Here is a 57,437-nt window from a genome sequence, read left to right on the forward strand (position 1 = left end):
CGCTCTGATAAACTTCGCCATGGACGGCCTCCCTCTTTGTGGCGCTCCGGCGACCACGTTTTGGCACTTGATGCCGTTCAGGTGGGGCCGTCCACAACATCATTGCGAGCGAAGCGAAGCAATCCAGGAATCCCGCCGTGGAGACGGTCTGGATTGCTTCGTCGCAAGAGTTCCTCGCAATGACGGGCGTGCTCGTTTCAAACGCCCGCGCAAATTCCGTTTGAAACTTTGTAATTGGTGCAACCGTCATCCACATCGCGTTCAATGCCGGCAACCAGCAACGCGAGACAGCCATGACCTCCATCGACATCCCCGCGGGTTTCGAGCCGCATTTCCGCAAATCCCCGCTCACCGATCCCTGGGAGCCGCTCTATTCGAAGAAATTCGAGAGGGGCGTCACCGTGGGACTGCGGCTGGCGACGCCGCACACCAATGCGCGCGGGCTGATCCATGGTGGACTGATCGCGGCGTTGGCCGATGCCGCCATGGGCTATAGCTGCGCGCAGGCGACGGCGTGGACGACGTCCTTCGTCACCATCTCGCTGTCGGTCGACTATGTCGGAGCCGCCGAGATCGGCCAATGGCTCGCGGTCGAAGGCGAGGCCATCAAGACCGGCTCCACGATCTGCTTCGCGCAATGCCTGGTGAAGGCGGACGATGCCGTGATCGCGCGTGCGAGCGGGACGTTCCGCGTGGTGCCGAAGAAGGGGTAGTTGTCATTCCGGGGCTCGCGAAGCGAGAACCCGGAATCTCGAGATTCCGGGTTCGGTCCTGCGGACCACCCCGGAATGACAGTCATTACCCAAATTTCCATTCCGTCGTCTCCACGACGAGATCGACGAAGGCGCGAACCTTGGCTGAGAGCAGGCGCGAGGTCGGATAGACGACGTGGATCGGAAGTGCCGGCTGCTCAAATTTCGCCAGCACGATTTTCAGTCGGCCGCGCTTCAAGCCCTCGGCGGCCTGATAGGCCAGCACCCGCGTCACGCCGCCGCCGGCCTCGGCATATTGCAGCGCCGCGTCGGCGCTGTTGCTGGTGAAGCGTGGGATCGGCGTGACCTCGATGTCGCGGCCGTCGTGCAGGAAGCGCCATTCGGACCAAGGGCCGAACTGGATGGTCTGGTGCTCGCGAAGGGCCTCAGGCGCCTTCGGCTCGCCATGGCGTTTGAGATAGCCGGGCGCGGCCACCACGATCCGCCGCATCTCGCCGACCTGGCGCGCGACCAGCGAGGAATCGGCGAGGTGGCCGATTCGGATGGCGGCGTCGACGGCGTCCTCGACGAGATTGACCAGATGATCCGACAGTCTGAGTTCGCAGGCGACCTCGGGATAGCGTTTGAGATAGGCGGTCATCACCGGCCCGACATGCAGCCGGCCGAAGCCGACCGGCGCCGACACCACCAGCCGCCCGCTCGGCCGGTTGCGCTCCTGCCGCGCCGAGCCGTCGGCCTCCTCGACATCGGCGAGGATGCGCCGCGCGCGCTCCAGATAGCGCGCGCCGACGTCGGTCAGCGTCACCTGCCGCGTGGTTCGCTGCAACAGCCGCGCGCCGAGGTGCTCCTCCAGCGCCGCGATCAGCCGGGTCACCGCCGAGGGCGACAGGCGCAGCTTGCGCGCCGCCGGCGCGAAGCCGCGCAGATCGGCGACGGTGACGAAGACGTGCATCGCTTCGAGCCGGTCCATGGCATTATTGCATATAGTGCAATGATGAAGTGTCAACAGGGTCGATTGTTTTGGCGGGCGGAAGGTCCATCTTGAGCAGCGAAGACGCAAGGATGCGCCGGAATTCAGGAGATGGTCCGATGACCACCGCAGTCAACACCTATGCCAGCGACGTCGCCTTCTCGCCGGCGGTGAAGGCGATCCAGGCGCGCAAGGGCTCGCGTGAGGCCTATGCGCGTACCGAGCAGCGCGGCTGGCGCACCGAGGTCGACGAGAACCTCAATGCTTTCCTCGCCGAGGCCAACAGCTTCTATTTTGCCACCGCTTCGGCGGACGGCCAGCCCTACATCCAGCACCGCGGCGGACCGAAGGGGTTTCTCAAGGTGCTCGACAAGCAGACGCTCGCCTTCGCCGACTATGCCGGAAACCAGCAGTTCATCACTCAGGGGAACCTCTCCGAGAATCCAAGGGCCTATATCTTCGTCATGGATTACGCCCACCGCCGCCGTGTGAAGATCTGGGGTGAGGCGCGGGTGGTCGAGGACGACGAGGCGCTGACCACGTCGCTGATGCCAAAGGGATACCGCGCTCGGCCGGAGCAGGTGATCCTGTTCAAGATCGCCGCCTGGGACACCAACTGTCCGCAGCACATCCCGCAGAAGTTCGACGCGGCAGATGTGGCAGCGGCGCTGGCGGCGAGGGATGCAAGGATCGCGGAGCTGGAGGCGGAGGTCGCGGCGCTGAAGGGCGAGAAGGCGGCGGGCCAAGCTACGTAAGACGCCGCGCACTCACCCTCCCGTGGATTGCGTGGAGGGAGAGGGCAAGAAGAACTAGACTGCACTCTCACCTTCGTGCTGGAAGCCGAGATAGCTCGCCGCGACGCGTTCGTTCGCCGCGATGTCGCTGGCCTTGCCGCTGAGCACGAATTCGCCGAGCTCCATCACATAGGCCTGGTCCGCGATCTTCAGCGCGGCCTGCGCGTTCTGCTCGACCAGCAGCACGGAGACGCCGGCAGCGCGCAGCTCGGAGACGATGCGGAAGATGTCGGCGACAATGATCGGCGCGAGGCCGAGGCTCGGCTCGTCCAGCATCAGGAGTTTCGGCTCGCCCATCAGCGCTCGGCCCATCGCGAGCATCTGCTGCTCGCCGCCCGAAAGCGTACCGGCGAGCTGCTTGCGCCGCTCCTTCAGGCGCGGGAACAGCGCATAAACCCGCTCCATCGAGGCCTTGGCCTTGCTCCGCTCGATGCGGAAGGCTCCCAGCTCGAGATTGTCCTCGACGTTCATGGTCACGAACAATTCGCGGTGCTCGGGAACGAGGCCGAGGCCCATCGCGACGCGGTCCTCGATGTCGAGCCGGGCGAGATCCTGGCCGGCAAAGGTGACGCGGCCCTTCAGCGGCAGGATACCCATGATGGCCGAGAGCAGCGTGGTCTTGCCGGCGCCGTTGGCGCCGACGATGGTGACGATCTGGTTGGCCCCGACCTCAAGCGAGACCGAGCGCACCGCCTCGACCTTGCCATAGGCGACATGTGCGTCGGTGACGGACAACAGCGCGCTCATGCCGCCACTCCGAGATAGGCCTTGATCACTTCGGGATTGGTCTTGATCGTGGCGGGGGTGCCTTCCGCGATCTTGGTGCCGAAATCGAGCACCACGATGCGGTCGGCGAGGTTCATGACGAAGCCCATGTCGTGCTCGACGAGCAGAACGCTCATGCCGCCGTCGCGCAAGTCGCGCAGCAGCGTCGCGAGTCGCTGCTTCTCCATGTGGCGCAGGCCCGCGGCCGGCTCGTCGAGCAGCAGCAGCATCGGGTCGACGCAGAGCGCGCGGGCGATCTCGACGATGCGCTGCTGGCCGAGAGAGAGGCTGCCTGCGAGCTGGTGCATCTGCTCGGTGAGGCCGACGCGCTCGATCTGGCGGGCGGCCTCGGCGAGCAGCTTCGCCTCGTCGGCGCGGTCGAGGCGCAGCATCGAGGAGACCGGCCCGGAATGGCCACGCAGATGCGCACCGATCGCGACGTTCTCCAGCACGGTCATGTCGGGAACCAGCTTGACGTGCTGGAAGGTGCGGGAGATGCCGAGCTTGACGATCTCCTGCGGCGGCGCGTTGTCGACCTTCTTGCCGAGCACCGAGATCGAGCCCGAGGTCGCAGACAACACGCCGGTGATCAGGTTGAACGTCGTGCTCTTGCCGGCGCCGTTCGGGCCGATCAGCGCCACGATCTCGCGGGCCTGGACGTCGAATGAGACATTGTTGACCGCGACCACGCCGCCGAACTGCTTCCGCGCCTTCTCGACCTGGAGCAGCACGCCGGCCTCGCCGGGCGCGCGGGTACGGTGCCCAAGCTTCAGCGAGGTGTCGGGCTTCTTGCCGCTGGCGCGCTCGGGCAGGAACGACATCAGCCAGGGCCAGAGGCCCCCGGGCGCGAGCTGCAGCAGCGCCACCAGCATGATGCCGAACACGATGGTCTCGACCTGGCCGGAGCCCGGCAGGATCAGCGGCAGATAGCTCTGCAGCACCTCCTTCAGGACCACGACGATCGCCGCGCCCAGGACGCCGCCCCAGACATAGCCGGCGCCGCCGACCACGGCGATGAAGAGATATTCGATGCCCATATGCGCACCGAACGGCGTCGGGTTCACCGCGCGCTGGAGATGCGCGTAGAGCCAGCCGGAGAGGCCGGCGAGCACCGCGGCGTGGATGAACACCAGGAGCTTGGCGCGCGGCGTGTGCACGCCGAAGGCTTCGGCGGCGATATGACCGCGCCTGAGCGCACGGATGGCGCGGCCGGTGCGGGAGTCCAGGAGGTTCATCGTCAGCAGCGCCGAGAGGATCACCGCGATCCAGATCGCGTAGTAGATCGAGCCGGGCGAGAGCATCTTGAACGAGCCGATCGACAGCGGCGGGATCGCCGAGATGCCGTCGTTACGGCCCAGGAACTCCAGCTTGCTGAACAGGTAGAACAGCCCCAGCCCCCAGGCGAGCGTGCCGAGCGGCAGATAGTGGCCGGAGAGGCGGACGGTGATCAGCCCGAGCAGCACCGCCAGCGACCCGCTGACGACCAGGGACAGCGGCAGCGTCAGCCACGGCGACATGCCGTAGGCCGTCGACAGCACCGCCGTGGTGTAGGCGCCGAAGCCGACGAAGGCGGCCTGCCCGAACGAGGTCAGGCCGCCGACGCCGGTGAGCAGCACGAGGCCCATGGCGACCAGCGCCGCGAGGCCGATATTGTCGAGCAGCACGATCCAGAACGGCGGCACGCCCGGGATGAACGGGATCGCCGCCATGACGGCTGTGAAGACGAGGATGGGAAGCCGGCTCTGCATCTTGGCGTCAGTCCTTCTCTTCCTCGACCGCGGGCGCGGCGAGCGAGCGCAGCAGCAGCACGGGAATCAGCAGCATGAAGACGATGACCTCCTTGTAGTTGGAGGCATAGAAGGACGAGAACGCCTCCACGATTCCGACGACCAGCGCCGCGACGGCGGTGAGGGGATAGCTGACGAGGCCGCCGATGATCGCGGCGACGAAGCCCTTCAGGCCGATCAGGAAGCCGCTGTCGTAATAGAGCGTCGTGATCGGCACGATCAGGATGCCCGAGAGCGCGCCGATCACGGACGCCAGCAGGAAAGCGATCTGCCCGGACAGCGTGGTGCGAATGCCGGCAAGCCGCGCCCCCAGCCGGTTCACCGCGGTTGCGCGCAGCGCCTTGCCGTAGAGCGTCAGGCCGAAGAACAGCCAGAGCCCTACGATGAAGGCGATGGTGATGGCGTAGACGGTGATGCTCTGGCCGGTGAAGCGCAGCGCCCCGGCGGTGAAGGACCCGGACAGCACGGCAGGTCCGCGCTGGCCCTCGGCGCCGAAGAACAACAGGCCGAGCCCCTGCAGCGCGAGGTGGACGCCGACGGAGGCGATCAGCAGCACCAGCACGGAGGTGTGCGCCAGCGGCTGGAAGGCGATGCGGTAGAGATACAGGCCGATCATCGCGACGATCACCAGCGACAGCACGATGCAGATTGCGACCGGCGGCTTCTGGGCCGAGAAGTACACGGTCAGCGCCAGCACGATGGCCGGCAGCACGATGTTGGTGACGAAGCTGCGCACGACCAGCCGCCCGTGCAGCGCCTTGCGTGCGACGAACAGGTCGAAAGCGAAGGCGCCGATGCCGAGCGCAAGCGCGAGCTTCGCCGTGCCCGGCATCTGCCCCGCCGCCAGCGAGGCGTAAGTCAGCGCGCCATAAGTGACGAACTCGCCCTGGGGAATGAGGATGACGCGGGTGACGGCGAACACCAGGACCAGCGCGAGGCCGAGCAGCGCATATATCGCGCCATTGGTGATGCCGTCCTGCACCAGGAACAGCATAATGGTGGTATTCAAGACCGGACGCTCCCCCTAATCCGGACCGGTCCCTTCGATTGTGGGGGACGGTCCGCTCACAGCCATTGAAAAACGCTGACGATATTTGATATGATCCATAACAATTATCAAATATAACATCAAGGGTGGGGGCCGACCCGTCCCGAATTTAGCGGGATTGCGAGCACGAGGCGATGACCGTTTCCAAAACCGCTGAAAAGTCCTCAGATAAGCCGGCCGACGCGGCCAAGGGCCGCAAGGACGCGACCGAGCCGCAGAGCGAGGCGCTCCAGCTCGGCGAGCTCTCCGAGCAGCTCGGCTACGTCCTGAAGCGGGCGCAGCTCAAGGTGTTCGAGAACTTCCTGCGTTGCATGGCCTCGCTTCAGCTCACGCCGGCGCAGTTCTCGGTGCTGCTCCTGGTCGAGAAGAATCCCGGCCGTAACCAGACAGAGATCGCCTCCACGCTCGGCATCCTCAGGCCGAACTTCGTGGCGATGCTCGACAATCTGGAGAGCCGCGACCTCTGCGCGCGGATCCGCTCCACCAACGACCGCCGCTCGCACATCCTGGTGCTGACCGACAAGGGCAAGGCGGTGCTCGCCCGCGCCAAGAAGCTCGTCGCCACCAAGCACGAGGCCCGGCTGAACGATCTGCTCGGCCAGAGCAACCGCGAAGCTCTGCTCGGGATGCTCTCGAAGATCGCGAACGAGTTTTGAGGCTCTCTCCAAGTCCACGTCATGCCCGGGCTTATCCCGGGGCATCCACGTTCTTTGTATAGGGTGGAACGCGTGGATAGCCGGGTCAAGCCCGGCCATGACTGAGGAGAGATCTCGTCCTCAATCCACCAGGATCACCCTGATGTCATTCACATTGGTCAGCGTCGGTCCCGGCATGAGCAGGTCGCCGGTCGCCTCGAAGAAAGAGGTCGCGTCGTTGTTGTCGAGATAGGCCTGCGGGGCGAGCCCCTGCGCCTTCATCTTCGCGAAGGTCGCGGCATCGATCAGCGCGCCGGCGGGGTCGGTCGGGTGGCCGGCACCGCCGTCGGCGCCGTCGGTATCGGCGGCGAGCGCCGAGATGCCGGCGGTGTCCTGCAACAGGCCGGCGAGCGCCAGCGCATATTCCTGGTTCGGCCCGCCGCGCCCTTGGCCACGCACGGTGACCGTGAGCTCTCCGCCGGAGAAAATCGCAACCCGCTTGCCTTGCGCGCGCGCTTGCAGCGCGAGCCTCGCATGATCGGCGGCGACCTCGCGGGCCTCGCCTTCGAGATCGGCGCCGAGATCGATGGTCTCGTAGCCGGACTCGCGCGCGAGCTTCACCGCGGCGTCGAGCGACTGCTTGGGCCGCGCGATCAGCACGAAATGCGCGCGCGCAAAGGCGGTATCACCCGGCTTGCAGCTCTCGTTGGCGGGATCATCCAGGGCGCGGCGCACCGCTTCGTCGATGGAGAGCTTGTACTTCGCCACGATCGCGCGTGCATCCGCAAGCGTCGTCGGATCCGGCACGGTGGGACCGGAGGCGATCGCGGAAGGATCGTCATGCGGCACATCGGAAATCGCGAGCGTCACGATCTCGGCCGCCTTCCTGCCGGCGCGCGCCAGCCGCCCACCCTTGATCCGCGAGAGGTGCTTGCGCACGACGTTCATCTCGCCGATCGGGGCGCCGGAGCGGAGCAGCGCCTTGTTGACCGCCTGCTTCTGCGCGAAGCTGATGCCGTCCACCGGCGCGATCCAGTTCGCCGAACCGCCGCCGGTGAGCAGCACCAGAAGGAGATCGTCCGGCCCAGCCTCGGCGGCGAGCGCCAGCGTGTCGGCGGCGGCCTTGAGGCCGGCCTCATCCGGCACGGGATGGCCGGCCTCGACCACGCGGATGCGGCGGGTCGGCACACCATAGCCGTGGCGCGTGGTGGCAATGCCGACGAGGCGTTCCGGCGCCAGCCCCAGTGTGTCGAGATAGTGCCGCTCGGCCGCCGCGGCCATGGCGCCGGCGCCCTTTCCGGCGGCGAGGCAGATCACGCGTCCTTTGGGCGCGGAGCGCAAATGCGGTGCCAGCACGACGTTGGGATGGGCGGCGGCAACGGCGGCGTCGTAGAGCGCGCGGAGCAAAGGACGGCGGTCGGTCATGGACAATGGCCTTGAGCAGACTGAAGTGGCGGCGACGAGGTCGCCGGTCATCTGCCTACCGCATCGTGCGCCGAATCGTAAGCGGCCTCTGCCATCATTCGATGGTGCAATCGCGCGATCGCGACCGCCGCAAATGCAAAAGCCCCCTGCGCGCCCGGCGCAGGGGGCCTCGTCGTGTGTTTCGGGCGCTACCCGCCGGCTTCCGCGTTGATCACGTCGCCGAACAGCTCCCATCGCTCGCCCTTGAAGCGTTGCAGCTGCAGCGAGCTGATCGGGGCGAAATCGGTCGTCGACGTGTTGATCTTGATGCCGGGCAGCAGCGCCTCGGTGCGGAAGTCCTTCAGGCTCGCGGCCTGTTTCATCACGTTGGCGCGCGTGAGGTCGTCACCGCAGTTCTTCAGCACCTGGACCAGCGTCTGCGCGACGCCGTAGCCGACGATCGTGCCGCCGTCGGTCTTGTCGCCTTCGGGGAAGTATTTCGTCATGAATTCCAGGAATGCTTTCATGCCGGCGTCGTTGGCCCATTGCGCGTCGGTGGTATCCTTCAGATAGGCCGCCGAGATGATGCCTTGCGCGTTCTCGAAGCCTGCCGGCTTGATCACGCTTCCGACCGAGGCCGAGACGTTGTTGAGGAAGTGGATTGGCTTCCAGCCGATCTCGGCATTCTTCTTGATCGCCTGCGCCGCGAATTTCGGCGTGGTGATGTTGATGAAGACGTCGGCGCCGGTCGCCTTCAGCTTGACGATGTGATTGTCGATGGTCGGCTCGGACGTCTCGTAGCTTTCCTCCAGCACGATCATGCTCGCGGCCTTGGCGCCGAGGCCGTCCTTCAGGCCCTTCAGGTAGTCCTTGCCGTAATCGTCGTTCTGGTAGAGCACGCCGATCTTGGCGTTCGGCAGCTCCTTCAGGATGTACTTGGCGTAGATCTGCGTCTCGCTCTGGTAGTTTGGCTGCCAGCCCATGGTCCAGGGGAAGTTCTGCGGATCGTTCCACTTGGTGGCGCCGGTGGCGACGAACAGCTGCGGCACCTTCTTCGAGTTCATGTATTTCTGGATCGCCGAGTTCGGCGGCGTGCCCAGCGAGTTGAAGACGAGCAGCACCTCGTCGCTCTCGACCAGCTTGCGCGCCTGCTCCACCGTCTTCGGCGGCGAATAGGCGTCGTCATAGCTGATGAAGTTGATCTTGCGGCCGTTGATGCCGCCCTCGTCGTTGACCTTCTTGAAATAGGCGGCTTCGGTGCGCCCGATGATGCCATAGGCGGAGGCCGGTCCGCTGTAGGGCATGATGTTGCCGATCTTGATCTCGGTGTCGGTCGCGCCGGTATCGTACTTCTTCTGGGCCGATGCAGTTGAGGTCGAAGTCGCAATGAGCGCGAGCGCCAATGACGCGGCCGCGAGCTTGCCGGTGACAGCAGGCATTCCAATCTCCCTGTTTTTCTTGGTGTTGCGTCCCGTTTCTTGTCTCGGTTTTTTTGGCGACGCGTCCGCAATTCAATACGATTTGCTCGAAAGCTTCAAGGAAAAGCCCCTGCGGCAAGGCCGCAGGGGCTGCGTCTTTAGTCGACTGGACCCGACATCTTTAGCGACTGGTTAAGATCAGCCGCCGACGTCGCCGCTCAGAACCTCGCCAAATCGCTCCCAATGCTCGCCTTTGAAGCGGATCAATTGGAGCTGCGAGAGGGGTGCGAAATCGGTGGCCGAGGTGTTGACCTTGACGCCCGGCAACAGGCCTGCCGGCTCGAAGTCCTTGATGCTCGCGGCCTGCTTCATGATGTTCTCGCGAGTCAGATTGTCACCGCAGGCCTTGAGCACGTGCACCAGGCCCTGGCTCACGATGTAGCCATACATCACCGAGGCGTCGGCGCGGTTCGCTTCAGGATAGTACTTATCCAGGAATTCGTTCCAGGCGATCATCGCCGGATCGCTCTTCCATTGCGCGTCGGTCGGATCCTTGAAGTACTGCGACGAGATGATGTCCTGCGCGTTCTCGAAGCCGGCCGGCTTGATCACGCTGCCGATCGAGCCCGAGACGTTGTTGAGGAAATGCAGCGGCTTCCAGCCGAGTTCGGCGTTCTTCTTGATCGCCTGCGCCGCGAATTTCGGCGTGGTGATGTTCATGAAGACGTCGGCGCCCGTGGCCTTCAGTCTCACGATGTGGGAGTCGATGGTCGGCTCCGAGACCTCATAGCTGTCCTCGATCACGATCATCGAGGCCGCCTTGGCTCCGAGCCCGTCCTTGAAGCCCTTCAGGTAGTCCTTGCCGTAGTCGTCGTTCTGGTAGAGCACCGCGATCTTGGCGTCCGGCTTGTTCTTCAGGATGTACTTCGCGTAGATGATGGTCTCGCTCTGGTAGTTCGGCTGCCAGCCCATCGTCCACGGGAAGTTCTGCGGATCGTTCCACTTTGTGGCGCCGGTGGCGACGAACAGCTGCGGCACCTTCTTCGAGTTCATGTATTTCTGGATCGCCGTGTTCGGCGGCGTGCCGAGCGAGTTGAAGATCAGCAGCACCTCGTCGCTCTCCACGAGCTTGCGCGCCTGCTCCACGGTCTTCGGTGGCGAATAGGCGTCGTCATACGAGACGAAGTTGATCTTGCGGCCGTTGATGCCGCCTTCGGCGTTGATTTTGCGGAAATAGGCCTCCTCGGTCTTGCCGATCACGCCGTAGGCGGAGGCGGGTCCGCTGTAGGGCATGATGTTGCCGATCTTGATTTCGGTGTCGGTTGCGCCGGTGTCGTATTTCTTCTGCGCGGACGCTGTCGTGGAAAGGGCGGCAGCCAGCACGAGGGCAGCCGAGAAGGCCCCCAATCGCACATGCATTGCAGGCATCTTGATCTCCCTGGGAAGGTTTGAATGTGTCGATTGTTCTTATTGGGGGCGATCGTTGTTCGTCGCTCCATCGCACATTCAATACCTATCCACGGCCGTCAGCAAGGAGAACCCCCCGCATAAGCGTCGCAGGACCGGCGATCTTTCGAAGACGATGCTTAAAATATTCCGGGGCGTGAGATTTGGCGGCGTAGGTTGTTACCGTTGGAGTTGCCTGATGAAGAGGCAACTATCGTGAATTGCGCAGCCGCGCCGCTTCAGTGGCCGAGCTCGCTCGAGATGATATCGCCGAACAGCTCCCACTTCCGGCCCTTGAACCGCATCATCTGGAGCTGCTCGATCGGGGCGAAATCGTCCGGCGCGGTATTGATCTTGATGCCGGGCAGCAGCGTATCGGGTTCGAAGTCCTTCAGGCTCGCAGCCTGTTTCATGACGTTCTCGCGGGTAAGGTCGTCGCCGCACATCTGCAGCACCTTCACCATGGTCTGCGCAGCGGCATAGCCGAACACGACACCGGCATCGAGCTTGTTGGCCTTGGGGTCGTATTGCGCCAGAAAGTTGTAGAACTTCTTCATCCCGTCGTCGGCATTCCACTGCGGATCGGAGCCGTCCTTGGCGTAGCTCGCCGACAGGACGCCTTGCGAGATCTCGAATCCCGCCGGTTCGATCACGCCGCCGACCGAGGTCGAGACGTTGGAGATGATGTGGACCGGATGCCAGCTGATCTCCGCCGCCTTCTTGATCGCCTGCGCCGTGAACTTCGGTGTGGTGATGCTGATGAAGACGTCGGCGCCGGAGGCTTTCAGCTTCACGACGCGGTCGTCGATCGCCGGCTCAGAGGTGTCGTAGGCCTCTTCCCGCACGATCGCCGACGCCTTGGGCCCGAGGCCGTCCTTCAGCCCCTTCAGATAGTCCTTCCCGAAATCGTCGTTCTGGTAGAGCACGCCGATCTTTCCGTCCGGCTTCTCCTTCATGACGTACTTGGCGTAGATCCGCGCCTCGCTGGCGTAGTTCGGCTGCCAGCCCATGGTCCAGGGATATTGCTTGGGATCGTTCCATTTCGACGCGCCGCTCGCCACGAACAATTGCGGCACCTTCTTCTCGTTCATGTACTTGCGGATGGCGCCGTTGGTCGAGGTGCCGAGCGAGCCGAAGATCAGGAGCACACCGTCGCTCTCGACCAGCTTGCGCGCCTGCTCCACCGTCTTCGGCGGCGAATAGGCGTCGTCGTAGGAGATGAACTTGATCCTGCGGCCATTGATGCCGCCCTCGGCATTGATCTTGGCGAAGTAGGCTTCCTCTGTCTTGCCGATTGAGGCATAGGCGGAGGCTGGGCCGCTATAAGGCATGATGTTGCCGATCTTGATCTCGGTATCGGACGCGCCGGTGTCGTATTTCCTTTGCGCCAGCGCCTCGCTACTCATCGCAGCGCACAACGCGAATGCGGCCCAGAGGGGCGCAACCCGAAAACGAACGGCAGTCATTGTTCTCCTACCCCGAGTTGGATCGGCGCCGCATTGAACAAGATTGCGGGCGGACGTCAACAAGAAGCCCCCGCGGTTGCCCGCGGGGGCTCTTGGCCCGACCTATGCGTCAGCGTATCATTCGGAGGCGACGTCGCCGCTGATGATCTCGCCGAAAAGTTCCCACTTCTCGCCCTTGAAACGCATCATCTGAAGCTGCGAGATCGGCGCGAAGTCGGTGGCACTGGTGTTGATCTTGACGCCGGGCAGCAGGGTATCCGGCGCGAAGTCCTTCAGGCTCGCGGCCTGCTTCATGAGGTTGGCACGGGTCAGATCGTCGCCGCACATTTCCAGCACCTTGGCCAGGGTCGAGGCCGCACCATAGCCGTAGACCATGCTGGTATCGGACTTGTCGGCGCCCGGCATGTACTTGTCGACGAACTCGTTCCACCGCTTCATGCCGGGATCGCTGGCCCACTGCGGATCCGTCGAATCCTTGGCGTAGGCCGCCGACAGCACGCCCTGCGCGTTCTCGAAGCCGGCCGGCTTCATCACGCTGCCGACCGAGATCGACACGTTGGTGAGGATCTGGAGCGGCTTCCAGCTGAGCTCGGCGGTCTTCTTGATGGTCTGGGCCGCGAACTTCGGCGTCGTGTAGATCAAGAGCACGTCGGGATTGGCCGCCTTGATCTTGACGATGTGGCCGTCGATCGACGGTTCGGAGATCTCGTAGCTCTCTTCCATGATGATCATGGACGAAGCCTTGGCGCCGAGACCGTCCTTGGTGCCCTTGAGGTAGTCTTTGCCGAAATCGTCGTTCTGGTAGAGGATCGCGACCTTCGCGTCCGGCTTCTCCTTCATCAGCCATTTCGCGTAGATCCGCGCTTCGCTCTGGTATGAGGGCTGCCAGCCTATGGTCCAGGGAAAGTTCTTCGGGTCGTTCCACTTGGTCGCGCCGGTGGCGACGAAGAGCTGCGGGATCTTCTTCGCGTTGAGGTACTTCTGGATCGCCGTGTTCGACGGCGTGCCCAACGGATTGAACACGGCCAGCACCTCGTCGCTCTCGACCAGCTTGCGGACCTGCTCCACGGCCTTCGGCGGTGAATAGCCGTCGTCATAGGTGACGAAGTTGATCTTGCGGCCGTTGATGCCGCCCTTGTCGTTGATCATCCTGAAATAGGCTTCTTCGGTCTTGCCGATGATGCCATAGGCCGACGCCGGACCGCTGTACGGCATGATGTTGCCGATCTTGATCTCGGTGTCGGACGCGCCGGTGTCGTATTTCTTTTGGGCGAGTGCAGCGCCGGAGTTGAGGGAAATGGCCGCCGTTGCCGTGACCAGCGCGGCGGCTCGCAGTGTTCTTCCAAAAAGCAATTCGGTCTCCTTCTTCAATGAACGCCTTGATGAGAGTCTTCAGTTCTTTCTGAGCTTGCCGACGAGTTGCTGGCCCAGGATCGCGATCTGCCTTGCGCCGTGAGGCACGAGGTAGATGACGAGGAACAGCAGCACGCCGAACACCGCGCCGGACAGGCCCTTGGAGATGCTCTCCGCCATGTTCGGCACGAAGATGATGAAGGCCGCGCCGACGAAGGAGCCGGGCAGCCAGCCGACGCCGCCGACGACCATGCCGAGGAACAGCGAGATCGCCAGCGTGATGGTGTAGCTGTCGGGCGCGACGAACTGCACGGCGATGGCGCCGAGCGAGCCGGCAACGCCGGTGATGCCGGCGGACACCCCGAAGGCCAGCGTCTTGTAGAGCGCGACGTTGACACCCATCGAGGAGGCCGCGATCTCGTTGTCGCGGATCGCCATGAAGGCGCGGCCGGAGCGGGAGCGCAGCAGGTTCACCGAGAAGATGTAGATCGCGATCGTCACGGCGAGCGTGAAGTAGTACAGCCACATGTCCTGCGACATCGGCAGGCCGAACGGCGCATCGGGCTTGGTGACGACGAGGCCTTGCACGCCGCCGGTCCAGTGCTCGAGGAAGTTCAGCTTCAACAGCTGCGGCATCGCGGTGGCGAGCGCGAAGGTCGCGAGCGCGAGATAGACGCCCGACAACCGCAGCGCCGGCTTGCCGAACAGATAACCGAAGCCGAAGCAGACCACGGCGGAAACCGGAATTGTCAGCGCGTAGTTGACGTTGGCGTGCTCCATCAGCACCGCCGACGTATAGGCGCCGACGGCGTAAAACGCGCTCTGGCCGAGCGAGAACTGACCGGAGCCGCCGGTCAGGATATTCAGCGCCAGCACGGCGAGCCCGTAGATCAGGAGCATCGTCATCTGGAAGATGATGAAGTTCTTGACGAACATCGGCACGATCAACAGCGCCGCCAGCACCACCAGCGAGGTGCCGGTGCCCAGCGTCATGGCCCGCTTCGGAACCGCCTCGACCGCCTCGTGGCCTTCGGCAACGACTTCTTCTGCAGCGCTCATGATCAAACTCGCTTGACGATGTGCCGGCCGAACAGGCCAGCGGGTTTGACGACCAGGACGGAGATGATCAGCGCGAGCGCGATCGGGAGCTTCAACTCGTTGCCGACGCCGGGAATGTAGGTGCCGGCGAGGTTCTCGAAGACGCCCACCAGGAAGCCGCCGACGACGGCACCGAACGGGCTGCTCAGTCCGCCGAGCACCGCGGCGGCGAAGCCGTAGATCAGGACGCCGCCCATCATGTTGGGCTCGAGGAACACGACCGGGGCGATCAGCATGCCGGCGATCGAGCCGATTGCGGTTGCCATGCCCCAGCCCAGCGCGATCATCCAGCTCGTGTTGATGCCGACGAGGCGGGCCGATTCAGGCACCGAGGCGGCCGCGCGCATCGCAAGGCCGATCCGGGTGTACTGGAAGAAGAAGTACAGGCCGAGCAAGAGCAGCACGGTGACGCCGATCATGCCGGCCTGATGGGTCGAGATCAGCTGGCTGCCGAGAAACGGCGAGGAGCCGAACGGGGTCGGGTACTGCTTGATGGTGAAGTCCCAGATCAGGCCGGCCGAGGAGTTGATGATCGCAAACAGCGCGATGAAGCCGGCGACGTTGGTCAGCACCGGCGCCTTCGCGAGCGGCTTGAACAGGATGCGCTCGATCGCGATGCCGGCGACGAAGGAGAATGCCAGCGTCATCAGGAAGGCGGCCCAATAGGACGCGCCCCACTGCATCAGCTGCCAGGAGATGAAGGTCGAGAACATCGCCATCTCGCCCTGTGCGAAGTTGAGATGATCGATGGCCTGGTAGATCATGACCACGGCGAGCGCCATGCAGGCGTAGATCGCGCCCGTGGCGATGCCGGCCAGGACCTGGTTGGTGAACAGTTCCATTGTCCCGGCTCCCTCAGTAACCCAGATAGGATTTGCGGATTTCTTCGTTGTTCGCGATGTCCTTGGCCTTGCCCGACATCACGATCCGACCGGTCTCGATCACATAGGCCTGGTCGGCGAGCTCGAGCGCGAGCTGCGCGTTCTGTTCGACCACCAGGATCGACACCTTGTCCTCGCGGTTGATCTTGCCGAGGATGCCGAACAGATCGCGCACGACCAGCGGTGCGAGGCCGAAGGACGGCTCGTCGAGCAGCATCAGCCGCGGCCGCAGCATCAGCGCGCGGGCGACCGCGAGCATCTGCTGCTCGCCGCCGGACAGCGTGCCGGCCACCTGGGTGTGCCTCTGCTTCAGCACCGGGAAGTGCGCGTACATGCGCTCGATGTCGGAGACGATGCCGGCGCTGTCCTTGCGGGTGATGGCGCCGAGCTGCAGGTTCTCCTCCACCGTCATGGTGGTGAAGGTGCCGCGGCCCTGCGGCACGTGGGCGATGCCGAACCGCACGATGCTTTCGGTCGAGCGGTTGTTCAGAGGCTTGCCTTCGAATTCGATCGCCCCGGTCGAGCGCACCATGTTGCAGATCGCGCGCAGTGTCGTGGTCTTGCCGGCGCCGTTGGCACCGAGCAGCGTCACCAGCGAGCCCTCGTTGAGCGAGAAGGACAGGCCATGGAGTGCCTGGACCTGGCCGTAATAGGCGCGCAGGTCCTTGACGTTGAGCAGCGTCGTCATTGGTCCTTGCTCCCGAGATACGCCTTGATGACGTCGGGGTCGGCCTGCACCTGGGCGGGCGTCCCCTCCGCGAGCTTCTTGCCGAAATTCAGCGCGACGACGTGGTCGGCGATCGACATCACGAGGCCCATGTGGTGCTCGACCAGGAGCACGGTCATGTGGCGTTCGTCGCGAATGCGACGGATGAGAGCTCCGAGCACGTAGACTTCCTCGTGGTTGAGGCCGCCGGCAGGCTCGTCGAGTAGCAGGATCTTCGGATCGGCCGCCAGTGCGCGCGCCAGCTCGACCCGCTTCTGCGTACCGAAGGGCAGGCCGGAGACGATGGTGTGGGCGACGTCCTCGAGGTCGAGATAGGCGAGGATCTCGTGCACCTTCTTGTTGACGCTGGTCTCGCTGCGCCGCACCCAGGCAAGCCTCAGGGAGTCGCTGATGATGTCGCTGGAGGTCTTCGAATGCGCGCCGACGCGGACGTTGTCCATCACGGAGAGGTTCGGAAACAGCGCCACGTTCTGAAAGGTGCGGCCGATGCCGATCTCGGCGATGCGGTGCGGCGGCCGCGACAGGATGCTCACGCCGTCCATCAGGATGTCGCCGGACGACGGCTGATACAGCCGCGAGAGGCAGTTGAAGAGCGTGGTCTTGCCGGCGCCGTTGGGGCCGATCAATCCGAGGATCTGGCCCTGGTGCATGTCGAAGGACACGCCGTTGAGCGCGATGATTCCGCCGAACACGACGCTGACGTCGCGAACCGCGAGCAGGGGCGATGTCCCCTGCGCGAGCTGTGCCTGCGTCATCTCGTCTCGCTCACATCGTTCGATGAGCGATGGGGCGATGCGAACCGCTCCCGGCGATGACAAAAGCTATCTGAACCCCTCGGCCAAGCGTGCAACTTTCCCTCCTGATTTCAGCTTTTTGCTGACGTCTTTTTTTGAATGCGGCATTAGACCCCCGAGTGCCGCTTCGATGTTCCTTACCATCGCAAGCAGACGCGGTCCAATGTCGTTGATCAAACGCTCTTCCGTGAAACGGAATGCGGGCGCACCGCAATTGAACGCGTAAGGTCCGGTTCCGTCGTTGAGCTTGAGCGCGACGCCGGCGGCACCGATGTCGTCGTGCCAGTCGCCAACGGATATCGCAAAGCCGTATTTCGCCACGGTCTCGCCGGAACGCTCCAATCCGTCGCGCATCTTCGGCCAGCGGCTGCCGTAATGCTCGCGCAGCAGCCGCGAGAGCTCTGCGCGATCGTCGGCGTCGAGCGCCCAGAAATAGGCGCGACCCATCGCACTGGTTGCAATCGGCACGCGGGAGCCGACGTCGAGTTGAACGCCGACCGTCTCGCTGCCGCGGCTCTGTCCGAAATAGATCATGCTGTGACGGTCGCGGCCGCCGACGGCGACGGCCCCGCCGGTCGCGCGCATCATCTCTTCGCGGAACGGCTCGGACAAATGCCGAACGCCGAGATTGGCGAGCGCGGCGTAACCGAGCGACATCGCCGCGGGGGTGAGCTGGTACTTCTCGAAGCGGGGAACCGGCGCCAGATAACCCAGCTTGGTCAACGTGTAGGTCAGCCGCGACACGGTCGGCTTGGGCAGATTTGTCCGCGCCGCGATTTCCTGATTGCCGAGAAGACCGTCATTGGGGTGGAATGCGCGCAATACGTCCAGTCCGCGAGAAAGCGCGACGACGAAATTCCGGTCGGTCGCAGTCTTCTTTCCTGTACGCTTCATCCCTGATCTGCTTCTTGCGCGGAGTCGTTGACAACGTCCGTGCTTCAAAATAACCCTGCCGTCAAGATGCGGAATTAAATTCCGCACCGCGAAATCGAACAAAAGTAAATCCCCACCCAAGGAGGGACACCGTGAGCGAAGTGGTCAAGCTTGAGCGTCATGATGAGGTCGGCATCGTCACGGTCGACAGCCCTCCGGTCAATGCGCTGAGTGCCGCAGTCCGCGGCGGGATCTTCGAGTGCATCAAGTCCGCGATCGCCGATCCCGCCATCAAGGGCATCGTGCTGACCTGCGCCGGCCGCACCTTCATCGCCGGCGCCGACATCACCGAATTCGGCAAGCCGCCGAAGCCGCCGGCTCTCAACGACGTGCTGTCCGAGATCGAGAATTCACCGAAGCCGGTCGTTGCCGCAATCCATGGCACCGCGCTTGGTGGCGGGCTCGAGGTCGCGCTGGCCTGTCACTACCGCGTCGCGGTGAAAGAAGCCAAGCTCGGCCTGCCCGAGGTGAAGCTCGGCCTGTTGCCGGGCGCCGGTGGCACCCAGCGCCTGCCCCGTGCGGTCGGGCCTGAACTCGCGGTCAAGATGATCGTCGGCGGCGACCCCATCGGTGCGGCGGAAGCGCTGAAGAACGGCCTGATCGAGGAGATCGTCGAAGGCCCGGCCTCGGGCGGCGAAGCCTTCGTGCGCAAGCTGCTGGCCGAGAAGCGTCCGCTGCGGCGCCTGCGCGACGATGATTCCAAGCTCGCGGCGGCCAAGGCCGACCGCTCGATCTTCACCAACGCCGTCGCCGCCATGACCAAGAAGTCGCGCGGCCTGGAGGCGCCGTTCGCGGCGGCTGACGCCGTCGGCTACGCCATCGACCTTCCGTTCGACGAAGGGCTGAAGAAGGAGCGCGAGGGCTTCTTGAAGCTCGTCGCCAGCGACCAGTCCAAGGCGCAGCGCTATGCGTTCTTCGCCGAGCGTGAAGCCGCCAAGATCGCCGGCGTCCCCGAAGGCACCAAGCCGCGCCCCGTTAACCGTGTCGCCATTCTCGGCGCCGGCACCATGGGCGGCGGCATCGCGATGTCGTTCGCCAATGCCGGCATTCCCGTCACCCTGATCGAGACCGCCGAGGAGCAGCTCAAGCGCGGCATGGGCGTGATGCAGAAGAACTGGGAAGCCACCGCGGCGCGCGGCGGCATCCCGGCCGACGCTCCGGCCAAGCGCATGGCGCTGATCGACGGCAAGGTCGGCATCGAGAATGTCGGCGATGCCGATCTCGTCATCGAAGCCGTGTTCGAGACCATGGCGGTGAAGAAGGAGGTGTTCGGCAAGCTCGATCAGTACGCCAAGCCCGGCGCGGTGCTCGCCTCCAACACCTCCTACCTCAACATCGACGAGATCGCGAAGTCGACCAAGCGTCCGCAGGACGTGCTCGGCATGCACTTCTTCTCGCCGGCCAACGTCATGAAGCTGTGCGAGATCGTGCGCGCCGACAAGACCGCGCCGGACGCGCTGGTGACCGCCGTGACCATTGCCCGCAAGATCGCAAAGGTGCCGGCCGTGGTCGGCGTCTGCGACGGTTTCGTCGGCAACCGCATGCTCGCCCAGCGCGGCAAGCAGTCAGAGAAGCTGCTGTTCGAAGGCGCGTTGCCGCAGCAGGTCGACGCCGTCGTCACCAGGTTCGGCATGCCGATGGGGCCGTTCGCGATGGGCGACCTCGCCGGCCTCGACATCGGCTGGCGCTCGCGGAAGGACCGCGGCATCAAGTCCGAGATCGCGGACGCGCTGTGCGAAGCCGGCCGCTTCGGCCAGAAGACCGGCAAGGGCTACTACAAGTATGAAGCCGGTTCGCGCGCGCCGCTGCCCGATCCCGAGGTCGAGAAGCTGATCGACGAGACGCTGCTGCGCCTCGGCCGCAAGAAGCGCGTCGTCAGCGACGAGGAGATCCTCGAGCGCATGATGTACCCGATGATCAACGAGGGCGCTAAAATCCTCGAAGAGGGGATTGCGGCGCGTCCCTCCGACATCGACGTGGTCTGGCTCTACGGCTATGGCTGGCCGATCTACCGCGGCGGTCCGATGTTCTGGGCCGACAGCGTCGGCCTGAAGCACATCGCCGACCGCCTGTCGTTCTACGCCAAGGAGACCAACGACCCCAGCCTCGAGCCCGCCGCGCTGCTGAAGAAGCTTGCGGCCGAGGGCAAGACGTTCGCCTCGCTCGCGGCGGCGTCGAAAGCGGCGTGAGGGGGCTTCATGCTCCAACTCTCAGTCATTCCGGGGCGCCCGCAGGGCGAACCCGGAATCTCGAGATTCCGGGTTCGATGCTTCGCATCGCCCCGGAATGACGGTTTGCGTGGTTTAAGGAATCAATGACCCATCCCGGCAAACAGTTTTACCCCGAGGGCGTGCGGTGGGACGACACCATCGTTGAGGGCACGCTCCCGGATCTCCTGTCGAAGGCCGCCGCTGAGTACGGTCCGCGTACGGCGCTGGAATTCCGGGACCGTCCGATCACCTACACCGAGCTCGCCGCGATGGCCGAGCGCGCGGCCGCGGCGTTTCTTCGCGAGGGCATCGGCAAGAACTCTTCCGTCGCGTTGTTCCTCGGCAACACGCCGGACCACCCCGTCAATTTCTTCGGTGCGCTCAAGGCCGGCGCCCGCGTTGCGCACCTCTCCCCGCTCGACGGCGAGATCGCACTGACGCACAAGGTCTCGGACTCCGGCTCGCGCCTGCTTGTCACCTCGAATCTCCAGGCGCTGCTGCCGACCGCGCTGAAATTCCTGGAGAAGGGCCTGATCGATCGCCTGGTCGTCTGCGAGGACGATCATTGGGGCAAGGTCGGCACGCCGCAGGCGGCGATCCCCAACGATCCCCGCATCGTCACCTTCAAGGCCTTCGTCGAGGGCGCGAATGCGCCGGCAGAGTGGCCGACAGTGACCGCAGACGACGTCGCGCTGCTGCAATATACCGGCGGCACCACGGGCCTGCCCAAGGGCGCCATGCTCACCCACGGCAATCTCACCTCGGCGGTGTCGATTTACGATGTCTGGGGCAAGCCGTCGCGCGCCGCGCGCGGCGACGTCGCCGAGCGCGTGATCTGCGTGCTGCCGCTGTTCCACATCTATGCGCTCACCGTCGTGCTGCTGTCCTCGCTCAGCCGCGGCCATCTGATCTCGCTCCACCAGCGCTTCGACGTCGAGGCGGTGATGCGCGACATCGAAATCAAGCGCGCGACCTACTTTCCCGGCGTGCCGACGATGTGGATCGCGATCGCGGCGCTGCCCGATCTCGACAAGCGCGACTTCTCCTCGCTCGCCACCATCGGCTCCGGCGGCGCGCCGCTGCCGGTGGAGATCGCGAACTTCTTCGAGCGCAAGGTAGGCAAGAAGCTGCGCAGCGGCTGGGGCATGACCGAGACCTGCTCGCCCGGCACCGGCCACCCGCCGACGGGCCCGGACAAGCCCGGCTCGATCGGCCTGACGCTGCCGGGCATCGAGCTCGACGTCGTCGCGCTCGACGATCCCCGGCGCGTGCTTCCGCCGGGCGAAGTCGGCGAGATCCGCATCAAGGGCCCGAACGTCACCAGGGGTTACTGGAACAGGCCGGAAGGATCCACGGATGCCTTCGTCGACGGCCGCTTCCTCACCGGCGACATCGGCTATGTCGATACCGACGGCTATTTCTTCCTGGTCGATCGCAAGAAGGACATGATCATCTCCGGCGGCTTCAACGTCTATCCGCAGATGATCGAGCAGGCGATCTATACCATCCCCGGCGTGCACGAGGTGATCGTGCTCGGCATCCCCGACCAGTATCGCGGCGAGGCCGCAAAGGCCTTCATCAAGCTGAAACCCGGCGCAAGGCCGTTCTCGCTCGACGAGCTGCGCGCGCAGCTCAATGGCAAGCTCGGCAAGCACGAGCTGCCGGCCGAGGTCGAGTTCGTCGACGACTTGCCGCGCACGCCGGTCGGAAAATTGTCGCGCCACGAATTGCGCCAGCAACAGAAACCGTCACAATCCGCTCAACAATCATCAGGAGGTCGCTCTTGACCGACGCCGTCATCGTTTCCACCGCCCGCACCCCGATCGGCAAGGCCTATCGCGGCGCGCTCAACGCCACCGAGGGCGCGACCCTGCTCGGCCACGCCATCGGTGAGGCCGTCGCACGCGCCAAGGTCGACCCGAAGGAGATTGAGGACGTCGTGATGGGCGCAGCGCTCCAGCAGGGCGCGACCGGGGGCAACATCGCGCGCAAGGCGCTGCTGCGCGCCGGCCTGCCCGTCACGGTCGCCGGCACCACCATCGACCGGCAATGCGCCTCCGGCCTGCAGGCGATCGCGCTTGCCGCGCGCTCGGTGCTCTTCGACGGCGTCGAGATCGCGGTCGGCGGCGGCGGCGAGTCGATTTCGCTGGTGCAGAACGACAAGATGAACGGTTTTCACGCGCAGGACCCGGCTCTGCTCAAGATCAAGGGCGAGGTCTACATGCCCATGATCGACACGGCCGAGGTCGTCGCCAAGCGCTACGGCATCTCGCGCGAGAAGCAGGACGAATATTCGCTGGAGAGCCAGCGCCGCACCGCGGCCGCGCAGCAGGGCGGCAAGTTCAAGGACGAGATCGCCCCGATCACCACGCAGATGGCGGTCACCGACAAGGCGACCGGCGCCGTTTCAATGAAGGAGGTCACGCTGGCGCAGGACGAAGGTCCGCGCCCCGAGACCACCGCTGAAGGCCTCGCCGGCCTCAAGCCGGTGCGCGGCGACGGTTTCACCGTCACCGCCGGCAATGCCAGCCAGCTCTCCGACGGCGCCAGCGCCTGCGTGATCATGAGCGACAAGGAAGCCGCCAGGCGCGGCCTCAAGCCGCTCGGCATCTTCCGGGGCTTCGTCTCCGCCGGCTGCGAGCCGGACGAGATGGGCATCGGCCCGGTCTTCGCCGTGCCGCGCCTTTTGAAGCGCCACGGCCTCAGCGTCGACGACATCGGCCTGTGGGAGCTCAACGAAGCCTTCGCGGTGCAGGTGCTGTACTGCCGCGACAAGCTCGGCATCGACCCCGAGAAGATCAACGTCGACGGCGGCGCGATCTCGGTCGGCCATCCCTACGGCATGTCGGGCGCGCGGCTCACCGGCCACGCCCTGATCGAAGGCCGCCGCCGCAAGGCGAAATACGCGGTCGTCACCATGTGCGTCGGCGGCGGTATGGGCGCCGCGGGGCTGTTCGAGGTGCTGCAGTAAATGTTTCTGTCATTCCGGGCCTGCGCCTTACGGCGCATCCCGGAATGACGGCGGGTTTGGTAAGAACAAAATCGCTCACAGGAGGATCCGATGGATCTCGCATTCACGAAGGAAGAGCAGGCGTTTCGCGAGGAAGTGCGGCAGTTCTTCCGCGACAACGTGCCGCCGGAGACGCGGCGCAAGATGGTCGAAGGCCGTCATCTCTCGAAGGACGAGATGGTGACGTGGTGGCGCATCCTCAACAAGAAGGGCTGGGGCGTCAGCCACTGGCCGAAGGAGTATGGCGGCACGGGGTGGACCGCCGTGCAGCACTACATCTTCAACGAGGAGCTTCAGGCTCACCCGGCACCGCAGCCGCTCGCCTTCGGCGTCAGCATGGTCGGTCCCGTGATCTACACCTTCGGCAACGAGGAGCAGAAGAAGAAATATCTGCCGCGCATCGCCAATGTCGACGATTGGTGGTGCCAGGGCTTCTCCGAGCCCGGCTCCGGCTCCGACCTCGCCTCGCTCAAGACCAGGGCCGAGCGCAAGGGCGACAAGTGGATCATCAACGGCCAGAAGACCTGGACCACGCTGGCCCAGCACGCCGACATGATCTTCTGCCTCTGCCGCACCGACAACAACGCCAAGAAGCAGATGGGCATCTCCTTCATCGTGTTCTCGATGAAGTCGAAGGGCGTCACCGTGCGCCCGATCCAGACCATCGACGGCGGCCATGAGGTCAACGAGGTCTTCTTCGACGACGTCGAGGTGCCCTACGAGAACCTGATCGGCGAGGAGAACAAGGGCTGGGACTACGCCAAGTTCCTGCTCGGCAACGAGCGCACCGGCATCGCGCGCGTCGGCGTCTCCAAGGAGCGCATCCGCCGCATCAAGGATCTCGCCGCCAGGGTCGAATCGGGCGGCAAGCCGATCCTCCAGGATCCCGCGTTCCGCGAGAAGCTGGCGGCCTGCGAGATCGAGCTGAAGGCGCTCGAGCTGACCCAGCTCCGCGTCGTCGCCGACGAGGGCAAGCACGGCAAGGGCAAGCCCAATCCAGCCTCGTCCGTGCTCAAGATCAAGGGCTCCGAGATCCAGCAGACCACCACCGAGCTGCTGATGGAAGTGATCGGCCCGTTCGCCGCGCCTTACGACGTGCACGGCGACGACGGCTCCAACGAAGTCATGGACTGGACCGCCCAGATCGCACCGAGCTACTTCAACAACCGCAAGGTCTCGATCTACGGCGGCTCCAACGAGATCCAGCGCAACATCATCGCCAAGGCGGTGCTGGGGCTGTGACGCAACAATGACGGTGTCGTCCCCCGCGAAGGCGGGGGACCCAGTACGCCGCGGCAGTCGGGAGTACGACGGGCTGCTGCGTTTACTGGATCCCCGCCTTCGCGGGGATGACGACTGAGGGGAACGCGACGGCGAGGCATGACACCCACCGTCGATTTTTGGAGAGACAGATGGATTTTGACCTGAACGAGGAGCAGCGGCTTCTCAAGGAAAGCATCGACGGCCTGCTGACCGATTCCTACGATTTCGAGCAGCGCAAGAAGTACATGAAGGAGAAGGGCGGCTGGAGCAAAGCGGTCTGGCTCAAGCTCGCCGAGCAGGGCCTGCTCGGCCTGCCCTTCGCAGAGGCCGATGGCGGCTTCGGCGGCGGCGGCGTCGAGACCATGATCGTGATGGAGGCGCTCGGCAAGGCGCTGGTGCTCGAGCCTTATCTCGCGACCGTCGTGATCGGCGGCGGCTTCCTGCGCCATGCCGGCACCGAGGCGCAGAAGGCCGCGCACGTGCCCGGGATCATCGACGGCAGCAAGACGCTCGCCTTCGCCCAGCTCGAGAAGAACTCGCGCTATGATCTGTTCGACGTCGCCACGACGGCGAAGAAGAAGGGCGACGGCTGGGTGATCGACGGCGAGAAGTTCGTCGTGCTCAACGGCGAGAACGCCGACACACTCATCGTCACCGCGCGCACCAAGGGCACGCGCCGCGACAAGTCCGGCATCGGCGTGTTCCTGGTCCCCGCCGACGCAAAGGGCGTCGGCAGGAAGGGTTATCCGACCCAGGACGGCCTGCATGCGGCCGACATCACCTTCACCGGCGTCGAAATCGGTCCGGACGCGGTGCTCGGCAATCCCGAGGATTCGCTGCCGCTGATCGAGCGCGTCGTCGACGAAGCCCGTATCGCGCTTTGCGCCGAGGCGGTCGGCCTGATGGACGAGTCGCTCAAGACGACGGTCGAGTACATCAAGACCCGCAAGCAGTTCGGCGTCGCGATCGGCTCGTTCCAGTCGCTGCAGCACCGCGCCTCGGACATGTTCGTCGCGGCCGAGCAGGCGCGCTCGATGTCGATGTTCGCGACCATGGCTGGCGATTTCGAGGACGCCAGTGAGCGCAGCAACGCCATCGCCGCCGCCAAGGTGCAGATCGGCAAGTCGGCCAAGTTCGTCGGTCAGCAGTCGATCCAGTTGCACGGCGGCATCGGCATGACCATGGAGGCGAAGATCGGCCACTACTTCAAGCGTCTCACCATGATCGAGAACACCTTCGGCGACACCGAATACCACCAGCGCCGCGTGGCTGATGCGGGCGGGTTGATCTGACGCCTTGGCGTCGTCCCGGGGCGCGCGTAGCGCGAACCCGGGATCTCGCGCCACAACCTCTGGATTCCGGGTTCACGCGCGATGCGCGTGCCCCGGAATGACGATAAGACAGAGAGTCACAAAATGAAGAACACCCCGTTCGATCTCACCGGCAAGGTCGCCGTGGTCACCGGCTCCAGCCGCGGCATCGGCCGCTCCTCCGCCGAGCTCCTCGCCAAGCTCGGAGCGAAGGTCGTGGTCTCCTCGCGCAAGGCCGACGCCTGCAAGGAAGTCGCCGACGGCATCAATGCGGCCGGCGGCGAGGCTGCCGTCATCCCCTGCAACATCGCGCGCAAGGCCGAGGTCGAGGCGCTGATCGCAGGCGCGACGAAGCATTACGGCAAGATCGACATCCTCGTCTGCAACGCCGCGGTGAACCCGTATTACGGCCCGCTGCTCGACATCACCGACGAAGCCTTCGACAAGATCATGGGCAGCAACGTCAAGAGCAACATCTGGCTCTCCGCGCTGGCGATCCCGCAAATGGCCGAGCGCGGCAACGGCTCCGTCGTCATCATCTCGTCCATCGGCGGCCTGCGCGGCTCCACCGTGATCGGCGCCTACGGCATCTCGAAGGCCGCCGACTTCGCGCTGTGCCGTTCGCTCGCCGGTGAATGGGGCCCGAAAGGCGTCCGCGTCAACTGCATCGCGCCCGGCCTGGTCAGGACCGACTTCGCCCGCGCCCTGTGGGAAGACGAAGCCAATCTGAAGCGCCGCACCGCCACCACGCCGCTCCGCCGCATCGGCGAACCCGACGAGATCGCCGGCGCTGTCGCCTATCTCGCCTCCGACGCCTCGAGCTTCATGACCGGCCAGACCATCGTCATCGACGGCGGCGTCACAACGGCGGCGGTGTAGCCGCTGCTGCTCGCGCGCCCAGCGCCCGTTCCATGGCGCGGACGACGATCAAGGCCGATCGTTCATCGAGATGCACGCCGTCGGCCCAGCGCAGTTCGACCATCGGCGGCTCGACCGGCAGCCATAGCGCGCGATCCGGGAAGGCCTCGTCGACGATCGCCCGCGTCGTTCGAACCAGGCGGGTGTCCTCGATCTCCGGTGCGAAGGGAACGTGCATGAGGAAGACGCGGCTGCCGCGACGTTGCAGATCGTCGATGGCTCGTCGGATGCGGACCACATTCGCGCGTGCCGGCGCGGTCGGATCACCGTCGTTCATCTGCTCCCGCGCGCGATCGAGATAGACCTTGTTGTCGAACGTATCAGGCGGTTGGTTGAGCAGGCGATCGTGCCCGGCGCGTGCTTGGACGGCATCGCGGGCGGCGTGATTCCAGGTTTCATAGGCCGCGACCGTCGTTCGCACCGGACGTAGCAGTAGCGCGTCCGCGCGCGCGCCACCTGAGAATATCTCGGTCAGCGCGCGGTCGGCCTCGCGCGAAAGAATGTTCGTCTCGATCAGGACGACCCTGGGCAGGCTTGCCTGCCCAGCGACGATCTCGAGCCCGGTCACCGGCGAGCCTCCGGCCAGCGCCAGATTTCGGACGCGGGGCAGCGAGAAATACTCCTCCTTGAGACGCCACGTCACCGAGCTGCCGACCAGCACGATGTCAGGCGTGGGCTCCCGCACATAGCGGTTGAGGGTGACGAGGCTGCCGTCGCGGGTGGTGACGGCCGGCTGTTGCAGCGCCGAGCCGAAGCGCGCGGTGGCGAGGCCGCAGGCGAGCAGCAGCGCCGCCGCGACGCAAGCACACTTGATCAGCCATGAAAGCGTCGGTTCCTGCCGCATGTCAGAACTGGAAGTAGATGAACGCGCTGTCGGGCCCCGCTTCGAGATAAGCGAGCGCCGCCAGCGCACCATAGAGATAGGGCTCCCATCGCCGCAACCGGCCTTCGACGAGCGCGCCGATGCCGATATGCTGGATGATCACCGGCAAGGCGTAGAGCAGGGCGAGGTTGGTGAACAGTTTCGGCGGATTGGGGACGTCGGTCGCGATGAACATTCCCTGGAGGTAGCCGAGCGCGTGGTCGAAATTCGGCAGCTTGAAGAAGATCCAGAGCATCGTCACGCAGAAGAAGACGATTCCCATCCGGATCAGGCGCACCGCAGGGCTTTCGTCGCCGATAAGCTTCAGGAACGGCCGCTCGATGACGAGCAACAGCCCGTGCGCCATGCCCCACAGCGCGTAGCTCAGGCTCGCGCCATGCCAGAGCCCGCCCAGCGTCATCACGATCATCAGATTGAGATAGGTGCGCCCCACGCCATGCCGGTTGCCGCCGAGGGGAATGTACAGATAGGTCCTGAGCCAGGTCGACAGGGAGATATGCCAGCGCGTCCAGAACTCCGAGAACGATGTCGAGATGTAGGGCAGGTTGAAGTTCACGGGCAGGCGGTAGCCGAACAGGAGACCGAGGCCGAGCGCGATCGCGGAGTAGCCGAAGAAGTCGGCATAGATCTGGTAGCTGTAGAGGAACACGAGCAGCCAGCGGTCCTGCGTGCGCAGCGTCTCGTAGAGCGGGAAATCCATGTAGGACGTCATCTCGTTGAGATTGTTCGCCACATACAGCTTGAAGAAATAGCCGACGAGAATCCATTTCGCGGCCTCGATGAAGGCGACGTCGCCGATCCGCTTGGGCACGATCTGCGGCATGAACTGGGCCGCGCGCGTGATCGGTCCGGACACCAGCTGCGGGAAGAAGATGATGTAGAGAAAGACGTCGCGCAGGGGCACGGTGCGCTTCTCGCGCGTGAGATCGACCAGCAGGCTGATGTTGTGGAACACGAAGAACGAGATGCCGATCGGCAGCGGCAGCCGCAGCAGGAAATCGAGCGGCGCGACACCGGTCAGAGGGGCGGCGCCGGCATCGACGAACAGGAACTTGTACTTGAAGAACGCCAGCAGGCCGAGATTGAAGGCGATGCCGGCCGGCATCCAGACGGCTCGGTTCTCGAACGCGAGCACCAGGCAGACATGGGTTCCGAGCACCGCGACGAGCAGCAGCGGCAGCAGCTCGGGCTGGCCGAAGCCGTAGAAGAACACGCTGGCGGCCACGAGCAGCTGCACCTGGAAACGGCGCAACGGCGGCAGGTAATAGGCGCCGAACACGACGGCGACGAAGACGCCGAACTGAAAAGAGGTGAAAGTCATGCCGCCCCCGTTGGCACGATTCGGCGTGTAACATCTTTGCGGGAACGGTCCTAGTCTTGCGCGATAGGCACAGCGCGACGACGGCGGTGATCCGACCGTGAACGGCCTGAGATGCATTGGAGGCACGCTTCCTGCACGGCTATCGCATATGGCATGCACAGTGTGGCGGCAGCGGCAGTGAACTCCCTCTCCCGCTTGCGGGGGAGGGTTGGGGTGGGGGCTTTCTCGGCACTGGGGTTGTCGAGAATTGCGGAGAGAATCCCCAAGTGGTGAGAGCCCTCACCCGCCGCGCTGGGGACGATGCTTCGCATCGTCCGGCGCGCGTCGGCCTCTCCCGCAAGCGGGAGGCGGAGCAAGCCCGCGGTCCCTGCCCATAAGCGATAGCCCTGCCCTCCAGGGGAGGGTCAGCAAGCGCCCCGCTCATCCAATCTTGACCTTCCGCCTCCAATCCGCTCCCTTTGCCGCGAGACAATGATCCCCCAGGGGAAACGCCAAGAAAGCGCCAAGAAAACACCAGGGTAAGCCGCCATGTCTTTCGTCCTTGCCATCGACCAGGGCACCACCTCCTCGCGCGCGATCGTGTTTCGCGGCGATATTTCCATTGCGGCGAAGGCGCAGGCCGAGTTTCCGCAGCACTTTCCGGCCTCGGGCTGGGTCGAGCACGAGCCCGAGGACATCTGGACCTCGACCGTGAGCGTGTGCCGCGATGCGATCGCGCAGGCCGGCATCAGCGCGAAGGACATCGCCGCGATCGGCATCACCAACCAGCGCGAGACCACCGTGGTGTGGGACCGCGCCACCGGGCAGGCGGTGCACCGCGCCATCGTCTGGCAGGACCGCCGCACCGCCGACATCTGCGCGAAACTGAAAGCCGACGGCCGCGAGCCGGTGATTTCGCAGAAGACCGGCCTGATCATCGATCCCTATTTCTCCGGCACCAAGGTCGCCTGGATCCTGGACCACGTCCCAGGCGCGCGGGCGCGCGCCGCCCGCGGCGAATTGATGTTCGGCACCGTCGATAGCTATCTGCTCTGGCGCCTCACGGGCGGCAAGGTGCACGCCACCGATGCCACCAATGCCTCGCGCACATTGCTGTTCAACATCCACACCGGGCAGTGGGACGACGAGCTCTTGGAGATCATCGGCGTGCCGCGCTCGATGCTGCCCGAGGTGAAGGATTCCTCCGCGCGCTTCGGCGAGAGCACGCCCGACCTGTTCGGCGGGCCCATCGCCATTTCGGGCATCGCCGGCGACCAGCAGGCCGCCACCATCGGCCAGGCCTGCTTCCGCCCGGGCATGATGAAGTCCACCTACGGCACCGGCTGCTTCGCGCTGCTCAACACCGGCACCACGCCTGTCGTGTCGAAGAACAAGCTGCTCACAACCGTCGCCTACCAGCTCGACGGCAAGCGCACCTATGCGCTCGAAGGCTCCATCTTCGTCGCCGGCAGCGCCGTGCAATGGCTGCGCGACGGCCTCGGCATCATCAAGCACGCCGCCGAGACAGGTCCGCTCGCCGATCAATCCGATTCCATGCAGAGCGTCTATCTCGTCCCCGCCTTCGTCGGCATGGGCGCGCCCTACTGGAATCCGCGCGTGCGCGGCGCGCTGTTCGGCCTCACCCGCAACACCGGCCCGGCGGAGCTTGCCCATGCTGCGCTGGAAAGCGTTTGTTACCAGACCTTCGACCTCTGGGCAGCGATGCGCGCGGACTGGCCGAGCTCGGAGACCGCCAGCGTCGTGCTCCGCGTCGACGGCGGCATGACGGCGTCGGACTGGACCATGCAGCGCCTCGCCGATCTGCTCGATGCCCCGGTCGATCGCCCCGTGATCCAGGAGACCACGGCGCTGGGCGCCGCCTACCTCGCCGGCCTCAATGCCGGCGTCTATCCGGAGCCGACCAGGTTCGCCGACAACTGGCGCCTGGAACACCGGTTCAAGCCGAACATGAGCCAGGCCACACGCGAGCGGAAGCTGGCGGGTTGGGCACGCGCGGTGAAGGGCGTGCTCGCGAGCGACGAGGGGGAGGGGTAGGCCGGAGCTTACTTGCGGCTCAATGCTTCGATGGGTAGAACGATTGTGCACATGCAACTTCGATGGCTGCATGCAGGAATTCGGAACGGTCTCGAATGGATGAAATCTTCAAGCGGGCCATTGCCAATGTGATTAGGCATGGCGACACGGACATTTTTCCGTTTCCAGTCGAGAATCACATTTTCTTCGACAAACCGACCGAAACCCTCACGCTGCTTCAAGAAATACACCGGGATTTTGATGGGCATCTGAGCCGGCACCCACCGGCTCATGACGCTGCGCTCGCTCCCGTAAACTACACTGGTTTTCGCTGGGCCACGCAAATGGACCCGTTGTGGAACCTCTATTTCCTTGCTCTTGTCCTCGCGATTGCAGAGAAAATTGAAGCTGCCCGACTTCCAGCAAGCGCCAAAAGAGTCTTTTCCTATCGCTACCGGTGGAGCGAAGAACGAGCAGACATTTTCGACGATATCGGCAGCTGGCGCGAGTTCATGGAATGCTCCCTTGAACGCGCCGCAATAGCGAAGTTTGTCGTGGTCTGTGATATTTCAGAGTTTTATCCGCGACTAGGACACCATCGACTGGAAAATGCGCTTCTTCAGCTGGGTACACTCGGAGATAATGGCATCTACGTCTCCGTCGAGGCGCGGACTAATCAACGAAACGGCTTTCACGATTTTCTGTCACGAAGTGAGGCGCAATGTCAGCTGGCCGCCACCTAAGGTGACGATGGAAGATGTACGAAGGGCCATGGCCGAAGTGCACCTGCGCGCTACACACAGAGAGTTACGAGTTCAAGCAGGTGCTTCTGACAACGTCACGGAGGAAGAACTCTTCGATATCGAGGAGCAGCGTAATCGGCTTTCGCGCATGTTCTGCTTCGATCGAGGGCTCGACACGCTGCTTATTGAGCCAAGCTTTCCTGGGTGCGGTATGATTGACGCCGGAAAGGGCGATCTGATTTACTCGAAAGCGCTTTTTGAGATTAAGGCAGGGGACCGTCTCTTCCGCTCTGTAGATGTTCGGCAGCTAATAATTTATAGCGCACTGAACTTCGTTTCAAACCGTTTCCAAATCGATAGTTTGGGTCTATTCAATCCGCGGGTGGGGATTTCGGCAACAATATCAGTTGACGATTTGTGCACCGAGATCAGCGGTAAGAAATCTGGCGATCTCTTCTTCGATATTGTGGCGGCAGTATCAAGCGGCGACATTTCGCGGTGAAGGCGAAATATATGAAGCAGTGACCACTGCTTTGTCATCGAGCGTTGCTTGATAGCTCACTTGAGAATACCTCCTGATTCCTCCTCGCCAGCGAAAACCCCCGCTGCATCGCATTGAAGCACGTCAGCCCCGTCTGCTCCGACCGGCATGTGAAACTCCCGCGCTGCCATACCTCGCCATAGGCGAGCACTGGCAGCGACGGGTCCATCACGGTGTCGCCGGCGCAGATGCGCCCCGCAGCTCCCTTTGCGCTCATCTCGAAGGCGTGGCCCCAGTCGAGCTCGCAATCGGCAGGCCGCCGCGGCCGGCTCTCCATGCTCATGATGTCGCAGCGGAGCACGCCCTGCCCGTTGTCCGTGAAGAACTGGCAGGCGATGTTCTTCGACGGTGTCTGAAAGCCGATCGGGCGGTCCTGGGCCTGGGCGACGTTCGCGGAGAGCAAAGCGAGCCCAAGTGCAATCGGTGTCAGCGGTCTCATCATGCGCGTTCCTGCATCCAGCTCTGTCATGCCCGGACTTGATCCGGGCATCCATCGTTTTCTAATCTCAGGAAGGATGGATTGCCGGGTCCCGGCTCCGCAAAGCTTCGCCGGTGCCACGATCTCGCTCGGGCGCCGAGGCCTGAACGACGGCGGCAAGCCCGGTAATGACGAGAGGTTCTGCCATGTTCCTGATCGGCCAATATGATTCCCCCTTCGTCCGCCGCGTCGCGATTGCGCTCCGGCTCTACGGGCTCGCCTTCGAGCACAGACCGTGGTCGACCTTCGGCGATGCCGACAAGATCGCACCGTACAATCCGCTGCGCCGGGTGCCGACGCTGGTGCTCGACGACGGCGAGGCGCTGATCGAAAGCACGATCATCCTGGATTATCTCGACGAGCTCGTCGGCGAGGACAGGGCGATGCTGCCGCGCAGCGGGGCCGAGCGGCGCAAACATCTCCGCATCTGCGCGCTCGCCTCCGGCCTCGGCGACAAGGCGGTGAGCCTGCTCTACGAGCGGGTGCTTCGGAAGGAGCAACTCGCGCTGTGGGTCGAGCGCTGTCAGGCGCAGATTGGTGACGTCCTCAAGGTGCTCGAAGCCGAGCGCGCCAAGGTGACGACGCCGTACTGGCTGGGCGATCGCATCGGCCACGCCGACGTCGTGGTGGCCTGCGTCGTCCGCTTCACCCGCGAGGCGCATCCGCAGCTGTTCGACGCGTCACGCTATCCAGCATTGAGCGCGCATGCCGAGCGCTGCGAGGCGCTGGCCCCGTTTAGGGAGATCGTGCAGCCGCTGGCGCCGCCGAAGGGGTGAGGCGCTGTCATTCCGGGGGCGCGAAGCGCGAGCCCGGAATCCATCGTGCGGAGGATGATGCGGACAAATGGATTCCGGGCTCGCGCCAAGAGGCGCGCCCCGGAATGACGGCGGATAGTGAGGCGGAAGGGTGAAGTCCGGCGGAGCAGCCGATGATGGAATATTATTGGTGTTTTGCCCGTCGGAGCAAGTCATTTCGGCAAGGCCGAAATTAATCCAGCCTTTTCAACCCCATCGCTACTGTGCATGGGGTTGTTTTCGAATTTTGAGCGAGGAGGGGCGCCGGGGTGGCTAACCCGCCCCGGCGCGCTTCTTCTGCCAGACCAGATGCACCGCGCAGGTGCAGCCCGGCGGGTGCGAGGCAAGGTCCTTGGCGGCCTCGTCATTCGCGGGTCTCGCCGCAAAAGCCTTGTCGCTCGCGCTCTGCTGCGAGGGGATGTAGTTCAGCACCGGCGCGAGCCAGCGCTCGGCTTCTGCCACCGACATGCCCTTGCGTGCCGCGTAGTCCTCGACCTGGTCGCGCTCGATCTTGCCGACGCCGAAATAGTAGCTCTCGGGGTTCGCGAAATAGAGGCCTGATACCGACGAGCCCGGCCACATCGCAAAGCTTTCGGTCAGCTTCACGCCGGCCGTGTTCTCGGCATCGAGCAATTCGAACAGCGTCGCCTTCTCGGTGTGATCGGGCTGGGCGGGATAGCCGGGCGCCGGGCGGATGCCCTGGTACTTCTCCAGGATCAGATCGTCGGTCGAGAGCGCCTCGTCCGGCGCGTAGGCCCAGAACTCGCGGCGCACGCGGGCATGCATGCGTTCGGCGAAGGCTTCGGCGAGGCGGTCGGCCAGCGCCTTGCACAGGATCGAGGAGTAGTCGTCATTGGCCATCTTGAAACGGTCGGCCACCGCATCCTCGCCGATGCCGGCGGTGACGACGAAGCCGCCGATATAGTCGGGCACGCCGGCGGGCGCGATGAAGTCGGCCAGCGCCGCGTTGAAGCGGCCCTCGCGCTTTTCTAGCTGCTGGCGCAGCGTGTGCAGCGTCGCGATGCTCTTGGTCCTGTTATCGTCGGCATAGAGCACGATGTCGTCGCCTTGCGCATTCGCCGGCCAGAAGCCGATCGTCGCACGGGCCCGGAACCATTTCTCCCTGACGATGGTGTCGAGCATCTTGCGCGCATCGTCGTAGAGCGAGCGCGCGACCTCGCCGACCTTGGCGTCATCGAGAATGGCGGGGAAGCGTCCCGCGAGCTCCCAGGTCTGGAAGAACGGCGTCCAGTCGATGTAGGGCACGAGCTCGGCGAGATCGTACTCGTCGAAGCTGCGGGTGCCGAGGAAGGTCGGCTTCACCGGCTTGTTGGCGGCGAAATCCACCGGCACGCGGTTGGTGCGAGCGACATCCAGTTTCAGCCGTTTCTTGTCGGCCTGCGCGCGGAAATGCGCATCCGAGATCTTTGCGTATTCGGCCCGCACCTCGGCGGCATAGGCCTCGCGCTTCTCGGGCGAAAGCAGGGCAGAGGCAACGCCGACGGCGCGGCTGGCGTCGTTGACGTGCACGACGGGCCCGGCGCGATAGCTCGGATCGATCTTGACGGCGGTATGCACGCGGCTCGTGGTGGCGCCGCCGATCAGGAGCGGCAGCTTGAGGCCTTCGCGCTGCAATTCGCCGGCGAAGAACGCCATCTCGTCGAGCGAGGGTGTGATCAGGCCTGACAGCCCGACGATGTCGGCCTTCTCCGCCTTCACCGTCTCGACGATCTTGGCGGCGGGCACCATCACGCCGAGATCGATCACCTCGAAATTGTTGCACTGGAGCACGATGCCGACGATGTTCTTGCCGATGTCGTGGACGTCGCCCTTGACCGTCGCGAGCACGATCTTGCCGGCGGACGAAGAACCTTCCGTGCCGATGCCGTTCGCGAGGTTGCGCGCCTTCTCTTCCTCCATGAACGGCATGAGGTAAGCGACGGCCTGCTTCATGACACGCGCGGACTTCACCACCTGCGGCAGGAACATCTTGCCGTCGCCGAAGAGATCGCCGACCACGTTCATGCCGGCCATCAGCGGGCCCTCGATCACGTCGAGCGGACGCGAGGATTTCTTACGGGCTTCTTCCGTATCCTGCTCGATGAATTCGGTGATGCCGTGCACCAGCGAATGCGATAGCCGCTTCTCCACCGGCCATTCGCGCCAGGCGAGGTCGGCTTCCTTGCTTTCCGTCTTCTTGCCGCGGAATTTTTCGGCGAGTGCCAAGAGGCGCTCGGACGCACCGGCATCGCGGTTGAGGACGACGTCCTCGCAGGTCTGCCGTAGCTCGGGGTCGATGTCGTCATAGACGATCATCTGCCCGGCATTGACGATGCCCATGTCCATGCCGGCCTTGATGGCGTGATACAGGAACACCGAGTGCATGGCCTCGCGCACCGGCTCGTTGCCCCGGAACGAGAAGGAGAGATTGGAGACGCCGCCCGAGATGTGCGCGCCGGGCAGGTTCTGCCGGATCCAGCGCGTCGCCTCGATGAAGTCGACGCCGTAATTGTTGTGCTCCTCGATGCCGGTCGCGATCGCGAAGATGTTGGGATCGAAGATGATGTCTTCCGGCGGGAAGCCGACGCGGTTGACGAGGATGTCGTAGGCGCGCTTGCAGATTTCGGTCTTGCGTGCGAACGTGTCGGCCTGGCCGACCTCGTCGAACGCCATCACCACCACCGCCGCGCCGTGGCGCCGCGCGATGTTGGCCTCGTGAATGAACTTCTCCTCGCCTTCCTTCATCGAGATCGAGTTGACGACCGGCTTGCCCTGCACGCATTTCAGGCCGGCCTCGATCACCGAGAATTTCGAGGAATCGACCATGACGGGGACGCGGGCGATGTCGGGCTCGGCGGCGACGAGGTTGAGGAAGGTCACCATCGCCGCTTCGGAATCGAGCAGGCCCTCGTCCATGTTGACGTCGATGATCTGCGCGCCGTTCTCGACCTGGTCGCGCGCGACCTGCAGCGCGGCAGTGTAATCGCCGGCGGTGATCAGCTTGCGGAAGCGGGCAGAGCCGGTGACGTTGGTGCGTTCGCCGACGTTGACGAAGGGAATCGCGTCCGTCAGCACGAACGGCTCGAGGCCGGAAAGCCGCAGGCGCGGATCGATCACCGGCACGATGTGCGGCTTGTGCGGGGCGACCGCGGCGGCGATCGCCGCGATATGGTCCGGGGTGGTGCCGCAGCAGCCGCCGACGATGTTGACGAGGCCGTCGCGGGCGAACTCGCCGATCAGGCGTGCCATGTACTCGGGCGTCTCGTCATACTGGCCGAACTCGTTGGGCAGGCCGGCATTGGGGTAGGCGCACACCAGCGTGTCGGCGACGCGGCCGATGTCGGCGATATGCGCGCGCAGATCTTCGGCGCCGAGCGCGCAGTTGAAGCCGATGGTGATGGGTTTTGCGTGCCGCACCGAATTCCAGAACGCCTCCGGCATCTGGCCCGAGAGCAGGCGGCCGGACTTGTCGGTGATGGTGCCTGAGACCATCACCGGCATGTCGATGCCGAGTTTTTCGGTGATCTCGGCGATCGCATAGAGCGCTGCCTTGGCATTGAGCGTATCGAAGATGGTCTCGACCAGCAGCAGATCGACGCCGCCGTCGATCAGCCCGCGGATCTGCTCGCCATAGGACTTGCGCAGGTCGTCAAAGGTGACGGCGCGGTAGCCGGGGTTGGAAACGTCCGGCGAGATCGAGGCGGTGCGGTTGGTGGGGCCGATGGCGCCGGCGACGAAGCGCGGCTTGCCGTCTTCCGCGGCGACGCGCCGTGCGGCATTGCCGGCGAGGCGGGCGCCTTCACGCGCCATCTCGTAGACGATGTCGGTGAGATCGTAATCGGCCTGCGCGATAGAGGTGGTCGAGAAGGTGTTGGTGGCGACGATGTCGGCGCCGGCGCGCAAATACGCCGCGTGGATGTCCTCGATCGCCTGCGGCTGGGTCAGGATCAACAGGTCGTTGTTGCCGCGCAGGTCGCGATGGAAATTCTTGAAGCGCTCGCCGCGAAAGGCGGCCTCGTCGAACTGGAGGTTCTGGATCATCGTGCCCATCGCGCCGTCGAGCACGAGGATGCGCTCGCGCGCGGCGTTGAGCAGGGCAGTTCGCTTCGGAGAGGTGGGTACGGTCATGTTGTCCTAGGCCGCCTTCTGCGCGCTCTTGGCGCGGATGCCGAGCAAATGGCTGATCGCGAACACGAGATCGGCGCGGTTCATGGTGTAGAAATGGAAGGTGTCGACGCCCTTCTTGGCGAGCTTCTGCACCTGGCCGGCCGCAACCGTCGCCGCGACCAGCTTGCGGGTCTCGGCGTCCTCGTCGAGGCCGTCGAATTTCGCGGCGAACCAGTCCGGCACCGTGGTGCCGGCCCGCGTGACGAAATTGCGGGCCTGCTTGAAATTGTGCATGGGCATGATGCCCGGAACGATCGGGATGTCGATGCCGCGGGCGCGGACGCGGTCGAGATAGCGGAAGTAGAGGTCGTTATCGAAGAACACCTGCGTGATCGCGCGCGTCGCACCCGCATCGACCTTGGCCTTGAGCGTGTCGATGTCGGCGTCGAAGTCGCGTGCTTCGGGATGCTTCTCGGGGTACGCCGACACGCTGACTTCGATGTCGCCGTGCCGCTTCTTGATTCCGGCGACGAGGTCGGCCGAACTCTGGTAGCCGTCGGGATGGCTTGAATAGGGCGTGCCGATGCCGCCGATGGGATCACCGCGCAAGGCCACGATGTGGCGGACGCCGACCTCGTGATAGCGATCGACGATCTCGTCGATCTCGCCGCGCGAGGCGCCGACGCACGTCAGATGCGCGGCCGGCAGCAGCGCGGTCTCCTGCAGGATGCGGGCGATGGTCGAATGCGTACGCTCGCGGGTCGAGCCGCCGGCGCCGTAGGTTACCGAGACGAATTTCGGGTCGAGCGGGGCGAGCCGGTTGATGGTGTCCCAGAGATTGCGCTCCATCTCCTCGGTCTTCGGCGGAAAGAACTCGAACGAGATCGCCGGCCGCTTCAGGTGCCCGTCGGCTGTCGCAGGCGTCGTCACGTCAGTCATGGCACCACTCACTCCAATTTCCGCCGGCCCTGGGGTTAGCTCGGGAGTGCCTAAGATAAGGCAAAGGCAGATTTGTCGACAGCCCATCCCTGATGGGAAATGGCCCACTAACTCGCCAGGAATGTGAGTTTTAGTTCTATAATTCTTTGTCGTGGGAAGACGGCCACGAAGACCAGTTTGCTTATACCGCGATAAATTTTCTGATTTCTTGCGCTTTCGTCCCCAATTTCGGCGGTGGGCACGATGGAATTGCGGTGTTGCAGATGTAGTCCTGCCCAACGATCGATCTCCGCGACGGCCCGCTCGTCCGTACCGTCAGACCTGCGCAGCCCGCCATTGCCGCCGTACGGTCCTCCATTACGTTAGCGCGCCATGATCCCGCTCTCAGTTCTCGACCTCTCCGTCGTCACCACGGGCACCAGGCCCGCCGCGGCGCTGCGCAACAGCATCGATCTGGCGCGCCATGTCGACGGGCTCGGCTATGTCCGCTACTGGCTCGCCGAGCATCACAATCTCGCCTCCGTCGCGAGTCCCGCGCCCGACGTGATGATCGGGCAGATCGCGGCGGTGACGAAGCACATCCGCGTCGGCTCCGGCGGCGTGATGCTGCCCAACCACGCTCCGCTGGTCGTGGCCGAGCGCTTCAAGATGTTGGAGGCGCTGTTTCCCGGCCGGATCGATCTCGGCCTCGGCCGCGCTCCGGGCACCGATGGTGCCACCGCCTACGCGTTGCGCAGCCGGCTCGACCGTCGCGAGGGCGACGATTTCCTGGAGCGGCTGCACGAATTGATCTTGTGGGAGACCCGCGAATTCCCCTCGGGACACCCCTACAACAACGTCGTCGCCATGCCCGATGACACCGCCCTGCCGCCGATATGGTTGCTCGGCTCCAGCGACTATTCCTCGGAGCTGGCCGCCCAGGTCGGCATGGGGTTCGCCTTCGCCCATCATTTCGCCTCACACGACGCGATCGATGCGATGGTGCATTACCGCAATCGTTTTCAGCCCTCGGCCTGGCGTGCGACTCCGCATGCCATTCTCGCGGTCGCCGTCATTGCGGCCGATACCGATGAGGAGGCTGAAAGGCTCGCCTCTTCCTTCGACCTCAACCGGCTTCGCCGCGACCGCGGTCAGTATTTGCCGCTGCCGAGCGTCGAGGAAGCATTGGCCTATCCGTACACGGATGCCGAGCGCACCTCGATTCTGCGCAACCGCTCGCGTCTGTTCGTCGGCAGTCCGGCGACGGTGCAGAAGAAGCTGCAGTCGCTGATCTATGCGAGCAAGCCGGACGAGCTGATGGTTATCACGGCGGTGTACGACCACGAGGCGCGGAAGAGGTCATATTCGCTGCTGGCGGCGGCGTTTGGATCGGTGGGCAGCGCGGCGTAGACATCGTTTGTCATTCCGGGGCGATGCGAAGCACCGAACCCGGAATCTCGAGGTTCCGGGTTCACGCTTTCGCGTGCCCCGGAACGACGCATCAATCCTGCTGCGTCTCGCTGAACGTCGCGCGGAACGGGTGTCCCGGATACACGCCGACGATGCGGAATTCGCGCGAGAAGAATTTCAGCTCCTCGATCGCAAAGGCGAGGCCCTTGTCGTCGGGGTGGCCGTCGACGTCGGCGTAGAATTGCGTGGCGAAGAAGTTGCCGTCGACCATGTAGCTCTCGAGCTTGGTCATGTTGACGCCGTTGGTGGCGAAACCGCCGAGCGCCTTGTAGAGGGCCGCCGGCAGGTTGCGTACGCGGAAAACAAAAGTCGTGACAAGCGGGCCCGAGCCTTGGGTCGCCCATTTCGGCTCGCGCGCCAGCACCACGAAACGGGTGGTGTTGTGGGCCTCGTCCTCGATGTCCTCGGCGAGGATGTCGAGGCCGTAGATCTTCGCGGCGAGACGCGAGGCGATCGCGGCGACGGACTTGTCCTTGCGTTCGGAAATATCGCGGGCGCTCCCGGCGGTATCGGCGTGCACGATCGGCTTGATGCCCAGCTTGCGGATGATGCGCCGGCACTGGCCGAGCGCATGCACGTGGCTCTCGACGCTCCTGATGTCTTCGAGCCTGGTCCCCGTCACCGCCATCAGCTGGTGGCGGACCGGCAGGAACCATTCGCCGATGATGAACAGGCCTGACGCCGGCAGCAAATGATGGATGTCAGCGACCCGGCCGGCGACCGAATTCTCAATCGGGATCATGCCGAGATCGGCCTCGCCCGACGAGATCGCCGACAGCGCGTCCTCGAAGGTGGCGCAGGGCAACGGTTCGGCGTCGGGATAGGCCTCGACGATGGCGATGTGGGAATTGGCTCCGGGTTCGCCCTGGAATGCGATCTTCATCTTGCTCATGGTCGGCCTTGTAGCAGCGGCTCAGGATTTGGAAAGGATGCTGCGGGCGGTCTCCAGGTCCGCCGGCGTATCGACCCCCCGGGGCACGGTATCGACGATGGTGAAGTCGATGCGCATTCCAGCCTCCAGCGCCCGGAGCTGCTCGAGCTTCTCCTGCAACTCCAGCGGTGAGGGCGGCAGCGAGACGTACCGCTCCAGCGCGGCGCGGCGATAGGCATACAGGCCGATATGGTGGTAGCGCGGTCCGTCGCCCGTCGGGGCGGTCGCGCGGGTGAAATAAAGTGCGCGCATGCGCCGGCCACCGAGCGAGGTCCCGATCGCCTTCACGACGCTCGGCGCGAGGTCCTCTTCCTCGGTGTGGATTTGCGAGGCCAGTGTCGCGATATCCACGGCCGGGTCCTGCAGCGGCGGCAGCACCTCGCGGATGTTGTCGATCGTGATGGTCGGGAAATCTCCCTGGAGATTGACCACGATCTCGGCCTTGCCGTCCGGATCGAGCTTCTGCATGGCCTCGTGGATGCGGTCCGAGCCCGAGGGGTGGTCGGACCGGGTCATCACCGCCTCGCCACCATGGGCGGTCACCACGGATGCGATCTCCGGCGTGTCGGTGGCCACCGCGACCCGGCCGATGGCAGCGGCCTCCGCGCGGCGCAGCACATGCACGATCATCGGCAGTCCCGCGATATCGGCGAGCGGCTTGCCGGGCAGGCGGGTGGCGGCCATGCGGGCCGGGATCAGCACCAGGATGCGGGGATCGATCATTGGGTCCAAAGATCTGGGGTCAAGAGCCTGGCAACGGGGCGTTTTCCGCACCGAGAAATGGGGTGGGGACGGGCTGAAAACCGGGTCGCTTATACGGGTTGCCAGACCCCGGGCAAACCGATATCTCAATGGCAAAACTCGGGGAAACAATAGGGAACGTTTTGATTCTCCCGAGGCTCGTCCTCGGCGGCCGCTTGGGCCGCTGTTTCCTTCTTGCGGTGGGGCCTGGCCGGAAATGGACTCTTTCGAACTCAACAAGATTCTCGGTGCGGTGCTCGCTACCTGCCTCGTTCTGATGGTGACGAGCATCACCGCCGACGCGCTGTTCTTGCCCAAGATGCCGGAAAAGCCCGGCTTCGAGATCGCCGTGAAGGAAGACGCTGGTACGGCCAAGGAGGGCGGCGCCGCGGCCGCCTCCGCCGAGCCCATCGAGAAGCTGCTCCAGACCGCCTCCATCGAGAAGGGGGCTGCCGCCGCCAAGAAGTGCGGCGCCTGCCACACCTTCGAGAAGGGCGGCCCGAATCGCGTCGGTCCGAACCTCTATGGCGTCGTCGGCGAGCCGAAGGGCCAGGGTCACGGCGGCTTCAACTTCTCGGCTGCCATGAAGGGCAAGGGCGGAAACTGGACCTTCGACGACCTCAACAAGTTTCTCGCCAATCCGAAGGGCTTCATCCCGGGCACCGCGATGGGCTTCGCCGGTATTGCGAAGGATTCCGAGCGCGCCGACGTCATTGCCTATCTGAATTCGCTGTCGGAGCATCCGCAGCCGCTGCCGACGGCGTCGAAGTAAGGCGTCCCAAGACCACCTTTGGAATACGCGGCCAGGCTGAAAAGCCTGGCCGTTTCCGCATCCGGACCTCGCGGCGACGTTATCGGGGCGTTTGGCCGCATCCGATGGGACGGCTGGGCTTCCAAGATGAGGAAAAAGCAACATATTCGGTCGAAACCTCGCCTATATTGGGAACTTAAAGGAGTAGCCTCCTTCAAGACAGGGATGTTGATTTGGCCATTACCCGACGCGATCTCCTGCTCACCGGCACTGCTGCCGCAGCCCTTCCAGCCCTTGGCTCCGTCGCGGGCGTTCCCATCGGCTCGGCGCATGCGCAATCAGCAACTGAGCTGCCTTCTAGCGGGCTCCCTTGGCGCCACGCGCTGTCCCTGTTCGGCAAGGTCAAGTACCCCGCCGACTTCAAGCGCTTCGACTACGTCAATCCGGACGCGCCAAAGGGCGGCGTCGCGCGCCAGATCGCCGTCGGCACATTCGACAATTTTAATATCGTCGTTTCAGGTGTGAAGGGGCAGGTCGCCGGTGCCGTGGCATTCATCTATGAGACACTGCTGACGCCCTCGCTCGACGAGGTCTCGACCGAATACGGCGCGCTCGCCGAGGCCGTCAGCCATCCCGACGATTTTTCCTTCGTCACCTATCGGTTGCGACGGGAGGCCAAGTGGCATGACGGCAAGCCCGTCACGCCGGATGACGTGATCTTCTCGCTCGATTCCTTCAAGAAGCACCATCCGATGTACTCGGCGTACTACAGCCATGTGGTGAAGGCCGAGAAGGTCGGCGAGCGCGAGGTGAAGTTCGTATTCGACGCGCCCGGTAACCGCGAACTGCCGCAGATCGTCGGGCAGCTGACGGTCTTGCCGAAGCATTGGTGGGAGGGGACGGACGCGCAGGGCCGCAAGCGCGATGTCTCCGCCACCACGCTGGAAGTGCCGCTCGGTTCGGGCGCCTACAGGGTCAAGGAGTTCGTAGCAGGACGGTCGATCGCGTTGGAGCGCGTCAAGGATTATTGGGGCCGCGACCTCCCGGCCAATGTTGGCCGCAACAATTTCGACGAGTTGCGCTACGAATATTTCCGCGACGGCACGGTGGCGATCGAGGCCTTCAAGGCCGACCAGGTCGACTGGCGAACCGAGAACAGCGCCAAGAGCTGGGCGACGGCCTACGACTTCCCGGCCGTGACCGAAAAGCGCGTGATCCTGGAGGAATTCGTCAATCGCAGCTCGGGCGTGATGCAGGCCTTCGTGCCGAACCTGCGCCGCGCCAAGTTCAGCGACCCCCGCGTGCGTCGTGCGCTCAACTACGCCTTCGACTTCGAGGAGATGAACAAGCAGATCTTCTACGGTCAGTACAAGCGTATCAGCAGCTATTTCGACGGCATCGAGGAACTGATGGCGACGGGTCTGCCGCAAGGCAAGGAACTCGAAATCCTCGAGACCGTGCGCGCTCAGGTCCCGCCCGAGGTTTTCACGACGCCATACAGCAATCCGGTCGGCGGCAGCCCGGAGGCAGTCCGGGAGAATCTTCGCGAGGCGCTGCGCCTGTTCAAGGAGGCTGGCTATGAGGTACGCGATCGCAAGCTGATCGACGTCAAGACCGGCTCCCAGTTTTCGCTGGAGTTGCTGAACCAGGATCCGAGCTTCGAGCGGATCACGCTGTTCTACAAGCCGTCGCTGGAGCGGCTCGGCATCGCCGTCAGCGTGCGGACGGTCGATCCGACCCAATACGAGAACAGGACGCGCGAGTGGGACTTCGATATCGTCACCAACTCATGGGGCGAGTCGCAGTCGCCGGGGAACGAGCAGCGCGAGTTCTGGTCGTCCAAGACGGCCGACATCGCCGGGTCGCGCAACGTCGCCGGCATCAAGAATCCCGCGATCGACAAGCTGATCGAACGGATCATCTACGCAACCGATCGCGACGACCTGGTGGCCGCAACAAAGGCGCTCGACCGCGTGCTGCTGTGGAATCACTATGTCGTGCCGCAGTGGACCTACAACAAGGTGCGCACCGCGCGCTGGGACCGCTTCGGCCGGCCGGCGGAATTGCCCCGATACGGTCAGTCCGGCTTTCCGTTCATCTGGTGGTACGACGCAGACAAGGCGGCGCGGATCGCAAAGAAGTCGTGAAGGACATTCCCCGCATGACGCAGATGTCACGCCGCCATGTGCTGGTTTTGGGTGTTGGCGGCGCCCTTGGGGCGTCCATAGGTGCGCCGTTGCGCAGTGCGTGTGCATCGGAAGCGGGGACCGAGGCGCACGGCATCTCGGCGTTCGGCGATCTCAAATATCCCGTCGATTTCCACCATTTCGACTACGTCAATCCGGCTGCGCCGAAGGGGGGCACGTTCTCGCTCATCCCCTCGACGAGATCGCATAACCAATCCTATCAGACCTTCAACTCGCTCAACGCCTACATCCTCAAGGGCGACGGCGCGCAAGGCATGGACATGACGTTTTCGCCGCTGATGGTGCGCGCAAGCGACGAGCCTGACGCGATGTACGGGCTTGCCGCCAAATCCGTGCAGATATCGCCGGACAGGCTGGTTTACCGCTTCACGATGCGGCCGGAGGCGAAATTTCACGACGGCACCAAGCTCACCGCGCATGATGCGGCGTTTTCGCTGACCACGCTGAAGGCCAAGGGCCATCCGCTGATTACCGTGCAGATGCGCGACGTAGTGAGCGCGGAAGCGCTCGACGACGCGACGCTCGTCGTCACCTTTGCCAAGGGGCGCGCCCGCGACGTGCCGCTCTATGCGGCCGGACTTCCGATCTTTTCGAAAGCGTACTACAGGTCCCGGCCCTTCGACGAATCGACGCTGGACGTTCCACTCGGCTCCGGTCCGTACAAGGTCGGCAGGTTCGAGGTCAACCGCTACATCGAATTCGAGCGGGTCAGGGATTGGTGGGCCGCAGATCTGCCGCCTTGCCGCGGCAGCTACAATTTCGATGTCGTGCGCTACGAGTTCTATCGCGACCGCGACGTCGCCTTCGAAGGGTTCACCGGCAAGAACTATCTTTATCGCGAAGAGTTCACCTCGCGCATCTGGGCAACGCGCTACGACTTTCCGGCCGTGAAGGATGGCCGGGTCAAGATGGAGGTCGTGCCCGATGACACGCCGTCGGGAGCGCAAGGCTGGTTCATCAACACGCGGCGCGAGAAATTCAAGGACCCGCGCGTACGCGAGGCCCTGATCGACGCCTTCGATTTCGAATGGACCAACAAGACCATCATGTACGGTGCATATGCCCGTACGGTGTCGCCATTCCAGAACTCGGACCTCATGGCGGGCGACACGCCGCCTTCGCCGGCAGAGCTGAAGCTACTGGAGCCGTTTCGCGGCCAGGTTCCGGACGACGTTTTCACGGCACCGTTCACGCCGCCGGTCACGGATGGCTCCGGACAAGACCGCAGCCTGTTGCGCAAGGCGCAGCAATTGCTGAACGAAGCCGGCGTGCCGATCAAGGACGGCAAGCGGATGCTGCCGAATGGCGAGGTGTTCAGGATCGAATTCCTGCTGGATGAGCCCTCCTTCCAGCCGCATCATGCGCCCTACATCAAAAATCTCGCAACGCTCGGTATCGAAGCGAACGTGCGCCTCGTCGATCCGGTGCAATACAGGGCGCGTCAGGATGACTTCGATTTCGACATGACGATCCAGCGCTTCAGCATGTCGGCGACGCCGGGCGACGCCATGCGCTCGTTTTTCTCCTCTCAGGTCGCGAATACCAGGGGCTCGTACAATCTCGCAGGCATCGCCAGCCCGGCCATCGACGCCATGATCGAAAAAATCATGGCGGCTGACAGCCGCGAAGGGCTGACCGTCGCCTGCCGCGCTTTCGATCGGCTGTTCCGCGCTGGCCGCTATTGGGTGCCGCAATGGTACAACAAGACGCACCGGCTGGCCTATTGGGACCAGTTCGGCCATCCAACGAGGCTGCCGCGTTATGCCAACGGCGTCGGCGCGCCGGACATCTGGTGGCATGACCCTGCCAAGGCGGCCAAGCTCGAGCAGGCAAAATAGCCATGAGCGCCTATATCGCCCGCCGTATCCTCCTGATGATACCGACGCTGCTCGGGATCCTCTTCGTCTCCTTCATCGTGGTGCAGTTCGCGCCGGGCGGCCCGGTCGAGCGTGTGATCGCGCAGCTCTCGGGCGCCGACACCGGCGGTACCTCGCGCATCTCTGGCGGCAGCGATTTTGCCCAGCGCGCGCCTGGGCAGGTCGGTGCCGGCAGCGATGCGATCAATTCGAAATATCGCGGTGCGCAGGGGCTCGATCCTGATTTCATCAAGAAGCTGGAGGTGCAGTTCGGATTCGACAAGCCGGCACCGGAGCGCTTTGCACTGATGGTGTGGAACTTCGCCCGTTTCGATTTCGGCAAGAGCTATTTTCGCGACGTCAGCGTGCTGCAGCTGATCAAGGAGAAGCTGCCGGTCTCGATCTCGCTGGGGATCTGGCTGACACTGATCACATACCTGATCTCGATCCCGCTCGGTATCCGGAAGGCGATCAAGGACGGCACCCGCTTCGACACCTGGACGTCGACGGTGCTCGTTCTCGGCTATGCCATTCCGGGCTTCCTGTTCGCCATTCTCCTGATCATCCTGTTCGCCGGCGGCTCCTTCTTCAACTGGTTCCCGCTGCGTGGATTGACGTCGGACGGCTGGTCGCAATTTCCCTGGTACTGGAAGATCGTCGATTATTTCTGGCATCTGACGCTGCCTTTGATCGCCATGGCCCTCGGCGCGTTCACCACCATGACGTTCCTGACGAAGAACTCGTTCCTGGACGAGATCCGCAAGCAATACGTCATGACGGCGCGCGCCAAGGGCTGCAGTGAGAACCGGGTGCTGTACGGCCATGTCTTCCGCAACGCGATGTTGATCGTGATCGCCGGTTTCCCCGGGACCTTCATCCACGCCTTCTTCTCGGGCTCGCTTCTGATCGAGACGATCTTCTCGCTGGACGGGCTGGGGCTGCTCAGCTTCGAGAGCGTTCTCAACCGCGACTATCCCGTGGTGTTCGGCACGCTTTACATCTTTTCGCTGGTCGGTCTCGTGATCAACCTGATCTCCGACCTGACCTATATGTGGATCGACCCCCGGATCGACTTCGAGGCGCGGGAGGTCTGATGACGCTGGCCGCTCCAACGAATCCGATCGAAACTACGGCGAAATCGCCGCTCGGCGATGTGGTGCCGATGACCCGCAAGCCGTTCGCTCCATCGCCGCTCAACAGGCGGCGCTGGCAGAACTTCAAGGCGAATCGTCGCGGCTACTGGTCGTTCTGGATCTTCATCGTCCTGTTCGTGGTGTCGCTCTTCGCCGAGCTGATCGCCAATGATCGACCCTTTCTGATCAAGTTCGACGGCCGGCTGTATTGGCCGGCCTTCGTCACCTATTCGGAGACGACCTTCGGCGGCGATTTCGAGACGGCGGCGGACTACCGCGATCCCTATCTGCAGAAGCTCATCAAGGACAAGGGCGGCACCATCGTCTGGCCGCTGATCCGCTACTCCTACGACACGCACAATCTCGACCTGCCGACACCGGCGCCCTCGAAGCCGACCTGGATGCTGACGGAAGCGCAATGCAAGCCGGTGGTCGAGAAGAAGGGGCTGAAGAGCTGCCGCGATCTCGAATACAACTGGCTCGGTACGGACGATCAGGGCCGCGACGTGGTGGCGCGGCTGATCTACGGTTTCCGCATCTCGGTCCTGTTCGGCCTCTGTCTCACGATCGTCTCGTCGGTCATCGGTATCGCAGCGGGGGCGGTGCAGGGCTATTTCGGAGGTCGGGTCGACCTGATCTTCCAGCGCTTCATCGAGATCTGGACGGCGATTCCCTCGCTCTACCTGCTCCTGATCCTGTCCTCGGTGCTCGTGCCCGGCTTCTTCGTGCTGCTCGGCATCCTCCTGCTGTTCTCCTGGGTCTCGCTGGTCGGTCTGGTGCGGGCCGAGTTCCTGCGCGGGCGCAACTTCGAATACATCCAGGCGGCGCGGGCGCTCGGCGTCTCGAACCCGGTCATCATGTTCCGCCATCTGCTGCCGAACGCGATGGTCGCGACCATGACGTTCCTGCCCTTTATCGTGTCCAGCTCGGTGATGACGCTGACGGCGCTCGATTTCCTGGGCTTCGGCCTGCCGCCGGGATCGCCTTCGCTGGGCGAATTGCTGTCGCAGGCCAAGTCCAACGTGCAGGCACCCTGGCTTGGCTTCTCCGGCTTCTTCTCGGTCGCGATCATGCTGTCGCTCCTGATCTTCATCGGCGAAGCCGTGCGCGATGCCTTCGATCCGCGCAAGACGTTCAGGTAGGCCAATGGACGCGATCAACCAACCCCTGCTCAGCGTGCGCGATCTCTCGGTGGCCTTCCACCAGGGCGGCGGCACCACGCTCGCGGTCGACAAGGTCTCGTTCCAGATCAAGCGCGGCGAATGCGTCGCGCTGGTCGGCGAATCCGGTTCCGGCAAGTCGGTCAGCGCGCTCTCGATCCTGAAGCTGTTGCCCTACCCGAACGCGTCGCATCCCTCGGGCAGCATCCGCTTCAAGGGGCACGAGCTGATCGACCGGTCGGAGCAGCAGATGCGGGAGATTCGCGGCAGCGACATCTCCATCATCTTCCAGGAGCCGATGACCTCGCTCAATCCGTTGCACACGATCGAGGCGCAGATCGGCGAGATCATCCAGCTGCACAATCCCACCAGCAATGCGGAGGCGCGCAGGCGGACGCTGGAATTGCTGACGCAGGTCGGCATCCCCGAACCGGAGACGCGGCTGAAGAGCTATCCGCACCAGCTCTCCGGCGGCCAGCGCCAGCGCGTGATGATCGCGATGGCGCTCGCCAACGAGCCGGACCTCCTGATCGCGGACGAGCCGACCACGGCGCTCGACGTCACCGTGCAGGCGCAGATTCTGGCGCTGCTCGCCGAAATCCGTTCGCGGCTGGGCATGAGCCTGCTCTTCATCACCCACGATCTCGGCATCGTCCGCCGTATCGCCGACATCGTCTGCGTCATGAAGGGCGGCGTGATCGTCGAGCAGGGACCGGTCGAGCAGGTCTTCAAGACCCCGAAACATCCCTATACGCGCGACCTGCTCGCGGCGGAACCGAAGCCGGATCCGGCGCCGCCGCAGCCGGATGCGCCCGTGGTGATGTCGGCCAATGATCTCAAGGTCTGGTTTCCGATCAAGCGCGGCCTGATGCGAAAGACGGTCGGCCACATCAAGGCGGTCGATGGCGTCAGCGTCGCCGTGCGCAAGGGCGAGACGCTTGGGGTCGTCGGCGAATCCGGCTCGGGCAAGACCACGCTGGGGCTCGCATTGCTGCGGCTGATCTCCTCGGACGGGCGCATCGTGTTCCTGGGCAAGGACATCCAGGGCCTGCGCTTCAAGGAGATGCGGCCGTTCCGGCGCGACATGCAGATCGTGTTCCAGGATCCGTTCGGCTCGCTCAGCCCGCGCATGTCGATCGCCGACATTATCGCCGAAGGACTGTCCGTGCATCAGCCGAAGCTCTCGCGCGAGGAGCGCGAGGTGCGCGTCGTCAAGGCGCTGGAGGATGTCGGGCTCAATCCGGATACGCGCTTCCGCTATCCCCATGAATTCTCCGGCGGCCAGCGCCAGCGTATCAGCATCGCGCGCGCGGTGGTGCTGGAGCCGGATTTCGTCGTGCTGGATGAGCCGACCAGCGCGCTCGACATGCTGTTCCAGGCGCAGATGGTCGATCTGTTGCGCGAGCTGCAGCGCAAGCGCGAGCTCACCTACATGTTCATCTCGCACGATTTGCGCGTCGTCGCCTCGCTCGCCAGCCATCTCATCGTGATGCGCGGCGGCAGGGTGGTCGAGGAAGGCCAGGCCGCCGAGCTGTTCAAGAACCCGAAGACGGATTACACGCGAGCGCTGTTCGCGGCTGCGTTCCGGCTGGAAACGGCGGGGAACGGGGCGGTGGCGACCTAGCTTTCGTCATTCCTGGGACTGCGACCTGTCCGTCGAGGGCGAAGGCGAAATGCTCGGGACGATTCGAGGCGCCGCCTCAGCGCCGCCTCAAATCCTGCCGCGGATGCAGGTCCGCAATTCGCGGCGTTACCTGCAGAGATGGCGGCGACCGTCTCGACCGATGTAGGTGCTCGTTGCCGGATCGTAGGATCGGTAGCGCTCCGCGCAAGAACGCGATGCGGCGCCGTCCATGCGAGCCAGGGCGTTGTCCTTTCCCGGCGCAGGAGCCGCGCCATCCGGGAACTCGAGGCCCATCCGACCTGCGGGCGTCAGTGTGCCATCCAGGTTGCGATTGGGGTGCTCGGCCTCGTACGTATCCGGATGGCTGCCCGCAAAGCCGGACTGCGCGTAGGCGGTGCTTAAGGTCAGGCCCGACAGCAAAGCCGCGGCAGCGAGAATCTTGAGTCCAGTCATAGTCGATCTCCATCACCAGCCGGTGCATCGTGCTCCCGGTGCGGTGAGATGTGGATCGACATGGTGCTGTCAACAAGCTCGCTGTGAGCCCATACTTGCTGCCTGGCCCAATGCTGTCGTTCAAAGACAGAAAGCGTCGTGTGTTTGTGGAACGAGGGGCAATGGTCGAGGCAGGTCCGCTAGAGTCGCTTGATCGTGGTGACCTCGCTGCCGGCCTGCCTGATCCGCGCAATGGCCGGCTCGATCGGTTCGATCACGGTCGCCATGTGATGCGCATTGGCATGAACCATGGTGTCGCTGTCGCGAACGATGGCGACGTGGCCCTTCCAGAAGATCAGGTCGCCGCGTTGCAGCTTGCCACGCTCGTGCGGCTCGAGGGTACGTCCGAGACCTGCCAGCTGCATGTCGCTGTCGCGCGGGCAACCGATGCCCGCAGCGGTCAGGGACACCTGCAAGAGACCCGAGCAATCGATGCCGAGGCTGCTCTTGCCGCCCCAGAGATAGGGCGTGCCGACGAATAGCTCGGCCACTGCGACGAAATCTGTCTCGCGATGATCGAGCGGGACGAGATGCGTCCTCGGCAAAAATTTCCCGTCGCGCGTCACGGCGAAGGAGCCATCCTCGCGCGCCACGGCAATCTTCGATCCCATCACGAGCGTGTCGGCCGGCGGCAGCTTGATCGAGGGGCCAGGGAACGCGAATGTTCGCAGCGCGCCCACCTTGTGCGTCGATGCGGCGGTCGGTTTCACGAGCGCCGCGTCGGGAAGCCAGCCGACATAGCCGTCGCCATTGAGCTGGCCCCAGGCCCAGCCTTCGCCATTGCGGTCATAGATCGTGACGCGCTCGCCGCGCAGCGCCTGTGTCATCAGCATCGCGTCGGAGGACGGCTGCTCGCGCACCGGCGCGAGTGCTTCGCTCACCTCGAATTCCTCGCCGCTGACGAAGCGATCCGCCTGGACCTTGCCTTCGAGATATTTCGCGGCGATGTCGCCCCGCGCCGGCGTCAGCCGCGGATCGTGTCCTGGGTCACGCATAACGTTCGCTCAAGAGTGCGTAGATGGCCCGCGCGGCCTGACACTCGCCGCCTTCGGGCCGCGCCGGCTTCGCCGACGGCGTCCAGCCGTAGATGTCGACATGCAGCCAGCTCTTGGCGTGCTCGACGAACCGCTGCAGGAACAACGCGCAGGTGATCGAGCCGGCAAAGCCGCCGGACGGCGCGTTGGTGATGGTCGCCGTCTTGGAGTCCAGCCAGGCATCATAAGGCGGCCACAGCGGCATGCGCCACAACGGATCGTTCTCCTTCAACGCGCAGCGCGCGACGTCGGCGGCCAGCGTCTCGTCATTGGTGTAGAAGGGCGGCAAATCCGGCCCCAGCGCGACGCGGGCCGCGCCGGTCAGGGTGCCCAGGTCGATCAGCAGATCGGGCTTCTCCTCGTCGGCAAGCGCCAGCGCGTCGGCCAGTACCAGGCGCCCCTCCGCATCGGTGTTGCCGATCTCGACGGTGATGCCCTTGCGCGACTTGAAGATGTCGAGCGGGCGGAAGGCGTTGCCCGCGACCGCGTTCTCCACTGCCGGAATCAGCACGCGCAGCCGTACCTTCAGCTTCGCATCCATCACCATGCGCGCGAGCGCCAGCACGTTGGCGGCCCCGCCCATGTCCTTCTTCATGATCAGCATGCCGCTCGACGGCTTCAGGTCGAGCCCGCCGGTGTCGAAGCACACGCCCTTGCCGACCAGCGTCACCTTGGGATGATCGGGATCGCCCCAGCCGATGTCGATCAGACGTGGCGCCCGGCTGGAGGCCATGCCGACGGCATGGATCAGCGGGAAGTTCGTCCTCAGATCCTCCCCCATGGTGCAGGCGAAGCTTGCGCCGAACTCGGTGGCGAGCGCTTGCGCGGCCGCGGCGAGTTCCGACGGGCCCATGTCGTTGGACGGGGTGTTGATGAGGTCGCGCGCGAGCATTGCTGCATCGGCGATGCGCTCGATCTCGGCCGCGTCGACACCGTCAGGCGGCACCAGCCGGACCTCGGGGCGATCAGCCTTGCGGTAGCGGGCGAAGCGGTAGCACCCCAATGCGAAGGCGAGCGCCGCCAGCCGCGGATCGTGCGGTGAATTGGCAAAGCGATAGGTGCCCGGCGGCAGCAGGCCGGGGAGAGCGCCGGGCCGGAACAGGTCGCGCGATCGCGCGCCCTCGTCCTCGAGGCCGAACAGCACCTGCGCGATCGTGCCGTCCGGCCCGGGCAGCGCCAGATAGCGGCCCGGCTTGGCGGCAAAGGCACTCGCTGCGGCGAACTGGCGTTGCGCCGGCGGCAACGTCTCGGCGACCTGATCCCAACTCGACTTGGTGACGAAGGCGATCGGGATGGCGGCGGGCGACGTATCGAAGACAGAAGGCATTTGGCGGGGTCCGGATCGTCAGATCGAGCGGGTCATGCGAGCAAAACGAGACTTCGCAGAGTTTCGCCGCCGCTGCAATCCGCTTTGCCGTCGCCGCTCCGCGAGTCGCTACTCGCCGCAAGGGGGCCATGCTAGGTTCCGGGGAGCGGTCACCGGTTGTGGAGATCCCCGGGGATCGACGACGAAGCGCCGGGAGGAAATGCGATGGAATTCGTGTGGAGCGTGGTCACATTCGTCGGCCAGGCCGTCGATGCGATCTTTGGCTATGTCGAGCATCACCATTGGATCTTCGCGCTCTTGGCCGGCGGTTACGTCTTCTATCTCCACGACCGCTCGGTCCACGCGCGGTTCGACGCGCTCGATAAACGCGTCGACGAAATCCGCAGGCGGCTCGCCATCGAGTATTGACCGGACGAGACGAGAACGTCCGCGCGCGGATATCCTCCCTCAAGCCGAGAGCTACCGTTTGCTGGATGCCACCTCTCGCCTTTGCGAGCGTTGCGGTCGTGACGCCGCCGCGAGAGGCCAGAGAGCGTCGTTAACCGGCCGTTAGGGTTAACATTCTATTGCTGGCACGTTCGGCTTGATCGAGCAGCTCGAGAGTCAAAGCGTCATGCGTCAACGGATCAGTCTCGCCCGGCTACTTGCGTCCACGTCGCTGGTCGCGGCGGTGGCGATGGGCCTCGGCGGCTGCACGGCCATGTCGAAGCTCTCCGAAGTGACGGGTTCGCTCGGCCCCCGGGCGGAGGCGCCTCCCGCCGATCGCGCGCCCACCGATCCGACGCGTGCCGTCGAAGCCTATGGCGAGCGCTACCGAGCCAATCCCAAGGATGCCGACGCTGCGCTCGCCTACGGACAGGCCCTGCGCGCCAACGGCCAGCGCGCCCAGGCCGCCGCCGTGCTTGAGCAGGCGACCATCGCCAATCCCGGCAACAAGGCACTGCTCGCCCAGTACGGCCGCGCACTCGCCGACAACGGCAATTTCCAGCAGGCCTACGACGTCCTGTCCAAGGCTCATTCGCCCGACAATCCGGACTGGCGTCTGCTCTCGGTGCAGGGCACCGCGCTGGACCAGATGGGTCGGCACGAGGAGGCGCGGTCCTACTACGCGAGCGCGCTCAAGATCGCACCGGGCGATCCCGGCGTGCTCTCGAATCTCGGCCTGTCCTACATGCTGTCGAGAGACCTGCCGAAGGCCGAAGAGGCGCTGCGACAGGCCTACGCTTCGCCGCGCACGAGCGCCCGGGTGCGGCAGAACCTCGCCTTGGTCATCGGTCTCCAGGGGCGCTTCGCGGAAGCGGAGACCATCGTCAAGGCAGACCTGCCACCGGACCAGGCCGCGGCCAATGTCGCCTATCTCAAGGACATGCTCAGCCGCAGCGACGCGTCGCGCGGCGCAGCGAAGAGGACGCCGGTTGCTTCGCTCAGCCAGCCTGACTGATCAGATTTTCCGATCTCCGGCCTATGCGGTGAACCGCGCGGTCAGCCCCGAACTCATTGCATCTCCGTGACCTTGATGCCCGTCGGTCCGAGAATGACCACGAACAGCACCGGCAGGAAGAACAGGATCATCGGCACCGTCAGCTTCGGCGGCAGGGCGGCGGCCTTCTTTTCGGCTTCGTTCATGCGCATGTCGCGATTTTCCTGCGCCATGACGCGCAAGGATTGGCCGAGCGGGGTGCCGTAGCGCTCCGCCTGCTGAAGCGCGAGACACACCGACTTGACGCCCTCGAGCCCGGTGCGCCGTGCCAGGTTCTCATAGGCGACCTTGCGGTCCTGCAAATAGGACAGTTCGGCCGTGGTCAGGGTGAACTCCTCCGACAGCGCGATCGACTGGCCCACGATCTCGGTGGCAACCTTCCGGAACGCCATCTCGACCGACATGCCGGATTCGATGCAGATCAGGAGCAGGTCGAGCGCGTCGGGGAACGCGCGCTTGATCGAGAGCTGCCGCTTGGAGATCGCATTCCTGAGGAACAGCATCGGCGCCTGGAGGCCGAGATAGGCGGCGCCGAGGCAGATGCCGATCTTGATCGGCATCGCCTGTTCCATATGCGCGATCACGAAGACGTAGAGAACCGAGCCGATCAGGAGCACGATCGGGGCGACCATGCGGGCAAACAGGAAGGTGATGTAGGGCGCCTGGCCGCGGTAGCCCGCCATGATGAGCTTGTCCCGCGCAGCTTCCTGCGCGAGCCATTTGGTGAGGTTGAAGTCCTCGACCACCTTGGAGACCAGTTGCTTCGGCGTCTGGCGCAGCGAGACCTTCTCGCTCTTGTGAAGACGCTCACGCTCGCGCTGACGAATGCGCTCGCGCTCGCTTGCCACCGCTTTCATGCGCTTGGAGAGGCCCTCGCCCGCGAACAGCGGCATCACCAGCGTATACACGGTCGCACTCGCGGCGATGGCCGCGAGCAGCATGGTCATGAACCGGACGTCGTGCAGTTTCGAGACGAGGAATTCGACCATGCGGCACCGTCAGAAATCGAAGTTGATCATCTTCTTCATCACCATGATGCCGATTGACATCCAGACGACGCAACCGACCAGCATCAGCTGTCCGGTGGGGTGAGTCCAAAGGACTGAGATGTATTGCGGCGTCGTGAGATAGACGAGGAACATCACGATCGGCGGCAGCGAACCGATGATGCCGGCCGAGGCCTTTGCTTCCATCGACATCGCCTGGATCTTTTCCTTCATCTTCTTGCGGTCACGCAGCACCTTGGAGAGGTTGCCGAGCGCTTCCGAGAGGTTGCCGCCCGATTTCTGCTGGATCGATATGACGATGCCGAAGAAGTTGGCCTCCGGCAGCGGCATGCGCTCGTAGAGTCGCGCGCAGGCCTCGCCCAGCGGCATGCCGATCGCCTGCGTCTCGATGATCGTCAGGAATTCGCTGCGCAGCGGCTCGGGCGCATCGGCGGCCACGACCTTGATCGATTCGAACAGCGGCAGTCCGGCCTTGATGCCGCGGACGATCACGTCGACCGCGTCGGGGAGCGCCGCCAGGAACTTGGTCTCGCGGCGCTTCTTCAGGAAGCCGAGTGCCCAGCGCGGCAGGCCGAAGCCGCCGGCAAAGGCAAGGCCGGCAGCGCCGATCAGGCCGCCGCCGGCGAACAGGGCGGCTGCGAAGAACACGCCCGCCACGACGGCGGACACGATCCAGAATTTCTGTGGCGTCCAGTCGAGTCCCGCCTGCGACAGGCGGACGGAGAGCGGTACGCTCTTTTCCTGCAGGCGCCGCGCCTCGAGGTCCTTGAGCGTGGTCTCGACCTGCTCGCGGCGCGAGCGCTGGGTCTTCTCGGCCTGGCGGGCCATGGGCGCCTCGGCGCGGGCGACCGAGGCGCGGCGGCTCTCCGCCTTTCGTTCGCCGGACAGCAGCGGATAGAGGAAGACCCAGGCGATGCCACCGACGGCAGCGGTAGCGAGGAAGGCGAGGGCGAGGACCTGCATGTTCATGGTGACGTTGACCTGCTCACGTCTTTACCGCCACTTCCGCCGCGTCGAGCGCGGCGGCAAGGCGCTTTTCCTCGCCGTAGTAGCGGGCGCGCTCCCAGAACTTCGGACGGCCGATGCCGGTCGAGCGGTGGCGGCCGATGATCTTGCCGTTGGCGTCCTCCCCCATCATGTCGTAGAGGAAGATGTCCTGGGTGATGATGGTATCGCCTTCCATGCCCATCACCTCGGTGACGTGGGTGATGCGGCGCGAGCCGTCGCGCAGGCGCGCGGCCTGGATGATGACGTCGATCGAAGCGCAGATCATCTCGCGGATGGTGCGCGAGGGAAGCGAGAAGCCGCCCATCGTGATCATGGATTCGCAGCGCGACAGTGCTTCGCGAGGGTTGTTGGCGTGAAGCGTGCCCATCGAGCCGTCGTGGCCGGTGTTCATGGCCTGGAGCAGGTCGAACGCCTCGGGTCCGCGGACTTCGCCGACGATGATGCGTTCGGGGCGCATACGCAGGCAGTTGCGCAC

The 57,437-nt window shown here is 64.4% G+C and carries 50 protein-coding genes (1 of these 50 running past the window's edge); 22 read left to right on the forward strand and 28 right to left on the reverse strand.

The genetic code is table 11. The features are described 5' to 3' along the window. On the reverse strand, positions 1-304 hold a 304-nt coding region (locus ACYCVF_RS32200), incomplete at its 3' end, for a hypothetical protein (RefSeq protein ID WP_459603669.1). Between ACYCVF_RS32200 and ACYCVF_RS32205 the strand changes: the two genes are divergently transcribed. Then, positions 294-713 (forward strand): PaaI family thioesterase, encoded by a 420-nt coding sequence (locus tag ACYCVF_RS32205; protein WP_459603670.1) that lies wholly within the window; start codon positions 294-296, stop codon positions 711-713. The genes ACYCVF_RS32200 and ACYCVF_RS32205 overlap by 11 nt on opposite strands. Positions 714-798: 85 nt before the next feature. Here the strand turns inward: ACYCVF_RS32205 and ACYCVF_RS32210 are convergent, their stop codons facing one another. Beyond that, the gene (locus ACYCVF_RS32210) at positions 799-1,683 is read right to left on the reverse strand and encodes a LysR family transcriptional regulator (RefSeq protein WP_459603671.1); all 885 of its coding nucleotides are present in this window, start codon (positions 1,681-1,683) and stop codon (positions 799-801) included. 119 nt (positions 1,684-1,802) lie between these two features. Between ACYCVF_RS32210 and ACYCVF_RS32215 the strand changes: the two genes are divergently transcribed. Continuing rightward, complete coding sequence (locus ACYCVF_RS32215; protein ID WP_459603672.1) at positions 1,803-2,438, forward strand: pyridoxamine 5'-phosphate oxidase family protein; 636 nt, start codon at positions 1,803-1,805, stop codon at positions 2,436-2,438. Positions 2,439-2,492: 54 nt separating this feature from the next. Here ACYCVF_RS32215 and ACYCVF_RS32220 read toward each other — a convergent pair whose 3' ends face one another. The 3 genes from ACYCVF_RS32220 to ACYCVF_RS32230 are packed head-to-tail and all read right to left on the reverse strand — an operon-like array spanning position 2,493 to position 6,038. After that, the gene (locus tag ACYCVF_RS32220; RefSeq protein ID WP_459603673.1) at positions 2,493-3,224 is read right to left on the reverse strand and encodes an ABC transporter ATP-binding protein; all 732 of its coding nucleotides are present in this window, start codon (positions 3,222-3,224) and stop codon (positions 2,493-2,495) included. Next, positions 3,221-4,990 (reverse strand): branched-chain amino acid ABC transporter ATP-binding protein/permease, encoded by a 1,770-nt coding sequence (locus tag ACYCVF_RS32225; protein ID WP_459603674.1) that lies wholly within the window; start codon positions 4,988-4,990, stop codon positions 3,221-3,223. The genes ACYCVF_RS32220 and ACYCVF_RS32225 overlap by 4 nt, the downstream gene beginning before the upstream one ends. A gap of 7 nt (positions 4,991-4,997) precedes the next feature. Beyond that, entirely contained in the window at positions 4,998-6,038 is a 1,041-nt protein-coding gene (locus ACYCVF_RS32230) for a branched-chain amino acid ABC transporter permease (protein ID WP_459603675.1), read from the reverse strand. A 173-nt stretch (positions 6,039-6,211) separates the two neighbouring features. Here ACYCVF_RS32230 and ACYCVF_RS32235 point away from each other — a divergent pair, with 173 nt between their 5' ends. Continuing rightward, entirely contained in the window at positions 6,212-6,733 is a 522-nt protein-coding gene (locus ACYCVF_RS32235; protein ID WP_459603676.1) for a MarR family winged helix-turn-helix transcriptional regulator, read from the forward strand. Between the two features lie 120 nt (positions 6,734-6,853). Here ACYCVF_RS32235 and ACYCVF_RS32240 read toward each other — a convergent pair whose 3' ends face one another. From ACYCVF_RS32240 to ACYCVF_RS32285, 10 genes are all read right to left on the reverse strand, one after another. Next, positions 6,854-8,137, reverse strand: a complete 1,284-nt coding sequence (locus ACYCVF_RS32240; RefSeq protein ID WP_459603677.1) for a glycerate kinase type-2 family protein — start codon at positions 8,135-8,137, stop codon at positions 6,854-6,856. Between the two features lie 188 nt (positions 8,138-8,325). Continuing rightward, entirely contained in the window at positions 8,326-9,555 is a 1,230-nt protein-coding gene (locus ACYCVF_RS32245; RefSeq protein ID WP_459603678.1) for an ABC transporter substrate-binding protein, read from the reverse strand. 177 nt (positions 9,556-9,732) lie between these two features. Next, entirely contained in the window at positions 9,733-10,962 is a 1,230-nt protein-coding gene (locus ACYCVF_RS32250) for an ABC transporter substrate-binding protein (protein WP_459603679.1), read from the reverse strand. A gap of 257 nt (positions 10,963-11,219) precedes the next feature. Then, the gene (locus tag ACYCVF_RS32255) at positions 11,220-12,446 is read right to left on the reverse strand and encodes an ABC transporter substrate-binding protein (protein WP_459603680.1); all 1,227 of its coding nucleotides are present in this window, start codon (positions 12,444-12,446) and stop codon (positions 11,220-11,222) included. 117 nt (positions 12,447-12,563) lie between these two features. Next, positions 12,564-13,799, reverse strand: a complete 1,236-nt coding sequence (locus tag ACYCVF_RS32260) for an ABC transporter substrate-binding protein (protein WP_459603681.1) — start codon at positions 13,797-13,799, stop codon at positions 12,564-12,566. Positions 13,800-13,838: 39 nt separating this feature from the next. Continuing rightward, the gene (locus ACYCVF_RS32265) at positions 13,839-14,858 is read right to left on the reverse strand and encodes a branched-chain amino acid ABC transporter permease (RefSeq protein ID WP_459603682.1); all 1,020 of its coding nucleotides are present in this window, start codon (positions 14,856-14,858) and stop codon (positions 13,839-13,841) included. Between the two features lie 2 nt (positions 14,859-14,860). Continuing rightward, positions 14,861-15,739, reverse strand: a complete 879-nt coding sequence (locus ACYCVF_RS32270) for a branched-chain amino acid ABC transporter permease (RefSeq protein ID WP_459603683.1) — start codon at positions 15,737-15,739, stop codon at positions 14,861-14,863. A gap of 13 nt (positions 15,740-15,752) precedes the next feature. Further along, the gene (locus ACYCVF_RS32275; protein ID WP_025033919.1) at positions 15,753-16,466 is read right to left on the reverse strand and encodes an ABC transporter ATP-binding protein; all 714 of its coding nucleotides are present in this window, start codon (positions 16,464-16,466) and stop codon (positions 15,753-15,755) included. Then, entirely contained in the window at positions 16,463-17,260 is a 798-nt protein-coding gene (locus ACYCVF_RS32280; RefSeq protein ID WP_459603684.1) for an ABC transporter ATP-binding protein, read from the reverse strand. The genes ACYCVF_RS32275 and ACYCVF_RS32280 overlap by 4 nt, the downstream gene beginning before the upstream one ends. Positions 17,261-17,326: 66 nt before the next feature. Continuing rightward, complete coding sequence (locus ACYCVF_RS32285) at positions 17,327-18,193, reverse strand: IclR family transcriptional regulator (RefSeq protein ID WP_459603685.1); 867 nt, start codon at positions 18,191-18,193, stop codon at positions 17,327-17,329. A 131-nt stretch (positions 18,194-18,324) separates the two neighbouring features. Here ACYCVF_RS32285 and ACYCVF_RS32290 point away from each other — a divergent pair, with 131 nt between their 5' ends. The 6 genes from ACYCVF_RS32290 to ACYCVF_RS32315 all read left to right on the forward strand — a co-directional run bounded on the left by ACYCVF_RS32290 (position 18,325) and on the right by ACYCVF_RS32315 (position 26,904). Continuing rightward, positions 18,325-20,421: a 3-hydroxyacyl-CoA dehydrogenase NAD-binding domain-containing protein gene (locus ACYCVF_RS32290; RefSeq protein WP_459603686.1), complete on the forward strand. Its 2,097-nt coding sequence runs from the start codon at positions 18,325-18,327 to the stop codon at positions 20,419-20,421. A 125-nt stretch (positions 20,422-20,546) separates the two neighbouring features. Next, positions 20,547-22,229: a dicarboxylate--CoA ligase PimA gene (pimA, locus tag ACYCVF_RS32295; protein WP_459603687.1), complete on the forward strand. Its 1,683-nt coding sequence runs from the start codon at positions 20,547-20,549 to the stop codon at positions 22,227-22,229. Then, complete coding sequence (locus ACYCVF_RS32300; protein WP_459603688.1) at positions 22,226-23,413, forward strand: acetyl-CoA C-acyltransferase; 1,188 nt, start codon at positions 22,226-22,228, stop codon at positions 23,411-23,413. The genes pimA and ACYCVF_RS32300 overlap by 4 nt, the downstream gene beginning before the upstream one ends. Positions 23,414-23,503: 90 nt before the next feature. After that, on the forward strand, positions 23,504-24,694 hold the full coding sequence (gene pimC, locus ACYCVF_RS32305) for a pimeloyl-CoA dehydrogenase large subunit (protein ID WP_459603689.1): 1,191 nt from the start codon (positions 23,504-23,506) through the stop codon (positions 24,692-24,694). A 170-nt stretch (positions 24,695-24,864) separates the two neighbouring features. After that, a complete protein-coding gene (pimD, locus tag ACYCVF_RS32310) occupies positions 24,865-26,007 on the forward strand; it encodes a pimeloyl-CoA dehydrogenase small subunit (RefSeq protein ID WP_459603690.1) in 1,143 nt (380 codons plus the stop codon). 123 nt (positions 26,008-26,130) lie between these two features. After that, complete coding sequence (locus ACYCVF_RS32315; RefSeq protein WP_459603691.1) at positions 26,131-26,904, forward strand: SDR family NAD(P)-dependent oxidoreductase; 774 nt, start codon at positions 26,131-26,133, stop codon at positions 26,902-26,904. Here ACYCVF_RS32315 and ACYCVF_RS32320 read toward each other — a convergent pair. Together ACYCVF_RS32320 and ACYCVF_RS32325 are read right to left on the reverse strand one after the other, a co-directional pair. Next, positions 26,885-27,787, reverse strand: coding sequence for a hypothetical protein (locus tag ACYCVF_RS32320; RefSeq protein WP_459603692.1), 903 nt, complete (start codon positions 27,785-27,787; stop codon positions 26,885-26,887). The genes ACYCVF_RS32315 and ACYCVF_RS32320 overlap by 20 nt on opposite strands. Position 27,788: 1 nt before the next feature. Then, positions 27,789-29,147, reverse strand: a complete 1,359-nt coding sequence (locus ACYCVF_RS32325; RefSeq protein WP_459607023.1) for an MBOAT family O-acyltransferase — start codon at positions 29,145-29,147, stop codon at positions 27,789-27,791. Between the two features lie 528 nt (positions 29,148-29,675). Between ACYCVF_RS32325 and glpK the strand changes: the two genes are divergently transcribed. From glpK to ACYCVF_RS32340, 3 genes are all read left to right on the forward strand, one after another. Then, positions 29,676-31,181, forward strand: a complete 1,506-nt coding sequence (glpK, locus tag ACYCVF_RS32330) for a glycerol kinase GlpK (protein WP_459603694.1) — start codon at positions 29,676-29,678, stop codon at positions 31,179-31,181. 95 nt (positions 31,182-31,276) lie between these two features. Continuing rightward, positions 31,277-31,903, forward strand: a complete 627-nt coding sequence (locus ACYCVF_RS32335; protein WP_459607025.1) for a hypothetical protein — start codon at positions 31,277-31,279, stop codon at positions 31,901-31,903. 28 nt (positions 31,904-31,931) lie between these two features. Beyond that, entirely contained in the window at positions 31,932-32,405 is a 474-nt protein-coding gene (locus ACYCVF_RS32340; RefSeq protein WP_459603695.1) for a TNF domain-containing protein, read from the forward strand. A gap of 34 nt (positions 32,406-32,439) precedes the next feature. On the opposite strand, the gene ACYCVF_RS32345 is transcribed toward ACYCVF_RS32340, so the two are convergent. Further along, a complete protein-coding gene (locus tag ACYCVF_RS32345; RefSeq protein WP_459603696.1) occupies positions 32,440-32,886 on the reverse strand; it encodes a DUF6636 domain-containing protein in 447 nt (148 codons plus the stop codon). 182 nt (positions 32,887-33,068) lie between these two features. Here ACYCVF_RS32345 and ACYCVF_RS32350 point away from each other — a divergent pair, with 182 nt between their 5' ends. Next, on the forward strand, positions 33,069-33,698 hold the full coding sequence (locus ACYCVF_RS32350; protein WP_459603697.1) for a glutathione S-transferase family protein: 630 nt from the start codon (positions 33,069-33,071) through the stop codon (positions 33,696-33,698). Between the two features lie 291 nt (positions 33,699-33,989). Here ACYCVF_RS32350 and metH read toward each other — a convergent pair whose 3' ends face one another. Further along, positions 33,990-37,844: a methionine synthase gene (gene metH, locus ACYCVF_RS32355; protein ID WP_459603698.1), complete on the reverse strand. Its 3,855-nt coding sequence runs from the start codon at positions 37,842-37,844 to the stop codon at positions 33,990-33,992. Between the two features lie 6 nt (positions 37,845-37,850). Beyond that, positions 37,851-38,762, reverse strand: a complete 912-nt coding sequence (gene metF / locus ACYCVF_RS32360; protein WP_459603699.1) for a methylenetetrahydrofolate reductase [NAD(P)H] — start codon at positions 38,760-38,762, stop codon at positions 37,851-37,853. Positions 38,763-39,134: 372 nt separating this feature from the next. Between metF and ACYCVF_RS32365 the strand changes: the two genes are divergently transcribed. Further along, entirely contained in the window at positions 39,135-40,151 is a 1,017-nt protein-coding gene (locus ACYCVF_RS32365) for an LLM class flavin-dependent oxidoreductase (protein WP_459603700.1), read from the forward strand. A gap of 91 nt (positions 40,152-40,242) precedes the next feature. Here the strand turns inward: ACYCVF_RS32365 and ACYCVF_RS32370 are convergent, their stop codons facing one another. Together ACYCVF_RS32370 and ACYCVF_RS32375 are read right to left on the reverse strand one after the other, a co-directional pair. After that, positions 40,243-41,103, reverse strand: coding sequence for a prephenate dehydratase (locus ACYCVF_RS32370; RefSeq protein ID WP_459603701.1), 861 nt, complete (start codon positions 41,101-41,103; stop codon positions 40,243-40,245). A gap of 21 nt (positions 41,104-41,124) precedes the next feature. Next, positions 41,125-41,865, reverse strand: coding sequence for a 3-deoxy-manno-octulosonate cytidylyltransferase (locus ACYCVF_RS32375; RefSeq protein WP_459603702.1), 741 nt, complete (start codon positions 41,863-41,865; stop codon positions 41,125-41,127). Positions 41,866-42,100: 235 nt separating this feature from the next. On the opposite strand from ACYCVF_RS32375, the gene ACYCVF_RS32380 reads away from it, so the two are divergent. The 6 genes from ACYCVF_RS32380 (at position 42,101) to ACYCVF_RS32405 (ending at position 50,614) form a co-directional block, all read left to right on the forward strand. Continuing rightward, complete coding sequence (locus tag ACYCVF_RS32380; RefSeq protein WP_459603703.1) at positions 42,101-42,655, forward strand: c-type cytochrome; 555 nt, start codon at positions 42,101-42,103, stop codon at positions 42,653-42,655. Positions 42,656-42,867: 212 nt separating this feature from the next. Continuing rightward, positions 42,868-44,781: an extracellular solute-binding protein gene (locus ACYCVF_RS32385; RefSeq protein ID WP_459603704.1), complete on the forward strand. Its 1,914-nt coding sequence runs from the start codon at positions 42,868-42,870 to the stop codon at positions 44,779-44,781. Positions 44,782-44,795: 14 nt separating this feature from the next. Next, positions 44,796-46,679, forward strand: a complete 1,884-nt coding sequence (locus ACYCVF_RS32390) for an extracellular solute-binding protein (protein ID WP_459603705.1) — start codon at positions 44,796-44,798, stop codon at positions 46,677-46,679. 2 nt (positions 46,680-46,681) lie between these two features. Further along, positions 46,682-47,791 carry a microcin C ABC transporter permease YejB gene (locus ACYCVF_RS32395; protein WP_459603706.1) on the forward strand — a complete coding sequence of 370 codons (1,110 nt, stop codon included), beginning with the start codon at positions 46,682-46,684 and terminating at the stop codon, positions 47,789-47,791. After that, positions 47,791-48,972, forward strand: coding sequence for an ABC transporter permease (locus ACYCVF_RS32400; protein ID WP_459603707.1), 1,182 nt, complete (start codon positions 47,791-47,793; stop codon positions 48,970-48,972). Before ACYCVF_RS32395 ends, ACYCVF_RS32400 begins: the two co-directional genes overlap by 1 nt. Positions 48,973-48,976: 4 nt before the next feature. Beyond that, positions 48,977-50,614, forward strand: coding sequence for an ABC transporter ATP-binding protein (locus ACYCVF_RS32405; protein WP_459603708.1), 1,638 nt, complete (start codon positions 48,977-48,979; stop codon positions 50,612-50,614). Between the two features lie 126 nt (positions 50,615-50,740). Here the strand turns inward: ACYCVF_RS32405 and ACYCVF_RS32410 are convergent, their stop codons facing one another. From ACYCVF_RS32410 to ACYCVF_RS32420, 3 genes are all read right to left on the reverse strand, one after another. Continuing rightward, entirely contained in the window at positions 50,741-51,067 is a 327-nt protein-coding gene (locus ACYCVF_RS32410; RefSeq protein WP_459603709.1) for a BA14K family protein, read from the reverse strand. A 179-nt stretch (positions 51,068-51,246) separates the two neighbouring features. After that, entirely contained in the window at positions 51,247-52,101 is an 855-nt protein-coding gene (locus ACYCVF_RS32415; RefSeq protein WP_459603710.1) for a C40 family peptidase, read from the reverse strand. Further along, a complete protein-coding gene (locus ACYCVF_RS32420) occupies positions 52,094-53,467 on the reverse strand; it encodes a leucyl aminopeptidase family protein (RefSeq protein ID WP_459603711.1) in 1,374 nt (457 codons plus the stop codon). The genes ACYCVF_RS32415 and ACYCVF_RS32420 overlap by 8 nt, the downstream gene beginning before the upstream one ends. A 204-nt stretch (positions 53,468-53,671) precedes the next feature. Here ACYCVF_RS32420 and ACYCVF_RS32425 point away from each other — a divergent pair, with 204 nt between their 5' ends. After that, entirely contained in the window at positions 53,672-53,875 is a 204-nt protein-coding gene (locus tag ACYCVF_RS32425; protein WP_459603712.1) for a hypothetical protein, read from the forward strand. 205 nt (positions 53,876-54,080) lie between these two features. Continuing rightward, positions 54,081-54,908 carry a tetratricopeptide repeat protein gene (locus ACYCVF_RS32430; protein ID WP_459603713.1) on the forward strand — a complete coding sequence of 276 codons (828 nt, stop codon included), beginning with the start codon at positions 54,081-54,083 and terminating at the stop codon, positions 54,906-54,908. A 53-nt stretch (positions 54,909-54,961) separates the two neighbouring features. Here the strand turns inward: ACYCVF_RS32430 and ACYCVF_RS32435 are convergent, their stop codons facing one another. The 3 genes in view from ACYCVF_RS32435 to ACYCVF_RS32445 are tightly spaced (at most 16 nt apart) and all read right to left on the reverse strand, a layout consistent with a single transcriptional unit that may run on beyond the window. Next, positions 54,962-55,936, reverse strand: coding sequence for a type II secretion system F family protein (locus ACYCVF_RS32435; RefSeq protein ID WP_459603714.1), 975 nt, complete (start codon positions 55,934-55,936; stop codon positions 54,962-54,964). 9 nt (positions 55,937-55,945) lie between these two features. Further along, complete coding sequence (locus ACYCVF_RS32440) at positions 55,946-56,923, reverse strand: type II secretion system F family protein (protein ID WP_459603715.1); 978 nt, start codon at positions 56,921-56,923, stop codon at positions 55,946-55,948. A 16-nt stretch (positions 56,924-56,939) separates the two neighbouring features. Next, positions 56,940-57,437, reverse strand: the 3' end of a protein-coding gene (locus tag ACYCVF_RS32445; protein ID WP_459603716.1) for a CpaF family protein. 972 nt of this gene lie beyond the right edge of the window; the window shows 498 of its 1,470 coding nt (coding positions 973-1,470); the start codon falls outside the window, past its right edge; it ends in the stop codon at positions 56,940-56,942.

It is taken from the genome of Bradyrhizobium cedriense, assembly GCF_054602315.1.

Bases quoted from the DNA above. Each gene is read 5' to 3' on its own strand.
- ACYCVF_RS32405 (WP_459603708.1), top strand. From the start codon at position 48,977: ATGGACGCGATCAACCAACCCCTGCTCAGCGTGCGCGATCTCTCGGTG.
- ACYCVF_RS32415 (WP_459603710.1), bottom strand. From the start codon at position 52,101: ATGCGTGACCCAGGACACGATCCGCGGCTGACGCCGGCGCGGGGCGAC.
- pimC (WP_459603689.1), top strand. From the start codon at position 23,504: ATGGATCTCGCATTCACGAAGGAAGAGCAGGCGTTTCGCGAGGAAGTG.
- ACYCVF_RS32250 (WP_459603679.1), bottom strand. From the start codon at position 10,962: ATGCCTGCAATGCATGTGCGATTGGGGGCCTTCTCGGCTGCCCTCGTG.
- ACYCVF_RS32255 (WP_459603680.1), bottom strand. From the start codon at position 12,446: ATGACTGCCGTTCGTTTTCGGGTTGCGCCCCTCTGGGCCGCATTCGCG.
- ACYCVF_RS32285 (WP_459603685.1), bottom strand. From the start codon at position 18,193: ATGAAGCGTACAGGAAAGAAGACTGCGACCGACCGGAATTTCGTCGTC.
- ACYCVF_RS32425 (WP_459603712.1), top strand. From the start codon at position 53,672: ATGGAATTCGTGTGGAGCGTGGTCACATTCGTCGGCCAGGCCGTCGAT.
- ACYCVF_RS32275 (WP_025033919.1), bottom strand. From the start codon at position 16,466: ATGACGACGCTGCTCAACGTCAAGGACCTGCGCGCCTATTACGGCCAG.
- ACYCVF_RS32430 (WP_459603713.1), top strand. From the start codon at position 54,081: ATGCGTCAACGGATCAGTCTCGCCCGGCTACTTGCGTCCACGTCGCTG.
- ACYCVF_RS32280 (WP_459603684.1), bottom strand. From the start codon at position 17,260: ATGACGCAGGCACAGCTCGCGCAGGGGACATCGCCCCTGCTCGCGGTT.
- ACYCVF_RS32335 (WP_459607025.1), top strand. From the start codon at position 31,277: ATGGATGAAATCTTCAAGCGGGCCATTGCCAATGTGATTAGGCATGGC.
- ACYCVF_RS32420 (WP_459603711.1), bottom strand. From the start codon at position 53,467: ATGCCTTCTGTCTTCGATACGTCGCCCGCCGCCATCCCGATCGCCTTC.
- ACYCVF_RS32215 (WP_459603672.1), top strand. From the start codon at position 1,803: ATGACCACCGCAGTCAACACCTATGCCAGCGACGTCGCCTTCTCGCCG.
- ACYCVF_RS32205 (WP_459603670.1), top strand. From the start codon at position 294: ATGACCTCCATCGACATCCCCGCGGGTTTCGAGCCGCATTTCCGCAAA.
- ACYCVF_RS32400 (WP_459603707.1), top strand. From the start codon at position 47,791: ATGACGCTGGCCGCTCCAACGAATCCGATCGAAACTACGGCGAAATCG.
- ACYCVF_RS32325 (WP_459607023.1), bottom strand. From the start codon at position 29,147: ATGACTTTCACCTCTTTTCAGTTCGGCGTCTTCGTCGCCGTCGTGTTC.
- ACYCVF_RS32225 (WP_459603674.1), bottom strand. From the start codon at position 4,990: ATGCAGAGCCGGCTTCCCATCCTCGTCTTCACAGCCGTCATGGCGGCG.
- ACYCVF_RS32320 (WP_459603692.1), bottom strand. From the start codon at position 27,787: ATGCGGCAGGAACCGACGCTTTCATGGCTGATCAAGTGTGCTTGCGTC.
- ACYCVF_RS32235 (WP_459603676.1), top strand. From the start codon at position 6,212: ATGACCGTTTCCAAAACCGCTGAAAAGTCCTCAGATAAGCCGGCCGAC.
- ACYCVF_RS32435 (WP_459603714.1), bottom strand. From the start codon at position 55,936: ATGGTCGAATTCCTCGTCTCGAAACTGCACGACGTCCGGTTCATGACC.
- ACYCVF_RS32365 (WP_459603700.1), top strand. From the start codon at position 39,135: ATGATCCCGCTCTCAGTTCTCGACCTCTCCGTCGTCACCACGGGCACC.
- ACYCVF_RS32375 (WP_459603702.1), bottom strand. From the start codon at position 41,865: ATGATCGATCCCCGCATCCTGGTGCTGATCCCGGCCCGCATGGCCGCC.
- ACYCVF_RS32410 (WP_459603709.1), bottom strand. From the start codon at position 51,067: ATGACTGGACTCAAGATTCTCGCTGCCGCGGCTTTGCTGTCGGGCCTG.
- ACYCVF_RS32340 (WP_459603695.1), top strand. From the start codon at position 31,932: ATGGCCGAAGTGCACCTGCGCGCTACACACAGAGAGTTACGAGTTCAA.
- ACYCVF_RS32220 (WP_459603673.1), bottom strand. From the start codon at position 3,224: ATGAGCGCGCTGTTGTCCGTCACCGACGCACATGTCGCCTATGGCAAG.
- metH (WP_459603698.1), bottom strand. From the start codon at position 37,844: ATGACCGTACCCACCTCTCCGAAGCGAACTGCCCTGCTCAACGCCGCG.
- ACYCVF_RS32350 (WP_459603697.1), top strand. From the start codon at position 33,069: ATGTTCCTGATCGGCCAATATGATTCCCCCTTCGTCCGCCGCGTCGCG.
- ACYCVF_RS32345 (WP_459603696.1), bottom strand. From the start codon at position 32,886: ATGATGAGACCGCTGACACCGATTGCACTTGGGCTCGCTTTGCTCTCC.
- pimD (WP_459603690.1), top strand. From the start codon at position 24,865: ATGGATTTTGACCTGAACGAGGAGCAGCGGCTTCTCAAGGAAAGCATC.
- ACYCVF_RS32370 (WP_459603701.1), bottom strand. From the start codon at position 41,103: ATGAGCAAGATGAAGATCGCATTCCAGGGCGAACCCGGAGCCAATTCC.
- ACYCVF_RS32240 (WP_459603677.1), bottom strand. From the start codon at position 8,137: ATGACCGACCGCCGTCCTTTGCTCCGCGCGCTCTACGACGCCGCCGTT.
- pimA (WP_459603687.1), top strand. From the start codon at position 20,547: ATGACCCATCCCGGCAAACAGTTTTACCCCGAGGGCGTGCGGTGGGAC.
- ACYCVF_RS32210 (WP_459603671.1), bottom strand. From the start codon at position 1,683: ATGGACCGGCTCGAAGCGATGCACGTCTTCGTCACCGTCGCCGATCTG.
- ACYCVF_RS32380 (WP_459603703.1), top strand. From the start codon at position 42,101: ATGGACTCTTTCGAACTCAACAAGATTCTCGGTGCGGTGCTCGCTACC.
- ACYCVF_RS32440 (WP_459603715.1), bottom strand. From the start codon at position 56,923: ATGAACATGCAGGTCCTCGCCCTCGCCTTCCTCGCTACCGCTGCCGTC.
- ACYCVF_RS32245 (WP_459603678.1), bottom strand. From the start codon at position 9,555: ATGCCTGCTGTCACCGGCAAGCTCGCGGCCGCGTCATTGGCGCTCGCG.
- ACYCVF_RS32265 (WP_459603682.1), bottom strand. From the start codon at position 14,858: ATGAGCGCTGCAGAAGAAGTCGTTGCCGAAGGCCACGAGGCGGTCGAG.
- ACYCVF_RS32270 (WP_459603683.1), bottom strand. From the start codon at position 15,739: ATGGAACTGTTCACCAACCAGGTCCTGGCCGGCATCGCCACGGGCGCG.
- metF (WP_459603699.1), bottom strand. From the start codon at position 38,762: ATGACTGACGTGACGACGCCTGCGACAGCCGACGGGCACCTGAAGCGG.
- ACYCVF_RS32315 (WP_459603691.1), top strand. From the start codon at position 26,131: ATGAAGAACACCCCGTTCGATCTCACCGGCAAGGTCGCCGTGGTCACC.
- glpK (WP_459603694.1), top strand. From the start codon at position 29,676: ATGTCTTTCGTCCTTGCCATCGACCAGGGCACCACCTCCTCGCGCGCG.
- ACYCVF_RS32390 (WP_459603705.1), top strand. From the start codon at position 44,796: ATGACGCAGATGTCACGCCGCCATGTGCTGGTTTTGGGTGTTGGCGGC.
- ACYCVF_RS32395 (WP_459603706.1), top strand. From the start codon at position 46,682: ATGAGCGCCTATATCGCCCGCCGTATCCTCCTGATGATACCGACGCTG.